Below are 54282 nucleotides of genomic sequence, written 5' to 3'. Positions count from 1 at the left end.
CTAGAAGTTGCTGTTTCTTGGTCTTCTAGTTTGTTTTCTTTTTGTTCGACATTCACGACATCTTTTTGGTTCATTGTCAAAACCTTTTTCCTGGTAGAATTCTTGTTCACCTACAGTAAATACAAATTCTTCGCCACAATCTTGACAAACTAAAGTTCTGTCTTCCATGAGTACCTCCACTTAATTTTAATGTACAGGATCTGATTATTCTTTGTTAAATGGAGCATGGACAATTTTGTCTGAATGTTGTTACCATTTATGAACTTGTAATCATTAACTATACTATCGTTATTATACAATGTTCGTTTACATTTGTCACCTGTTTTTTTATTTTTTTATTGAGTTAAATTCTTTTTTCGGATATATTTAACTCATACAATTTCAATTATAAGGAGATAAACCATGAGAGATCATCGACTGATAAAATATGCCCAAACCCTGGTCAATTACTCCCTTTATGTTAAGCCTAATGAGTGGGTTGTGATCCGCGGATCTGACCTGGCCATGCCTCTGATTAGAGAGTGCTACCGGGAGGTCTTGAAAGCCGGAGCCCACCCCACGGTTCTGCTCAACCCAGAAGGTCTTTCGGAAATTCTTCTAAAAGAGGGCAGCGACGAACAACTAAAGTTTAATGCGCCGATGATGATGGCGGTTTATGCCAAAGCCGATAAGATTCTAAACATTCTGGGGGATCATAACCTCAAGTCGTTATCAAATATTCCCAGTGAACGAATCGCACTGCAGCGCCGTTTCGGTGCACCGATTACCAAAATTTACAATGACCGGGTAGCCCGGGGTGAAATGGATTGGACGCTGTGCCTCTACCCCACCGAAAGCGGTGCCCAGGAAGCAAACATGTCGCTGTCTGACTATGAAGAATTCGTTTTTTCTGCCTGTCTCCTAAATGGTGAGAATCCTATTGCCGCCTGGCAAAAAATCCATGACGAGCAGGAAGCCATGGTCACCTATTTAAACACGAAAACCAGCTTCCATGTGATGGCCAACGGTACCGACCTGACGCTTCGTACCGAAAACCGGATCTGGATCAATTCCGATGGTCACCACAATTTTCCCAGCGGCGAAGTCTTTACTGCACCGGTAAAGGAAAGCGTCAACGGAACCATTCGTTTCACCTTTCCCGGTATTTACAGTGGTCAGGAAATTGAAGATATCCAACTGACCTTCGCGGACGGCCGGGTTGTTACGGCCAGCGCCAAACGGGGCGAAGCCTTGCTTCACGCCCTGCTTGACACCGATGCTGGCTCCCGCTATGTTGGCGAGTTTGCCATTGGCACGAATTACGGAATCACCAAATTTACCAAAAACATGCTGTTTGACGAAAAAATCGGCGGCACCATTCATCTGGCCCTGGGCAAATCCTACCCGGAATGCGGCCCGATTAACGATTCGATGCTTCACTGGGACATGCTCTGTGACATGAAAGACGGCGGGGCAATCTATGCCGACGGGGAGCTTTTTTATCAGAACGGTGTCTTTCTAAAAAAATAGCCCGCTTTTTACTTTACCACCAGTCAATTTATTGTAATAAAGCTGGCTTTATGGTATTATTGGCAAATATAATCTCAGGAGGAAATTAATGGAGCCCATAGAAAAAAAGACGAATTTTATCACCAATGCCATCGATCAGGATATTGCCGACAAGGTTTATAAAAACGATCGCGTTCACACCCGCTTTCCCCCCGAACCAAACGGCTATTTACATATAGGTCATGCCAAAGCCTCACTACTTAATTACCGGATTGCCAAGCAGTATCATGGAAAATTCAATCTCCGCTTTGATGATACCAACCCCATCAAAGAGGAGCTCGAATTTGTCGATTCCATCAAGGAAGATCTCAGCTGGCTGGGGATCGATTGGGATGACCGGCTTTTTTTTGCCTCCAGCTATTTTGATAAAATGGCTGACTACGCCGTCGAACTGATCGGTAAGGGCCTGGCTTTTGTCGACCAGCTCTCGGCCGAGGAAATGCGGGCGTATCGGGGCACCCTGACTGAGCCCGGTAAGGAAAGCCCGTACCGCAACCGCCCGATCGAAGAAAACCTGCAGCTGTTTGCCCAAATGAAGGCTGGCGAGCTACCGGAAGGTTCCCATATTCTGCGGGCCAAAATCGATATGGCCAGCCCCAACATGAATATGCGCGATCCGGCCATCTATCGGATTCTGCATACCAGCCACCACTCCACCAGCGAAGACTGGTATATTTATCCGATGTACGATTACGCCCATCCGATTGAGGATGCCTTAGAAGGGATTACCCACTCTCTCTGTACCCTGGAATTTGAAGATCACCGCCCCTTCTACGACTGGGTGCTGGCCAACATCGACGACTTCAAGAAAGAACCGCCCCGGCAAATCGAATTCGCAAAGCTCAATCTGACCAAAACCATTGTCGGCAAGCGCTTTTTAAAACAACTGGTGGAAGAAAAAATTGTCGATGGCTGGGATGATCCCCGTCTGGCCACCATCTCCGGCTTACGCCGCCGGGGCTTTACCCCTGAATCGATTCAGGCTTTTTGCGAAGCGATCGGTGTCGCTAAAACCAATAGCACTGTCGACATCGCCATGCTGGAACATTTTATCCGGGACGATTTAAAACTTAAAGCACCCCGTTTAATGGCCGTAATCGATCCCCTGAAGGTAACCATCACCAACTACCCGGAAAATCAAACTGAGTGGGTTGAGTTACCACTTAACCAGGAAAATGACGAAATGGGTTCCTATACCACCCCATTTAGCCGGGAAATCCTGATTGATCGCAGTGATTTTATGGAAATACCACCCAAAAAGTACTTCCGCCTCTTCCCCGGCAATGAGGTTCGCCTACGGGGTGCCTACTTTATCACCTGTCAGGAAGTAATAAAAGACGCCGACGGCCATGTCATTGAACTGAAATGCACCTACGACCCTGCCACCAAATCCGGTGCTGGCTGTGAGCGGAAGGTCAAAGGCACCATCCATTGGGTAGACGCCAGTCATGCCAGCGAAGTCGAACTTCACCTCTATGACTATCTGGTGGAGGATGATTCCGGCCTGACGAAAGATAATTTTCTGGAGCGAATCAATCCGAAATCTCTGGAAATTGTCAAAGCCTATATTGAACCGGAATTATTAAAGGCGCAACCCTATCAAAAATTTCAGTTCATCCGCAACGGATTTTTCTCCGTCGATCCCAAATATTCAACCCCGGAGGCTCCGGTATTTAACCAGATTGTCTCTTTAAAAAGTTCCTGGAAACCGACAAACTAAACGATATAAAATACTGGCAGCAAGCTGATTAGATGAGGGGAGAAGTTATGAAAATATGGTCTGATAAAGAAAAGATGTCCCGGGACGAGCTCCGGAAACTGCAGTTTAAGCGTTTAAAGAAAACGCTGAACCACGTTTATGAAAACGTGCCTTATTATCATGAAAAATTCAAAGCCGCCGGGGTTAAACCGGTGGATATCCGCACCCTGGAAGATATGCGGCTATTGCCGCTGACCACCAAGGAAGATCTCCGCAAAAATTATCCCTTTGGGCTCTTTGCCATGCCCAAAAATAAAATTGTCCGCTATCACGCCTCTTCCGGCACCACCGGCAAGCCAACCGTGGTCGGTTACACCAAACACGACATGAAGGTGTGGCGGGAAGTGATCGCCCGGATCGCCACCATGGGCGGCGTCACCGCTGACGATACCGCCCAGATCACCTTTGGCTTTGGCCTCTTTACCGGGGCCTTTGGTCTTCAGCAGGGGTTAGAAAAGATCGGCGCCGGGGTCATTCCGATGTCGGCCGGCAATACCCAGAAACAGATTATGATCATGCAGGATTTCCAATCCACCGTCCTGATCGGTACCCCATCCTATGCCCTGCATCTGGCCGAAGCCGCTCAGGAAATGGGGATTGATCCCAAAGAAGAGCTGTTTCTTAAATACGGCCTCTTTGGCGGCGAAGGTTCCACCGAAGAAATGCGGGCCAAACTCAATGAAGCCTGGGGCATCACCGCCACTGAAAACTACGGCATGAGCGAATTGATCGGCCCCGGCGTTTCCGGCGAGTGTCTGGCTTTTAAAGGGATGCACATCAATGAGGATCACTTTATTGCTGAAATCATCGACCCGGAAACCCTGGAGGTGCTGCCGGAAGGCGCAGTCGGCGAACTGGTCATCACCCCGATTACCAAAGAAGGGCTACCACTGATCCGTTACCGCACAAAGGACATCACAAGGCTCGATACCACGCCTTGTGATTGCGGTCGAACCTCAGCCCGGATGGCCAAGATCACCGGACGGACCGACGATATGTTAATCATCGGCGGCGTCAATGTCTTCCCCTCACAAATTGAAGGCGTTCTTTTGGGTATTAAAGGGATCGGTTCGAACTACCAAATTCGGGTCCTTAAAAAAGGCTATCTCGATCGGATCGAGATCGACGTCGAAGTGGTCAATCAGGATCTGCTGGTCTCAGTGACCCTGCTCGATCAGCTGTATAAAGAAATCCAGACCAAGCTGCACACGATCCTCGGGATTCACGCTGGTATCCACCTGGTTGAGCCCAAAAGTCTGGTGCGCTCCGAAGGCAAAGCCAAACGGGTCATCGATCTGCGATCTGAAGATTTATAGGAGGCAAACCATGCTAATTAGTCAATTGTCAGTCTTTATTGAAAATAAAAAAGGCCATCTAGCCAAGATCACCGGGGTCCTTAAAGATGCCCAGGTCGACATTCGGGCCATTTCCGTTTTTGACAGCGCCGAATTCGGTATTTTGCGGATCGTCGTCGATAAGCCCGAAGCAGGGGCCGAGGCGCTTAAAAAAGCTGGTCACGTTGTCAAGCAAAGCTATGTGCTGGCGGTTGATCCCTCCGACAAGGTCGGCAGCCTCCACGATGTCTTTGCCCTGCTTTCTGAAAATGACGTTAACATCGAATATGTCTACTCCTTCGTCATGCCCAATAACCAGGGTTCACCCCTGATTATTCTTAAAGCCGACGATCAGGAAAAAGCCATCGCCCTGTTGAGTGCTTCGGACTTTAACCTGATTCCCAAAGAAGCCGTTTATAACGTCCAGAAAGGCTGATCGCCCAACCCTGCACCGACATTCGATCGGTACGGGAGTTCAGCACCCAAAGCAAAAGCCGGAGCAATGCTCCGGCTTTGTTTTTTATCGTCTGTTTTTAACCTTTTTAAGCCGGAAAAACTCTTCCCGCTCTTTCTCTTCAATGGTATCCTGAATGTACTTAATTTCGGCCTTTAATCGGGGTATCTGGATCTTGTCCAGAGCGTTGGCACTTTTCTGGGTTTTTTTTATTTCCAGCGACAGTTTATAGGCCGTTGTTTCCACCTGCGCCAGCTGATAAGATAAATATTTGACATCGTTGAATTTCTTGATGGCAATATCCAGGGCCGGGTTATTTTCATTAAAACCAAAGGCCAGGTTTCGTTCCCGCCGTTCCGTATAAATGACTTCGGGAATGTCAACCCCCATGACCCCCTTGGCCCGAATTTCAAAACCAATCTCCGGGGGCACCGAAAGGGCAAACTCTTCCAGGTGATTGAGTCCCATGCTGATACAGACCTGCTGCAGGGCTTCATAGGCGTCCCGAAACATCTGCCCAATTTCTCTCTCAATCAGCTCGGCTTCCTTGACCAGCTGCATGATTTCCTGAATTAAAATGGTTCTTTTTTTATCGAGTAGCTCATACCCTTTAATTGAAAATTTCAGCCGTCCCTTGGCTTTAATCAGATTCGCCTTGGTCGGCGTTATTTTAATGGCCATGGCACCACCTATGCCTTCTTGGGAAAATACTTATCAATGTTTTCGGGACTGAGACGATCCAGTTCGGTCAGCGGCAACAGTGACAAGAGCTGCCAGCCGAGATCAAGGCTTTCAATAATATTTCGACCTTCATCAAAACCCTGATTAAGAAACTGTGCTTCAAAAGCCCGGCCAAATGCCATGTACTTTTTATCGGTGGGGCTTAAATCTTCTTCTCCAATAATCTGTGATAAATCTCTAACTTCCTGAACCTTGGAATACGAGGCAAACAACTGGTTGGCCACCTCGGCATGATCGCCCCGGGTAAAGCCTTCACCAATTCCATCTTTCATCAGCCGTGAAAGCGAGGGTAAAATAGCCACTGGCGGATAGATACTGCGCTGGAACAAATCTCTCCCAAGCACAATCTGACCTTCGGTGATATAACCGGTTAAATCCGGGATCGGATGGGTAATATCGTCATTAGGCATCGTCAATATCGGCAGGAAGGTAATCGAACCGACCTGGTCTTTTAGCATCCCGGCCCGTTCATAGAGAGAGGCCAGATCCGAATACATATAACCAGGATAGCCTTTCCGGCTGGGTACTTCTTCCCGGGCTGATGAGATTTCCCGAAGCGCTTCACAATAACTGGTGATATCCGTCATGACTACCAGAATGTGCATATGCTTTTCAAAGGCCAGGTATTCGGCGGCTGTCAGGGCACACCGGGGTGTCGTGACCCGCTCAGCGATGGGATCATCAGCATAGTTGACAAACATGACGACCCGATCCATAACATTGGCTTCATCAAAACTCTTCCTGAAAAACTTCTCGTCATCATGTTTAACGCCGATAGCCGCAAACACCACACCAAATTCTTCGTTGACATTATCACCCAGTCTGGCCTGACGCACAATCTGGGCCGCCAATTCATTGTGCGGTAAGCCATTGCCGGAAAAGATCGGCAGCTTCTGACCACGAATCAAGGTGGCCAGGGTATCGATGGAAGAAATCCCGGTTTGAATAAAATTACGGGGATATTCCCGGGACATCGGGTTAATCGGGCGGCCATTAATGTTGGCTTCAACCAAACTGAAGATATCACTGCCGTTATCAATCGGTTGACCAATGCCGTTAAAGATCCGTCCCTGCAAATCCAGGGACATCGGTAAATTAAATGCTTCCCCGGTAAACTTGATGATGCTGTTTCCGGCGGCTAAACCGGCGGTATTTTGAAATACCTGAATGATCACATTTTTTTCTTCAATTTTAATGACTTTTCCCTTTTTGATGTTGCCGGTGCTGATTTCGACAATATCAACCACTTCGCCGTAAAAGACGTCATCCACATCCGAAATCTGGATCAGGGGGCCAACGACTTTGTCGATTTGCAGATATTCTTTTTTCATGCTATTCCCCCTTAATTCTCATATTTTTTAAAGAGCACTTCATAATACTGGTCAATCTCATCTTTTAGCGTCTCAATTCCACTTAAATCATCATTGGGAATGGTGTATTTCATTTTTATAAACTGACTGAAAATATCCACATTTTTGAGCTGTGAGGTAGGAATCCCGAGCTTTAACCCTTCCCGGCCCCGTTCATATAAATATTCAATGGCCTTTAGCATGGCGTACTGTTTTTCCAGCGGTACATAGGTGTCATCTTTATTATAGGCATTCTGCTGCAGATAACCAACTTTAATGATTTTGGCAATCTCTAAAACCCAACGCTGATCATCCGGCAGCACATCTTCACCAACCAGCATGACCATTTCCTGAAGTTTGTTTTCTTCGTACATCAGCTCCAGCATTTTATTTCGCAGCGTGATGCAATCCGGTGCGACATTATCCTCATACCAATCGGATAATATTTTTATATAACCACTGTAACTTTCCAGCCAGTTAATAGCCGGATAATGTCTGGCATAGGCCAGGCTTTTATCCAGGGCCAGAAAGACATTAACAAAACGCTTGGTATTTTCGGTGACCGGTTCCGAGAAGTCGCCACCGGCTGGCGACACGGCGCCAATGATCGTGATCGAGCCGTCATCACCGCCCAAGGTTTCAATACTCCCGGCCCGTTCGTAAAATTCAGCAATTCGCGACGGCAGATAGGCCGGATAACCTTCTTCCGCTGGCATTTCTTCCAGTCGGCCGGAAATCTCCCGCAATGCTTCAGCCCAACGAGAAGTGGAGTCAGCCATCATTGCCACCGCATAGCCCATGTCCCGGTAATATTCGGCAATGGTAATGCCGGTATAAATACTGGCTTCCCGGGCTGCTACCGGCATATTTGAGGTATTGGCAATCAAAACCGTTCGTTCCATGATCGACTTCCCAGACCGGGGATCAATTAGTTTGGGAAAATCTTCAATAACCTCGGTCATTTCATTCCCCCGTTCACCACATCCAATATAGACAATAATATCGGCATCGGACCATTTGGCCAACTGATGCTGCGTCATCGTTTTGCCAGTTCCAAAGCCCCCGGGGATTGCCGCTGTACCGCCTTTGGCAATTGGAAAGAAAATATCGATCACTCGTTGACCGGTGATGAGCGGCACCAGGGTTTCCCGCCGATAGGCATTGGGCCTTGGCGTCCGCACTGGCCACTCATGAGCCATCTTCAGTTCATGGAGCTCGTTCTTGGCATCGCGAATTGTTACCAGTGCATCTTCAATGGTGTACTCGCCATCCGGTACCACGGAAACAACGGTTCCCGACAGGTTCGGTGGTACCAGTAGGCGGTTTTTAATGACTTGCGTCTCCTGAACTGTTCCAAAGCTGCTGCCCGCCAATAACAAATCGCCCGGTTTAACGGTGAGCGTTGCCGACCAAAGTTTTTTATCGTCGATCGATAAGAGGCCGATGCCTTCCGGGATAAAAATCGGTGAAAGCTCCTGAATTTTTTCCAGTGGTCGTTGAATCCCGTCAAACATATTTTTAAGCATCCCCGGCCCCAATTTAAGACTGAGCGGTCTGCCGGTGGGAGTAATTTCCTGACCGGTTTTAAGGCCTTCCGTTTCTTCGTAAACCTGGATCGTCCCGATATCACCTTCTAAAACAATGACTTCGCCGATTAAGCGCTGCTCCCCCACGGTAACCATTTCCCGCATCTTAAAGCTGGTCATATTTTTTCCTTTAATAACGGGACCGTTAATGGCAGAGATGATGCCCTTTGCTTTATTTTCTTGCTTAACTGCCACTTAGCTCACCTGCTTTTCCATAAACCCGTTCAGAGTCATTCCGATGAGTTTATAATTACTTTTGATCAGATTTTCAACCGTAAAATCGCAATGGAGTCGGCCTTCGGCATCCTCGGCAATAAAGCCGCCGATGCAATCTGTGCATTCCTGCCGGTATTCAACATTAAAATCCGTTAATTGTTGATCTATGATGGTTTTAAGCTGCTTAAAATCGCCTTCCCGGACAAAAACGACAATATTATTTTTACCGGCAAAAACCTGATGAATCTGCGCCACACAATCCTGCAGATAATCGTTATAGACCTCTTGACTCAGGTAATCACTGGCTTTTTCCCGGATCAGCTGATTAAAATCCATCAGGATTCGATTCTTTTCTTCCAGTTCCAGGGTTTTGGCTTTATTTTTACCTTCGGCAATAATTTTGTTTTTATCTCTGAAGATCGTATGATAACTCCGCTCCTCGATGGCCCGCTTTTCTTTTTTTATCTTTTCCTCGGAGTCAGCCAGCAGCGCCTTCTTTTTATCCTTGGCATCGTAGATGATATCTTTGCCCCATTTTCGTTCCTTACTTAAGAGATATTGGGTAAATACCCGGAGTTTTTCTTCTACTGAAATCATTTTATCACATCCTTACAATCCCACAGATTCTTTAATATACTTCATAATCATCCCTTCACTACGCAAATAGCCGTGGCGGTCGGGGATGACCGTAATTAAAGGTGAAAAGTATTTCTTTTTTGCTTCCAATACCAAATCGGTAATCATCAATGATGCTTTTTCGGTCAGAAAAATTATCCCAATTTCCTTGTCTTTCAAGGCTTCTTTAAACGCTGTCTCAATCTCTGCCTGTGTTTTTACATATGCCCCTTCAATACCAGCCAGTTGCATTCCCAAATAGGAATCACGATTCTCACTGATCACATACGACTTCATGTTTACAGACTTCCAAAAATCATAATTGAAATAACCAAGCCATAAATGGCGACCCCTTCAGCCAGACCTACGAAAATTAGTGTTTTTCCAAGAATTTTGGGATCTTCAGAAACAGCCCCTAAAGCAGCTGAGCCAACCACACCAACCGCATAACCGGCCCCAACACAGGCAAGCCCGGTAGAAAGCGCTGCTGCAATATAGCCGAGTCCAGCATCTGAAATCCCTCCTGGTTCCCCGCCGGTGGCGGCGGCAACAACCCCAGGCGCCATCACAATCAGTGCTGCCACCAACATTGGAATAAAGGTTGACAGATTTAACTTAAGAAATTTTTTTAGTTTTACCTGTTTGGCATCACATCCGTGATAGTTAAAATAAACACCCAGAGAAATAGTTCCCAAAACAAGTAATGCGGTGCCAATGGTTATAAACGTTAATACATTCATTTGCGTTTCTCCTTAAAATAAATTAATTTGCAGGTCAACGGGGCGAAATTCAACCCCATCGCCGGTATAGTATTTACTGAATAATTCATAAAACTGTAATCTCAATGCCTGAATAGAAACGATCAGGGTTTCCAGACAAATTATAAATATATTAGCAAAAATCAAGACGCCCACACTGATGACCCCATTTTGGGCCATCTCAGCCAAGGTTTGGAAAGCCATAAAAAGTCCTACGTGAACCAGTGCAAAGGCGCCGATTCGAATAAACGACACGGTATTACTAAACATTCCCAACAGCATTTCAAACAGTTCAAAGCCGCTTTCAATATAATAATCTGACGGTGCTTCATCATAGAGGTGCTTATTTTTCTGCAAATAATTTGCCAGTGGCTCCCGGATTAATACGATAAAAATCAAAAGCACTGCCAAGATCCCTAAAATTGGTGTCAGTACCGTTGCTACTGCAAATCCGGCGACATTTATCCCGACAATCGCCAGTAAACTGGCATATAGGATAAAGCCACAGATCCCATTTTTACCAAAAACGCCTTCTTTGATTTCTTTTTGTCTAAGCTTATTAATAATGCTGTAGACATAGGCCACAAAAAGCATCCCGATGCCAATTCCAATTGCAACAAATAATATCGAATTGATCTCCTCGAATGGTCTTAGCCATACGGCATGAATCACTTCTTCAAAACCAAAAACACTGCCATACATAAATCCAAAGAATGTGGAGCAAATTCCCAGGCGAAACAAAACCTTCCCAAGCTCTACTCCCCTTTTTCCCAGAATAAACCCGGCGACCGCCAAGACCAGACCTTGACCGACATCACCAAACATAAATCCAAAACAAAACATATAGGTTAAACTTAAAAAAGGGGTTGGGTCCAGCTCATTAAACGAAGGTACTCCATACAACTTGACCAAATTTTCAAAGGGCTTAAAAAGCCAGTTGTTTTTCATTTTTGTCGGCGGCTTGCCGCTGCCTTTACTACTATCTGAAAACATGATGATCATCTCCGGATATTTTGCAGCAATGGCTTCCATCCGCTGTTTGTCGCGCTTGGAAATCCATCCCGAAAAATAAAAATTTTCATCACTGAAAGCCATAAACTTTTTAATAATACTGAGATTTGCATAAAGACTCAAGGTATTAAAACTGTCGGTGGCATCAGCCCGATTTTCTTCCAGATGAATATTTAGTTTTTTTAGTAATTCAGCATTTCTGGCTTGCAGCGCTTCTATTTCAGTATCGATCGCTTCCAAAATCTGCTTTGGCGACTCGGTATACTTATCTTCAAACCCTTCAATCGGTTTAAAATTAAGGGCCTTCAAAATCCGCTGTGATTCAATCTCCAGATCCTTGGGGGATACAATCATAAATACTTCTTCATTGTCCTCCTGATTACCGACATGAAAGACAATCGAGGTCACACTGTTGTAGATGCTCTTCAAACGCATGGCATTGTCTTTGGTCACAGAGCCAAGGCTATAGGAAAAATTCTCCAGGCTGTCCAGTTCACTCATCTTTGCATCTAACTCATCCAGATAGGAATAAGCAATTTTACTTTTTCCCAAAGCTTCAATCTGATCATTGACCTGCTTTAATTCACTGTATTCCACCACCAGATTGCCATCAAATTCCCGGGCTTTGCCAAGCGCTTTGCCAAGATCATTGTCACTTTTTGCCAGCGAAATCATGTCTAAATTAAGGGAACCCTTGTAGAGTTCATTTAACTTATTGACTGTTTTAACAAAATTTTTCTCATCTATCATCGTCTCGCCGGATACAAGTTGTGCAAATCCCAGCAGTTCACCCATGTTTTCCTCACGTATCGGAAGAATGAACCGCCCGGAATCAATTTCCTGCATGGCATCGACGATTTGAATATCATTGAAGAGAAAAATGTCTTTGGCGAATTTATCAACATATTTGATTTTTCCGACCACATCCATCATAATCACATTTTCAATTGCCATAGAATACTTCCTTTCACACCCTAATCAATGGGTCTGATTAAATATTTTTTTGTTTCATCCGCTCCCATTTGATAGCGCTTACTTTCGATGATCGAAGTAATATCTTCGATCTCAAAGTCCAGCAGCCGAACATAGGCAACAACACGCCCAAGGGTGCCATTCCCTTCGCTAAAGAGCTTAAGATACATAAAATAAAGATACCGCTCCTGCCGCCGTTCCATATACAGATCGATGGTCTTGGTATGATTAAATAAAAAGGCGTAATCGGTATCCGCAATTTGTTCTTTCATCTCGATAAAATTCTTTGCTTCAACCAATGCTACCAATCGCTTCTCATTTAATACCAATCCACCTCTCAAGGAGTATGCAATCAACTCTTCCCGGGATAGTTTATAAAACTTTTTACCCCGATAAATCCAAATCAAATTCAATAGATCAAAATTACGACGCTGGGCATTAATCAGATCCCGATTGGCTTTCTTATCTAATTTGAGCAGCCGGTTCTTAACCAGATCGTAATAATATCGATCCAGATTCTTTTCAACCATCACCAAATCCTGATCGATTCTGATATCTTTATAGATTTCCAGAATTCGATAGTAGTCGGTATTGATCAGCAGTTTTTTAAACTCGTCCCAATCCCGGGCCCGAAATAACTTTTCGAAGGGGACGGTTGAATACTGATGCGAATAGATGATCAATTCCCGAAGAGATTCCAAGTCATCATTTCGGGCAATCCCCCGGATTAAAATCCGCAGCGCTTCCACTTCCAGTCGTACCAGAAACACCTTAAAATAAGTCTTATCATCGCCTGATAAATAATGCATCAGCTTTTCTGTTTCCAAAACCTTAAGATCATTTAAATGCGCTTCAAACTCAGTTCGGTGCAGATCGTCAATATTCATATTCTTTAGAAACTCCCCATAATGGGTGTTGTCCCGTAAATACTGAAATACTTCTTTTAAATCCTTTGCTTTTATAAGCTCACGAAAATCATCATCATCAATTTTCCGAGCTCTCATTGCCAGTGCTTTTGCACTTATACAAGCATATTTACTCTTTGACATACGATTCTCACACTTTTCTTTAAATCAAGAAAGAAAATCAGAAAAAAATAGCCTGACGCTGATCTTTTTTCTTTTAAACATCACTAACTTTTTTCTTGAAGAGTATTTCCAGAACTTCCCTGGCCTTATCTTCTTTTTTTTCATCATACCGACAGCGGATTTTGGTAAGTTCCTCTTCCATTCCATCAATAATTTTCTGGCGTTCTTCCCTGGCTTTGTTGATTTCCTGCTGGTAGTTCTGTTTAGCTAATTCCTGAGCGCCATCCAGCTCCGCTTTTTCTTTTTCTTTTATATCATTTTTGGTACGATCCAGTATTCGCTCAGCGCGTTGCACAACATTTTTTTTAATTCGCACTGCCTTCGTATCAAGATTGATGACTTGTCTGATGACAACATTAATATCAGCATCTTCACTATGTAGCATGTTCAGTCTCCTTTCAGTAATATTTTGTCCTAATTTCTTCTTATTAATATACCCATTAATTATGATTTTCATTATAGCACTTTAAAAAATACTATCAACCTCTATTTTTTTCTGGCAACCGATTACAAATTTCGTTAAATTACTTATTTAGTTGACATTGTTCCGATTCGGGTGTATGATGATTATAGAATTTACCCCACCCCATGAGGGGTGTATTATTCAGGAGGTCACCATGAACAAAATACAATTCAACATCAGCGGCATGACCTGTACGGCTTGCGCCAGTGCCATTGAACGAAAGGTCGGTCAAATAAATGGTGTTACATCCGCAGTCATTAATTTTTCAAATGAAAAACTGGTTGTCCACCATGACCCTGATCTGGCCCCGGCATCATTGATCATCAGTACCATCGAAGCCCTGGGTTACGGGGCCGAATTGGATGATCAGGACAAAACTGCGCCAATCAATAAAAAAGAAACTGGCCAACCCGCTTATCAAAGTCAGATCGATGCGGTCAAATTTCGTTTAATCGCCTCGCTGGTTTTCACGCTGCCCCTTGTTTATCTGGCGATGGGTCCGATGCTCGGCTTGCCGATCCCCGGTTTTCTGGCCGGTGAACAGAATTTGTTGCTCAACGCCTTAACCCAAATGTTTTTGACCCTGCCAGTCATTTTTCTGTGTCGCCATTTTTACGTCAATGGCTTTAAAGCCTTGGCTAAACGAATTCCCAATATGGATTCACTGGTGGCAGTTGGTACCAGCGCCTCCTTTATTTATGGGGTAGTCGTTCTTTTCATCCTGGCCTATGGGTTTTCCTACGATAATATGGCGTTGATCCACCATTATTCGCATGAGCTCTATTTTGAATCAACCACCGTTATCTTAGTATTAATTACCCTGGGAAAATTTCTTGAAACAAAAGCCAAAGGAAAAACATCCCAGGCCATCGAAAAACTCATTGCCCTGGTTCCTGATAAAGCTCTCGTTTTACGAAACAATATTGAAGTCGAAATTGCCATCGATGCCGTGCAAGTGAATGATATTGTGATTATCCGTCCCGGCGAGCGAATTCCCGTTGATGGCGAAATACTGACCGGACATTCCAGCGTCGACGAATCACTGCTTACTGGTGAAAGCTTACCAGTGGAAAAAACGGTTGGCGACTTCGTGATTTCCGGTAGCATCAATAAAACCGGTTCCTTCGAATTCAAAGCGACCAAAATCGGACAGGACACGACCCTCAGCAAAATTATTCAGCTGGTTGAAGAAGCCCAATCATCTAAGGCCCCGATTGCCAGGATTGCAGATGAAATCAGTCGTTTCTTTGTACCGGCAGTGATGAGCATTTCGCTACTCACCTTTGTGATCTGGATGATTCTCGGCTATGAGTTGTCCTTTGCTTTATCAGCAGCAATATCGGTTTTAGTTATTTCCTGCCCCTGTGCGTTGGGACTTGCTACCCCTACCGCAATTATGGTTGGAACCGGAAAAGGTGCCGAAAAAGGCATCTTATTCAAGAATGGACCAGCACTGGAAATTCTTGGAAAATCCAACACCATCGTTTTTGATAAAACCGGTACCCTGACCATCGGTTCGCCATCCGTCACTGATATCATTCTTTATGATCCGGAAATTGATTCGAATCAATTAGTACAACTTACTGCTTCACTGGAAAATAAATCTGAGCACCCCCTCAGTGAAGCGATTATCAAAGAAGCCACTGCACGGCAGTTGTCCTTAGACTATCCTGACACATTTGAATCACTCTCTGGTTTCGGCATCCATGGACAGATTGGCGACAAGAAAATCCTGGTTGGCAATATCAAGCTGATGGAGCGTAATGGGCTCACAGTCGAATCAATCATGGCAGATTATTTACGCCTTTCTGATTTGGGAAAAACGCCCCTGCTGGTCGGCTGGAATCAGTCCATCAAAGGGATTATCGGCGTTGCTGATGTTATTAAAGAAAACAGCTACCAGGCTGTTTCTCAACTCAAAGCCATGGGTATTGATGTTTACATGCTTACCGGCGACAACGAACGTACTGCTCAGGCGATTGGTAGCATGGTAAACATTGACAATGTGGTGGCAAATGTTCTCCCCCATGAAAAAGCCTCGATGATCAAGCGGCTTCAGTCCCAGGGACATCAGGTAATCATGGTCGGTGATGGCATCAATGATGCACCGGCACTAGCCCAAAGTGACGTTGGCATTGCCATCGGCAATGGCACTGATGTTGCCATCGAATCGGCCGATGTTATTCTGATGCAAAACGATTTAATGAATATTGTCGCCGCTATCCAGTTAAGTAAGGCAACATTACGAAATATCAAACAGAATTTATTTTGGGCATTTATCTATAACGTGATCGGTATTCCCCTCGCTGCTGGTGCTTTGTATATCCCATTTGGACTCAAACTAAACCCAATGTTTGCGGCAGGAGCCATGAGCTTAAGCTCCGTATCGGTGGTTCTCAATGCTTTATCACTTAAGACGTTTAAAGTAAAACTCTTACCGATTAGAAAGAATGAATTGAATCAAACTGTTATCAAGGCAGAACTGCCTCTTAATAAAATGATAGAAACGAAAGAAGGAAAAAACATGAAAAAATTATTAAAAGTAGCTGACATGAGTTGTCAGCATTGTGTAAAGCGGGTCGACGGCATTTTAAATGGGTTTGAAGGAATCACAGATGTATCGATTTCTCTGGAAGAAGGCCAGGCCAGTTTTACCGCTTCCGAAAATGTCGATATGAACGCAGTGACTACAGCACTCACTGAAGCTGGTTATCCAACCTCTGATATCACCTCATAAAACTATGGAAACTAAGGATCGTTCAGCTGAGCTTAACTTACTAAAAACTGCCCGGGGTCAAATCGATGGCATTATTAAAATGCTGGAAAATGATCGTTATTGTATTGATGTATCAAAACAAATACTGGCTGTTCAGGCGCTACTAAAAAAAACTAATTTGGAGATTTTAAAAAAGCACATGAATTCCTGTGTCAAAGATGCCTTTGAAAAAGGTGATGGTGAAGCTAAAATTGATGAAATCATGCTTGTTCTGGATAAATATTATCGCTAATTAGAAATCTGAAGCACATCTCTAATCAAATATCTATTATTCCCATAAAACAAGGTTTGCCCACACCCAGGCTAACCTTGTTTTTATTTATTGATCGATTAGATGTTCTTTTGCATAATTTTCTTTTGACTATCATTCTAATTTTGATTCTCATTTACTAATGTAACAATCAAGTTAGTCCCGTCCATTTTATTAACAAAAAAATAAAAAACCGCATAAATGCGGTTAGCTTTTTTAATGGTGACCCATGGGCGACTTGAACGCCCGACACCCTGATTAAAAGTCAGATACAAACCGTTCCTTATTCTTTTTTCTAATTTGCTATCCTGTCTCAATCCTTTATTTTATGCCGTTTTTTTATATCTGCTCTTTTTCTTCCTTTATATATGTATTTTTTCTTGTGTGCTAATAATGTGCGAAGTTGATGTCATGTCTATCCACAAATATTATGCAATCACTGTTAATGCGATAATTACAAAAACAACTATTGCTATTGCTTTCATTATTCTATCTTTAATTATTAATTTAAAAAGTGTTCTCTTACTCTTTTCGTTATAAATATCAAGTTCCTTTTTTATCTTGTTTATCTGTAGTGAATATTCATTTATTTTTGTCTTTTCAAACCGCTTCCAATTAGCTAATTCAACCGTAAAATCGTTCATTTTCACAGCGATATCATGAAGCTCTGGCTCTAAATCTGCAAATATCATTTTTTCAAAACTTTTTTCAATATCGCTTGCTTTCAATGTTACATTATCAATTAACTTATTTATAATATAGTTATTTATATACTCATTATTTGGCTGTTTTTTATCCTCTATTAGTATAGATAGTGAATACAATGCTCCAGCTATCCAAGATAACATTCCATCTCTTTCGGCTACTCTATTTCTTTGTTCTTTAAAGTCAGTAGCTATAAGAAAAACTTGTGAAACAATAATGCCCGAAAAAATTCCGGATACTACTCCAATTAATATGTTTAACATACTATTATAAAAATCCATTAATAACCACCTATTAAATCTACTTTTAAATTTATCTTAGCATACAAATAAAAAAAAGACCACCCGAAGGTGGCCATAAATCAATATATATAATATCCTTGCTCCTGGTTATAGACTCCATCAAGCCAGGACTCTTCCACATGCATAAAGTCCTGATCCGGATAAACTCGAACCGGTTTTCCAATCACCTGATACATGATCCTTGCAGCTTCAACAATGTTCATTCCCGGAATCGTACAATCAAAGGCACCTCCAAATAAATGGAGTGAATCTGGAACCCCACCCCAATAATCATTGGATGATGGGCACCTGGTCCCGCATGTTGGGACAACAGGCATACCGATATATTCCCGGAATCGATTGGCAGCATCCAAAAGTGAAGGTTTTAGATTGGGATCCTTGCCGAATTCAGTTTCCGGATAACCATCGCAAGGGTTATCGATCGGATATCCCTTGATACAGTCACAGGCAAATTCATAAGTATCAAAATATTTCCCGTATGGTCCAACTTCCGGAGCTGGTTCCGGCGCCGGCGGGACAATCTGTATTTCATGCTTTTTAAACTTTTCAGTCACATCGACAGTCAGATCAATTCCTTTATCAAGTACCACGATCTGCAGTGCTTCCACTCTCAATGATTCGCCTTCTGTGCCAGACGATTCCCCATCTGAGCACCAACCCATCCAACCATTTTTTTCAACATGTGGATGATACCAGGCTCTGAATTTATAAGCGTCGGCACCAGTTAATCGAATTTTCACTGCTTCAATTCTTTTTCCTTGGCCTTCAGTCCCGGCTTTTTCACCGTTCCTGAACGTCCGGCTCCATCCTTCATCTTGGATATGGACCTCATACTCTATTCCAATATCAAGCCCGGCATGTTCGCCGATTAATTCAAGCCAAAGCTCAAATTCTTCAAGTCTCAAATGCTGTCCAACAGTTCCAAGAATATTTCCATTTTCAGCAAAGGCAACTGATCCCAGATCTTGAATATGACCTTTTGCTTTTGTGATGACAGCCATGGTTATTTACCATCCTTCATGGTTTGATCGGCATTGATCGCTTTCTGTGTAAAGCTGTTATTCTTCCACCAGGCGATTAATGATGTCACAACTGTAAACCCAATTGTGATCCCTGTTTCGATGGTGGCATCATCCACCGGTATGATTGAATGGCCGCTTGATACTAATACTTGGTTGACCAATGCAACTCCCAACAACGTTGTTCTGATAATTGTTCCTTTTTCGATTTTCATTTTATTTATCCTCTCTATTAATCAAAGAAAAGCAAGTTTTCACCTGCTCTTCTAGTTTTACAATCTTTTTTTCAATATCCGCAAACTTTTCATCGGTACAATCGATTTTATCGATCAATCTTTCAATACTTTTAAGAATATTTTCCAATTTGTTTTCAATGATCCCCAACCGCTCCGCATCTTTGTTATCTGACCTTCTCCACCCAGAGAAGCCAAACAGAACCCCACACCCCGCTGCAAACATGCTGATAATCTCCACTGGTGTAAACATAAACCGTCCCCTTTCAGTATTTTTAAATTGAATCTATCTTTCCTTTGGCTTCCTGGTGATTGCTTCGACAATATCGAGTTGCGACTGATATTTGATATTTCTGTAAAATATAAATCTGAATAGTTTTTTAAACATCCGTAATCCTCCTTGCAATAAAAAAACAGCCGTTAAGCTGCTACATAATCCAGTCCTGTTATTTGCTTGTATTCATCCGCCGTGATCTTTCCTTTTACCACAGCATTAGCAACCATTTCTGTGGTCCATAATTCTCTGTCGAAATATGATTTTATTTTTTCAAATGTGAGCATTAGATCAGCCCTCCCATCATTAAAGCGTAATTTGCTGTGGCCACGTCTGCCTCAAGTTGTGCTATTCTTTCAGCTTGAAGTTGTTCCGGTGTTTTGGGAACATCAATATACACATAATATAATCCCTGTGCATCAGTGTGATATAACACGCCCATTTTCCCAACAGTCGCTACTGGCTGTGGAATTGTGTCAATTAAAACCCCTGTCTGCAATAACTCTGCTTCCGTTTTCCCTAAACCATTGATGGCGTCAAACGGCTGGTAATGGATTATTTCCACCGCATTTGTTTCTTTGTTCTTTTCAAAATAAATCATTTTTTAAAACCTCCTATGATAATTGATAATTTAATTGTATTTTTTTTACTGCCGGGTATCCTGATGTTAGGTAAGACGCAAAAAATACATCATCGCCATTTGCGTATAATCCATCTACCATATTTGATGTTGTTATAAATTGCTTAAAAGTACTTACAATTCCTAAACCTTGATCATTTAACCTTATACAATAAAGATTGTAAGTAGATGTATTTCTCATCATTAACATTTTCTTTGGCGATGTTAAATTTGGATAAGCACATCTCAAACCTGTATCGCCCGAAACAGAAACATATTGCGAAGTTATTAAACTACCATCAATTGTCGATACTAACGTATTATTGAGATATCCATTGTAAACATTACAAGAAATCAACGCATTTATCTTCTTAATGCTAAAAACTTTATATGCTGCTGAGGATCCATTAGAGAATTTATTTGAGACACCTGAAAACACAATACCGCCACTTTGATCTAATTTCGTCAGTTGCATAGACGTGGCTTGAAAATACCAGTATCCATCATCATCATAAAATGGTACAGTTCCAGAATACAGGTTAGTCAATGTTATTGTTTGCTCGACTGTCATTGTATTCATATTAAACTGCTTGATTGTTCCGTCGCTTTGAAATACTTTAACCTGTGATTCACTCACTCGTAACATTCTTATGTCTTTATCTCCGAGTGGTAGTGCAAAATTGGTTCCTGATGAAAGCAATGTTCCTGTTGGACTATATTTTGACCACCCTACATTTGTGAAAATAAAATAATTACCGCCATAATATGCCATTCTATACACATTATTGTTTGGTACTGTAAAACTGTGCAATTGAGTTCCTAGCGCATCATAACTATAAAAATATCCTGTTCCACTATATGTGATTTTTGCAAACAGCCTGTCAATAAATTCATCATAGTCTATTGAAACAAGGTCTGCATAATAAGCAGGAAGAAAATCAACATTATTAATGAGTGGTGGTTCTGGAATTAACTTATCGAAATAAATCATCGATTTTGCGTTATATTTTCCAAATCCAGCATCTATTCCTTGCGGTGGGCTTTCTATCCCTGAACTGCCAAAATGTCTAATCATAATTTTTCACCGTTACGCTATCTGCTCAACAATGCCGTAAATTGCAATATTGCAATCAGTCCCGACATCTTGTTTTGCGCCGATTGTCTGGGTACCGGTTAAAATTAATTTAGTATCGATAATAACAGATCCCCCTGCTGGTATCACGATCGAACTTGCTATAATATTTGCCGTTGCAGTTCCGTTTTTGTACAAAGTAATTGTTCTTTGTGTAGCTCCAGTATTCGCAATAAAAATTTGCGTTGCCTGGGTTCGGTAACTCGCCCCGGCATTTGTAAATAAGGTTGTCGCTGCTGCTGAAAGTGCAGTTAAGCACATTTCGCTTGGTGTTACATCTCCTATTGCCATATCAAATTCCTCCCATTCTGTTTTTTCTGTTTTGGTTAATGATTACTAATGCGCTTACACCGCCACCTGCTCCGATATCATTCAAAAATTGGCTCAAGGCTGTTGGCATGTTCGAAATTTCTTCTTTGGGGTGAGTGTGCCCATCTGCATCATAATTTTTTCCGTCTTTGTCCTGTAGCGTTCCTAGAATTTTCATTATCCCACCACCGTTACAGTGTATTTCCCACTCGTCGGAGCGGTTGCAAAAATAAGTGTTATAGTATTGACGCTGGTGATCTGGACATCCGTCATGACAACATTGTATGGACTGGCGGTTTCTCTTAGCGTCACTGTAACATTTTGAGTATTTAGGTTATGCGTGACAACAATGCTGGTTGCTGATCCATCTCCAACAGCAGCAGAATATTTCCCAGTCGCGCCGAGATTTGTTCGTGCGCCAACCGCCGTTGAGGCCCCGGTACCGCCATACAATAGCGGAATAATGCTCCCATTCCATACACCGGTTGCAATTGTACCTAAAGTAGTTATCGTATTTTGTCCAATATAATTTGGTGAAATATCGATGCTATCCGCATTGATTAAAATTCGATTGAATACCCCAACTACATCTAACTGATTCCCGGATTTTGTCATACCAGCACCGGCAACAATATCTGCCGCCTGGAAGTCTTTTGTAAATGTCAAGGCAGTTGTTCCCAGGGTGATTGAGTTATTAGTTGTCAAAACCCATCGGCTGTCACTGTTCGCTGTCCCCTCATTAACCCAGACCGCCATACCGGCAATTACTTCGGCGCTGATGTTGGCATCAGAAGCTCTCGACCATGCGCCAGTTCCGGCAACATAGATCCCGTTCTCAGCACCAGCAGTTTGATTTTTTAATAGGACTCGATCGCCGGCAACCAGTGTGACCCCGTCGATTGTTAATAATGTTCCTGTTGCGATTGCCACGTTTGCTGTACTGGCTACCCTGACCGGATCTTTTATTGTAAGTCCTGATCTGGCTGCATCGACATAATTTTTAGTTGCTGCATCCTGGGCGCTGACCGGATCCGTAACATTTGTCAGTTTATGACTGTTAATAGACAAATCCGCCGTTGGTGCTGTCAACAGATTCAAAGCATTCGTTCTTACCTGGGTATTAAAATCAGATATTTTCGCCGCCGTGAGTGAATTAATATTGTCTGCATCGATCAGCGAAGCACAAGCGTTGATCAGTGCAACGATATCTACGCCTGTCAATACTTGGCCCATATCGATAAAATCAGTGCCATTCCAGAACAACATTGTATTGCCTACTGAATTGTAATAAAACTGACCGGTTCCCGATGGAGTTGGTGGTGTTGCCAGATTTTGAGCTCGAACATTTTGAATCTCATTTCCGCCCAAATCAATATTATTTACATATGGTATCGCCATATTTTATCCCTCCTTTCCTAGTTAAAATGCGCCTGCCCGCCAAATGGTGCAGCGAAAGACAAAGTTACAACCGGATAACTGTAATTTACTTCCCCAAAAACCTGAGTGCCGGCTGAATCTGTAATAACTACGCCTGGATGCTCTTTAAACCACTCCGGCAATGTTACAGTCCAGACCATAGCCGGCACACTCTGGATATGGGTGTAGGTTTGATCTCCAGCAATTTGAACATTCTCTGTTCCTGTACCAATATAAAGATTTTTCGTATCGGTTGTAAAAGCCGGCTCCCCTGATTCCAAGATTGGGAGATCCACTTTATTTCCACGCTTAAATTGGATTAACATCAGATTCCACCCATTCTCAGTTTTCTAAATTCATTAACAGAGCTATGCCCAATCAATGAAATTGCTGCGGTATTTTCACTGATATTACTTGTGTTTTGATTAATCGACGCCGTGTTTGCTGCTACCGCACTTTCAACCACGTTCATCCTTGCAATCAGATCATTGATCTTTATAAGCAGATTCCCGGCTACATCTCCTGATAACGTACCCTGCACCCCAGCAAACCAAGTATTAAAACCGCTTTGGAACGCTGAAAGCATCGTCGCAATATCTGTTGTTGCTCCATCTACCGTTTCCAGATACCATGCCTGGAATTGGTTGAAAATTGTTGTCGTGTCGACCTGATCAATCACGCCATGGACAATTCCACAAAAGGTGTTGTTTAATCTCAGGTCTGTAATATTCGCCTGCGAAATACTAACCGCACCATTGGCAATATAGATATCTGCAATCCCCAGCTCCCACATGTCAGCATCACGCTGCAGCGTTGGAGCCACCGGACTGCTTGCAAATGTTCCTTTTTTGATATAGGCCTTAATCTCTCTGTCTAAAACAGTGTGTCTTAAAACAACACGATCAATTCTTTTGAGCACCCCGTCAGCAATATCAATATTCTTTATTAAGTCACTTGTGTTTTTATACTTAAAGCCATTGATATAACCATTCCCAGGCTTTACTGTAATCGTCATGTCATTGTTTGCCAATACCTGGCACATCGTTGATGGGTTGGGATATATCCCGTTACCAATAAAATCTGCAAAATACTCTGCAAAAAAACTGGTGAAATACCTTCTGTCCCCATTTATCGATGGAAAAATACCACTCGATTCTGCCATAAAATCACTCCTTTCTAAAATATCCCTCCATCGATTGAAGAAATCACCGTTCCAGATGATGTCCCTGCCAATGAAACCGCCTGTCGATTTATTTGTTTAATCTTATCAATCAGCGTTGGCGCTTCATCTCCGAAAATAACATTTATTTTATTTCCTGATTCCTCATAGACCTCTTCAATCTCTTCGATCCTGGTGTCAAGCTTGACGCCCCATTTTTTATTGATGTTTGTCACAATATCACCTAGATCATAATCTGCTTTGTATTTTCTGTTGGCGTTAATGTCAATAGAACTGTCAAACACACATATTTTTTTGCATTCTGCCAGCATTTCATTTCCTTTGCCATCGAGCAAAGCTTTATACTGATTATCTGTTAAAGTTACACCATCAATAACATTGCTCAAACTCTTCTGATCGTTAAATACTTCAAACCGATCCAGACCGGTCGCAATGCCAACAGTAGAGAGCTTTCTATCAGTTCCTTCACCTATCCCTCCAACCAGGCAAACATTACGGTAATTTCCGTCGCTCTCTGTAAATTCCTGTTTTTCCACGTTGTTATAGTCTTTTGAGAAAATGCACCGGGGATTGATGCTTTGTCCGGAGGATCGATCCAGTCCTTTATAGGTTTCAAATTTCATTAATTTGGTGGATCCATCATATCGGATCCGGTAACCTATATCTGATAGGGCACACAATCTTTCCAATTCTTCTGATAAATTCTGATAGGATGTCTGAAAGTCCGCCGTTTCGGTATAATTTTTCAGATCCCCCAGGGATAGCCCCGGGATGATTCTGTTTATGTCCGTTGGACTGATGGCGTTTTTATTGACAAGATCCCGCATGGCCACTTCCACCAATCCGTTTATAATCTCGATTCCCCAGATGATCCGCCGGTTTAGATACCCAGTCAAGAAATCACCTTTGACCACAAGCAACTCTTTCCCCTCATCATTTTCCTGCAGGTTTCGGTATTTAATGAACCCTGCCTCCGGATCCCCGGGCTTAATGATGACATTACCACGCTGCAGCTTCTCTATGTTCTGTGCTGTTGCCGGGCAATGGATTTCAAACTCTCCGGTTTTCCGGTACCGGCGTACCCAGCGCAATGATGTTCGGTTATTGACGGCACCCAGTTTATTAAAGCTTCTATCTGCTACATAAAGATCCATGCTCTATACCCCCAGGTACTTATTTTGTCGGTAGATGTTCACGATCAGGTTATCCAGGCCGGTTTCTGCATCATACCGAAACAGATTATCGCCCTGGTAAAGCTTCAGGAAGGTCATGTCTTCATCGATGTAATTAAATGCATTAGATGTCACCCCGTTCAGCTCCATTTCCACATCCTCTTCAGCGAAATGTGTATTCACCCGGATTATCTCGCCGGCGACCATGGTTTTATTTATTTTGACATACTCCTGGGTGTTGACGTTTCGGAGCGATGGATTTGTCAGAGTGGCCAAAGCCCGGAACTCAATGATCATTCCCGCTTCTCCATCGCCATCGTTGGGACAATTGACAATTAGGCTGAGTTCTCGGTGGCCCATGATGATTCCCTCTTCTGGGATCTGCAGGCCGTTTATGAAGTCAAATTCAAAGTCGCCTACCCAGAGTGCTATTTCTTCTTTTGTCTGGTTCATATCCATCCAGTACGGGCTGTTTGCGATTAAAGAAATAATACACTCTCCCCTTCGATCGCTTTTATTCACAATGAAGGGCACCTTTGCAGGAACGCACTTTATTTCCAGATCTTTTTCACCGTTATTATGAATAAGTGCTCCCTTGCCAAACTTCGGATTGAATACTCTTCTTAGTTTTGCTTTAAGCTGTTCAAATTCACTTGTTTCACTTCCTCTTACTGATATTTTTATAGTAATGTCGCTATCATCTAATGAATTGCTTAAAAATGTATTCCCGTCTTGGCCAGATCCTTTATTCGTATGATTAATCACTGCAGTATTCTGAGAAAAGTCTTTCAACCAAAAAGGAGTAGAGTCCGTGAAAATGATCTCTTCTCCCTGGCTATTTACGTATTTTAATGTTTTCAGTTATCTCAACTCCTTTATGCCATCATTAAGGCCCACTCCTGAAGCCCACGTTTGGCAAGTCGGGCCGACTCAGATGGACTCAATTCTTTAGGGCTATAATTGTTCTGTGTAAACTCAACCTTTGTGTCTTGTGACAAGACCGGTCCGCCGCTGTTTTTATATGGATTTTGATCTGCTGGAATAATTGCTTCTCCTTTATGGATCATAGCAATCATATCTTCCGGAACGTACCTTGATCCCACATCAAAACTGGCGCCTGACCACAACATCATTGGATCCACGTATTCACCATTGATCAATAATCCGAAATGTAGATGAGCTCCATATGAATCACCGGTATTTCCGACTGCTCCAATGTACTGGCCCATCACCACACTTTGCCCGGCTTCAACACCAATGCTATCCAAATGAGAATAAGAGGCTGCGATTCCATTACCAAAATCAAGTATTACCTGGTTTCCATAACCACCATTATAGCCAGCAGATGAAACTACGCCATTTTGAATCGCATAAAGTGGTGATCCGGATCCGACCGTATCATTAAAATCTAGACCTTGATGGTATTGACTGCCTACTGATCCGGCCCGGTCTCCAAAATCTTCATCCCATGCAAAATTTTCTGCTAGTGGACTTGTGCCTGTTGGGGATCCCCAGACCATTCCATTTAACCCTGCTGCGCCAAATCCTAAACCGCCTAAATTTATACCAAGCTTAGCCAGTAAATCAGCTGCAGAGCTTCCTAATGTCGCCATCAATGTTCCGACATTCAAAACCCCATTGGAAAAAGCTGATTTTAGGCTCTCAACGATATTATTAACAAAAGCCATGAGATTATCTCCGGATAAACCTTTGATTAATCCTTCAATCATAAACTGACCAATTTCTTTTAATACCGTGGAAGGTGAATTGATTCCAAAACCTTCTTTAAATCGTTTGATAACTTCCGTGACGAGTGTTGAGACACCAGTATAGACTTGTTCAATAGTCGCTGCTATTCCATCGGCCATTTTTGTCATCATTGCACTGCCGATCCCTTTTAGTTCCTCCGGCAATCCAGAAACCGCACTAGAAATACGCTGCTTTATCTCATCCCATTTTGTTCCGGCATCAGATCTTATTTTTTCCCATTTGATTACCAGGTCTTCCAGGATACTCTGAGCTTTTCCGATGGTGTTTTCATAAATTTCACCAACTTTTGTTCTCAGATCCTCTCTGATATCACTCCATTTCTGTTGAGCATCCAGCTTTGCCTCTTCCCATTTTTGAGCGACATCCATTGTGGTTGCTTTTACCTTCTCGGTCACATTGGCATAGATTTCATTCCACTTGGTTGCCAAATCCTGCTTGATGTCATTCCACTTCTGCTGGGAGTCGGTTTTTGTTTCCTGCCATTTATCAGCCACACCTTTAGCTGTTTCGGTAACTTTCCCAATTGTATTATCATGAATGCTCTGTAATGTTGTTTGTAAAAATGATGTGATGGCATTCCACGCCTCGGATGTTGATGTTTGAACATTCATCCACGTTTCCTGTATTTTTGTTATCAGATTGCCAAATACCAGAAAAAACAGGTTCTGCATTCCTTCCAGAGCGTTCCCAATAAAATCCACAAAGCTCTGCTGAGCTGCCTGGGCAAAGGTCCATGCTGCAGCCCAGTCACCATTAAAAAATGCAAATACGGCTCCCACAAAATTACCAATAAAGGACAGTAAGTTTCCCAATCCTTCAATAAACGGTGCAGTGGCCACAATCACATCGGCAAAACCATTAATAAAGTTTTCGAAAAAACCTTTCACAATTGGCACAACATACGTCCCCAGAAAATCACCGATCTGCTGTAGAATTGGTGTCACATCCGCAGAAAATCCTTGAAATGATGCCAACGCCGGACCCATTGCTTCACTGATCCGGGCAAACGCATCCTGAATCGTAACTTTAATTGATTCAAAAGCTGAACCCACTGAATCGCGAAAGATTTCTGAATTCTGCCAGGCGCCGGCAATCACAGCTCCAATGGCCGCTACTGCTGCCACCGCTATGCCCACCGGCCCGGTTAACGCCGTAAATGCGGCTGATAATCCCCCGGTCGCACCGGCTGCGCCGCTCATTCCCCCGATTAATCCGGATGAACCTACCAAACCTAAGATATTTGATAATCCACCAGCAATTCCTCCAAACAACATCAGTAATGGTCCCATGACCACCGCTAAACCTGTTGCTCCACCGATTAATCCTTGCAATGGTCCTGGTAAATTGCTGAATTTTAAAATCAGATCTGCTATTCCTTCAGCAAACCCGGCGATGGCCGGAATAATCTTCTCCTGGATCACTGGCATAAGCTCTTGAAGTTTTGGTAATAACTCAGCGAATGCTTTAGCAAAGCTGGCCGATATTGCCATTTTGACAGCGTCCATGGAATCGCCAAAGGCGTCCAATGCTTCAATGTCTTCACCACTTAATACTGCTCCGACTTTTCTGGCTTCTTCTGTCAATCGTGCCATTTCATCAGATCCGGCTTTTATCAGCGGATTTAGCTCCATTGCGGACTTACCGAAGATACTCATGGCCAATGCATCCCGCTCTGTTTCGTTACCTACTCCATTAAGCGCTGAAAAAGCCTCGTTCATGACATCTTTGGCATCTCTGAGATTACCATTGCTGTCTGTTACTGATATCCCTAAGGTAGAAAATGCCTCTGCCTGGGTTCCCGTGCCATCAATGGCCGCCGCCATCGATTTAGTAAGCTTTGCCTGGGCTCCGGCAATTGTATCCAGACTGACCCCCAGATTATTTCCGGCATATTGGAGCTCCTGTAATCTTTCAGCTGAGATCCCGGTCACATCGGACATTTTCTGTATGCCATCGGCGTTATCAATGGCTTTTGATGCCAATAAACCCAACCCGGTTACTGCTGCAGCTATAGGAACGGTTATCCCAGCTGTCAGGCTCCCGCCCAGATCTTTCATTTTAGTGGAAGCATTCCCCAGATTGTCTGCCAACTCATTGATTTTGAATGAACTGACCTCTTTGTTTACATCCTTTAATGCTTTTTCGGTCTGATTGAGTTTGTCTTTATTGTCTTCGAGTTTTTTATTCGCAGCATTGATTTTTGTGATATTTGAATCAATGGCACTATCATTGTTTTTCTGTTGTTTCTCAAGTTTTCCCAGATCATCGGCCAGTTTTTTGGCTTCATCACTATTTTTGCCATATTGGGCTTTTGCTGCTTCCCATTTTTCGGTTGTTTCAGCAATTTTTGTGGTCAACTCTGACTGTTTGGTTTTTAGTTTTTCCTGTTTTTCTGCCAGTGTATCAATATAACTCTTTTGAGTCTGAACAGCCTCCGAAGCAATTTTCACTTTATCGGCTAATAATGACTGCTGATCTTTCAGCCCTTTGAATTTGTCATCTGCTAATGCGGCTGCCGAAGCTGAAGCTTTCATTGCTGAATCCAGCGTCTTCATTTCGTCATTCATCTGTTTAGTTGCTTTTTGAAATTCTGAAATATCAGCTCCAACTCTTAGGGTTGCGCTTGCCATTAGTCATCACCTCCGTTTTTAATTTTGAAAATCAATGCTTCATAAATATCAATGTAATCGCCATTCCAGGCCTCAAAAAAAGAGCAGTTTAATTGCTTAACTGCAAAACAAACGACCTGGTATATCTCATACAACAGGTCTTCTCTGTGATCATCCTCTTTGATGAGGCCTTTTTCTTTCAGTGCCTGCTTCATTGGGCTGTATTCTTTTTCAGCACCAATTATTTTTCCCAGTTCATCCTGCTTTTCTCTGAATTTTTTCAAACAATAAGAAAAAAACCGCTCATTCATGATCACATCAACAGCGGTTTTCTCTTTGTAAAATTCTGGTATTTGATTGTCTTCTATGAATTGTTTGAGATTTTTTGCGCTAAAGCATCGGCGCTTTTTTGAAAAAAATCCTGGTACATTTTGTTGATCCGGTCAGCAGCTCCCTTTTCAATGTCAAACTGGACTTCCCGGACAAAAGCAATCAGATCTGAGATATCAGCGTTTTCTTCGATCTCCTCTACTGGTAGTTCACCATTGAATAAATTAGAGACCACCATGGCCACCTCATCCAATGCCTCATCTGTATAGTTGTTGGCCCCGAAAAGATCCATATCTCCCACTTTAGTGAGCATGTCTCTAAACCGTTTGTATTTTTTCGGTGGTAATTTTTTCAGCGTGTATTCTTTATCATTGACTGTTAGTACTACATTCATACTCAATCACCTTAAACCGCAAAGGTTGGTTCTTGAACAACGGTAAACCAGTCATCCAATGCAGCCAGTGCATTTGTATCCGTCACGGTTAATGCTTCCTCGCTGACGGTTGTGCTGATAAAGTTCTTGCTTTTCCCATCAACAACTGTTGGCTTACGCCGTTGATAAAATTTGCCTTTAATGGATTTCGTTTTTGTCGGTGTCTTTTCTCCCTTGGTTTCGTATTCGTCACCTTCTGAATTGGAGAATTTGCCACAGTAATACCAGGTTACTTCCATTTTCCCATTGGCTCTTTCAGATGCAAAACCAAGGGCCACTTCTTTAGACTCATCCTGAGCCGTTTTAATTAAATAGCCCTCTTTGTTGATGTGCCCGAATAACAAAGCCTGTTCAGTCGGTGACAAAGCATTAAATTCAAAACTCATTTCTGTGCTTGTATAATCATTAATTACTTCTTCCAGCATGTTCTCTGAATATAAATCTTCACTTGAATAGTTGTCAGTCACCTTTCCTTTGATTGCTCCGGACACAAATACCGGTGACCCAACAGTATAAGTTGCATCATCGTTTTTTGTGACCTCTGCTACATGAACATTGTATAAAAATCTTGATCGTGATTTCATAGTTCTTCTTCCTCCAAATAATAAAAATTTAATTGTATATGGAAATATTCAATTTCCTGAATGAATTCGTTGGCATTACCCTTCCAGTCAAAACCAGCCGCAATCAATTTGCTTTTTATTTCATCCTTATAATGGTGAACATCGGTTTCTACCTTCCCTAATATATGAAGCTCCAGATCATGCCCGGTACCTTCCACTGATCCATCTGAATAGAACTCTAGATATTCCGCAACCTCATTGAAAACCACATAGGTTACGTCCAGATCCTTTAAATACGTGCTCTGATAGACGTTGTCTAATGATTGCAGGGCTCCATAGACTAAATCACTGATTATCACTGCCAAACACCTCTTCCAGTTTCTTTGAATATTCTGCTAATCCTATTTCATTTATAAAGGTCGCAACCTCTTTGTTTGCCTTATTAAAAAGCCCTAATTTTGGTATCCTTGGCACTTTTCGATTGTAATTATAAGGTGTCGAATGCTCATCAACACCCTCTTCAAAGAATTTTGCATAAAAGTTATCTTCATTGTCTGATGGTCTCCATCCAATAAAACCAAAGGTCTGACCATTGGAATATTTTACATTGTCAATGGGGATATTATCGACAGCATGTCCTCTCGGCACCCTTCTTACTTTCCCACTCCTTTGAGGTCCCGACTTTTCCGGATCCATAGACTTTGGCATGTTGCGTTCAATGATTGTTCCGCCGTAGTCCTGCCCAGCTTTAACAATTTTTTTATTCAGCTTTTTTAATTCAGCTTCTGATGTTTCTTCCAATAATTTTTTTTGGACATCTGCAAACCCTTCGAAGTCCATAAATATACTGCTTGCCACTATTTCACCGCCTCACATCTGATTTCGATATATTGTTTATCGTTTTTGGCAAAGTCAATGTCATAGATACGATATTTACAATCTTTGAACAGCACATGATAGCCCTTGAAATTCCAGAGATCTTCCATTTTCTTACAATACCGAACCTTAAAAATGATGGTATTCGTCAATTTTGCATTGATGCTGTTGTAGAGTTCCGCACCCTTAAGGCTGATTGGCTCTGCCCAGCACTCCCGAAATAAAACAGGAGGCGCATCAACCGGTCTCCCGTTGACACGTCCTCCATCCACTTCCTTCATAATCTTAATTTTTACGTTTCCCATTGTGCACTCTCCAAATTCTCAAAGATGGTTGTCACGATGATTGATTGCTTGGTTCGATCTGTCACCGTTGTGGATCGTTCATCATACATATCTTTGATGATTTTCTTTTGCACCAGAATCGCAATTTTTTCATAGGCTGGTAAGCTTTTATAAGCCGATCCCACCGCTTTATCAATGTAAAAATCAGATACATCAATCAGATCACTGATGTAGTTATCATCATCCTCATAATCAATCCGGAGGTAGTCTTTAACCTCCTGGATGGTTATCTTTCCACTTGCTAAATCCATTCATTATCCCCTCATCCTTTTAGGCTGGTTTTGTGAATTCAATTTTCTTACAAGCCCTGTCATCCAGTTTTTGAACATCAAAACGCTCTAATACACGGATTGCTGTCTGGTTGTAATTAAACAACACTTCTTTAGATGATCCAATTTCATAGCCTTTACGGTCGAAAAATTTAACCAGTGCCCATAAGTTTGTGACATAGAAAATCATATCACCTGGCGTGGTTGGTGCGACATCGGCATCATCCATCACGATGATTGGTCTTCCATTGAATACATCTGTCCCGTCTGGCAGCGTTGTGATCAAGTTCAGCGGTCTTAATTCCCCATCCTTCAGACCTTTTAAATACACGTATCCGGACAGATTGGTGATGGTCACTAAGCCCGATCTTAACGATGGCAGCACGCCGTTCATGGCAGCTTCCACATCTTCATAGCTGGTGGCTCCGGACACTGCGTCAGCATTGGCTGTAATGATGGCCAGTATTTCATCATTTTCTGTCAGAACCGATGCTTCCGCAAATTCAGGCGTGATAACATTTTGAATTAATCCAACCACTTCATCATCGGTTAAGCTGTTCTCGACTGGGATGATTTTCCCGTAATCGTCGATGGAGTAATTAATATCTTCGGTGACCTTTGATCCTTCAGGAATTGCCGAACCCGATACCAGTTTAGATAGTTTATTCGTCCCGATCGTCGCAAAAGGCATTTTCCCTGTTTTCCCGGTAATTGGAATAACATGGCAGTATTTTTTCAGGGATGGGAACCCTTTTCTCAATAACTGCAGCTGGTTAACAAATTCTTCCGGAAGAATGGCGCCATTATCAGCCACCGTGACTAAGGCTCTTTCTTCTGGGGTAACATCTCTTTTTAGAATTACTTTTGCGATTGCTCGGTATTCTTCACTGGAAGCGCCCGTTTCTCTGTTCTGTGCAACTAGCACCAGCTTTTCTCGTTCTTTTTCCCGTTTTTCAGATTCATCTGCAATCTTAATCAGTTCATTGATGGTTTCAATTTCATTAGAGATGCTTCTGATCTTAGCATTGATGCTTCTTAATTCTTCTGCACTGTCAACACCATCCGCTCTTTGTGCCAATGCGGTTTTTTCAGCGTTTTTTGCGTTCAATAATGCCAATAATTTGTCTTTCATTCTACTCTCCTAAATATTTAATAAAATTTGTGTTCTCAGTTTTTCAATTTCCAATGTCTGACTGCTCTCAGGCATTTTCTGATTTTCCCGTTGTTCTTTAATTTCTTCAAAACTTCTGCAGTTTATCTCACTGCTGTCATAGGCCGGGAAGGTACAGGGGCTTACTTCAATCAGATCGGCCCGGGTGATGGTTCGTTTGTCAATCTTCCTGCCTTCATAATCAATGACGCTCCACTTTTCCTCTTTGGTTATGAACCCAAAGCTGGATCCATCCACATCACCCCGTTGAACACTTTCATAGGCATCATTTCCCCAGGTATTTTCCGGCAAATCCACATCATAATTCAGTCCTTCCGGATCCTCGTTAAATCGGAGTGTCTGGCTCCGGGTAGATCCTAACGGGCATGATGTCTGGTGGTTCCATAATGCTTTGACAACTCTTGACTGGATTGATTCGTCAAAAGCGCCCTGGGCAAATTCTTCCAGAAATTCATCACCCCACCAATCAATAATTTTTGTTGGTGAGTTGTAACGGAGGGCGTAACCGCCAATGGTTTTTCTGTCCTCTTCCTCTGTTTTGGCCCGGATCTCAATTCCATTGGTATTTCTTATTTCTTTCACTGGTCCATCACTTCTTTTTCTTGTCACTTTTTAACCTCCTTCCCATCATTCTTTCCAAGGTCTTTTAATTTCATGACCCCTGAATTAACCACCAACTCATCCGCTCCATCTTTTGCCATTTGCTGGGTCATTAATCGGGCTTCATTGGGTGTATAAATTCCAGATGTCACATATTTTGTCAGAATATCTGCCTGCACCTGGGCGGTAGTTCGCAGCATAACACTGGTGTTGAATCGGCATTTCATTCCTTTTTGCCGTTGATCTGGCCTTAACAGCTTCCAGTCAATCTCTTGTTCAATGGATTCAAATAAAATAAGCAGCGTATCTACTAAAAAAGATAACTGCTGCTGCTCTAAACTATTGTTATTAGTATCCTTCAGGTCATTTAACTGAAACATCTTGATCCCAAAGCTGGAAGCAATCTGACTGATTGACATTCTCCGGATCTGCTCAAATTGGGCATCGGCCAAAGATAGATTCAATGTGCTGACATTGTACCCGGCCGGCACCGTGAAAATACGGCCGTTGTTTGAATAAAGCCGGTCGAATTTCGCCTGAATATTTTTCAGGTCCAGTTCTTTTCGTGTGTCTGATGTTAATTGCACAACTGCCTTATTAGTTAATCCGTTATTATAGAGATCATTTAGATATTTCTGACTCTTAATTCCGGTGTCGATGGTGCTGGACATCATGACCCGGTTCGCTTTACTGTTTATGCCATTACTCGAAAATGATTTTAAATGAATAATCTCATCATAGAAGCAGCACTCAATGTTTGAATTCCCTGTTTGGGTATACTCCACCAGGATCCGGTTCTTTAACTTTGAACTGATTAATCCAGCATCGTCAATAATCAGCCGATGCAGTTCAATTGGCCATAGGTTTAAAACATTTCCTTTGGCGTCTTTTTCAATGTAAGCACAGCCATTTCCCAGATGATGCCGGTTAACTTCCAATGCTTTCCAAAAATCGATTGCCGTCATATATGGGTTTGGTCGCAGGACCAGCTTTTCATAAAGACTCTCATTTTTTAATCGCAGATTTCCGTTTTCGGTTTCCTGGACTAAATAGCACGGGATCTTTGCAATGGATTCACTCATAATTTTAATACAGGTGAAATAGGTTGCTTCTTTTAAAGCGCAGTCACTGACATAACCCTCTGCATCAATACCAAAGGCTTTAAGCATGGCCAGTTCGATGTCTGAATAGCTTGGTACCGTTGCCGTTTCTTCTCTTTTTTCAAAGAATTTACTGATCACATTTAGTCACCCCCTCCCTTCCTTACGATGCTGATTCCATACAGCAACAAAAAAACACCCAGCAGATAACAACCTGCATAGGTATTAATGACAAACGTGGTACCAATAAAGATGATACAAGCCAGAATCACAAGTATTTCTGCAATAATATATTTTTTTAACGTCATCACATCCTTTCCAATTGTTCCAATGCTCCGACCATGTCATAATGACTGATCTTATTTGCATCAATGGCCAAACATAAACCCATGAGCATACCAATGATGCCATCTATTTTAAACCGGCTCTTACGCTTTGAATATTTCACGTTCATGGCATCATCAAACACAGCCACACAGTTTTTGGCCATTGTCCGGAAACAATCATTATCGACAATGATAATCCGTTCATCAATGAGCAGACATTCAAAATCATTAATGATCGGCGTCATGGTCTGCATGCCCTGGCCCATGGGCACGATGTCCCATTTTTCTTCCAGCCGGTTTAAGATCGTTGGGGATCCCCAACGGTCGAACCCGGATTCCTGAAATTCAAAATCCTCTTCGATTGTGTAAACATAATCCATGAGTAATTCAAAATTAATATACTTTCCTGATAAGGCAATAAGTTCGCCATCTTTAATCCACTTTGAATACGGGTTTTTATCCTCTTCTTCTCTTTTTATCACCGTATCTTTCGGAGTAAACAAGTGTGGCCAGATGATAAATTTATCCATCAGTTCATCATAGAACACCTGAACAAAGGCTGTAATATCTTTGGATGATGATAAATCCAATCCATTCCAGCATGGCAGACCTTTTAATGAATCGTATGATATATCTTTTGTGCACAGGTCCCAGAGATCCATGTTAATGGCTCCCTTTTCGCCATCCAAAACGACATGCTGGTTTAAGAACATCCTCCGGAACATATTTTCCTGCAATGGCATCTGCTTTGCTTTTCGGGCCATTACTTCAATGTCTTTCCGGCTCCTGAAAATATCAATCCCAGGGTTTGCTTTTTCCCATTGCTTCTGATCCTCTAAGTCACAGCCCTTATCTGCTTCATAAATCTTATAATAAAAAGTCGGATCTTCATCATTTTCAATCTCAATCTTTTTACATCTGGTGTAAAGCTGTTGTTCCAAGTTTGTTTCATCCTCTCCGGAGCTGGCCGTGGTGATGGTGATAAGCAGCGGATCATCCCAGGCACCCTGACCGGTTCCCAACTTCCCATACATCCGGTCATTCTTACTCTCATGTATTTCATCCAGGCATGCCACATAGTCAGAATAGGAATCTGCTCCGGTGGCATCACTGGAAAGGACCATCAATTTGTTGCGGTTATCTTTACGGATCACCAGTCTTTTTGATTCTACAAACCGACAGTATTTTTTCAGTGTCCGATTCGTCTTTATGAAATAGCAAACCGTATCAAACAACTCACCGGCCTGTTTAACATCATTCGCTGTCAATATAAAAATAGCCCCCCTAATTTTAGGTTGGCAAAAGAATAAATATGTAATGATGATGGCAATGATAAAGGACTTCCCGTTTTTCCTTGCCATGTTTATATGGACTTCCCGGTGTTTTCTTCTGTGATTTTCCCGGTCTTTAACACAGAGAATTTCTGTGATGATCTCAAACTGAAACCCGATTATTTCAAATCGTGATGTGATCCCTTTGTCATTTTTCAGTTTACCGATGAATCGCCAAATTTTCTCCGCTTCATCCTCGTCAAAGTAATAATCGTCATTGTTCCATTTCAGTTTGAGCTCTTTTATTTTTTCGATAACCCATTTCTTAAGTGCCATCGCTAATCATTTCTTCGAGCTCTTCATCAAACTCTTCTGTTTTTTCATAAATTTTATGACGATTCATACGGGATCTTGAAGCAGGTGTCAGGCCTAATTCTTTAGCGGTTGCCAAAAGCCGTTCCTGGGCTTTGTTCCCGATCGCTACTTCCGGACGTTGCTGAATGTACCCATTTGGTGTTTCAAATGTCAGGCCTTTAGAATCTAAGATTTCCTCACACTTAAGCCATTTCGCATAATTCACACAATAGGTTTCCAGGGTCTTAAAATCTTTTTCTTCGAGCTCTTTTTCTTCTTCAATTATTAATTTTAAAACTCTGCGCCATTCTTTTTTGGCCTGATCGTTCATCCAACTTGGAGCAGTTTTCTTCACGCAGACCCCCCCCTACCCTAAAATTTTACATTTTCGTTCCTCCGATCTTTGGATACGCGACCGTCAGAGGGTTTCAAAAGTTTTTTGTACCCCCACCCTGTAGTCCATGAAAAATTTAATTTTCATTTCAAATAAAATATCCTGCATTTGTTTTTTATTGCCCTTCTCATATTCATTGTGAATATATTGATGACTCTTTTCTGTTAAAGGAATAAGATTGTTTGCATCATATCTTTTTGACCAGTCTTCTTTGATTGGCACGATATGATGCCCCGTAGTAGCTTCAACGATCATACCGGTCGTATAGTATTCAAAGATATCAATGCCAAAGTAATAGGACATGGCACCTTCCCTGGTATTCACCCATGTTGTCGATCGGTAGAAGTCCTGCTCTTTGTTGTCATCCCTGTTCCGTTTATACTCACGATCCCGTGAAGCTTTGTGTTCTCGTGTCTGCTTCTTATGTCTGTCACAGTACTTCACATCTTCATCCAGCAGCACCCGGCATCCGGTATAGCTGCAGTATTTCTTTATTGGCATATCCTATTCCATTCTATAAAAGAAAAAGCAACGGTTGCCCGCTGCTCTTCTTCTGCCTGCTTCTCTTTGAAAGGAGGTGACTCATTGAAGTTATTGCACGGTAATAGTATATCTCTTATATTATGAGCACACAATGGCATCAATTGTGCGCTCATTGTGCATTTGTCAAGTGCTCAGGTAAACAGTTCGGTGATGGCTTCATCACTAAATAGAATGATCTTTAGCTCATTCACCAACCGGCTTTTATTCCTGGTTATCGTTGATATATCTTTGCCAAACATCTCAGCAATCTGTTCATGTGTTTTGACATCAAAGTACTTTGCCGGGATGATTTCATAATAAGGATCATCAATAAGCTTACCCAATGCATCGTCGATCAGTTTGACTGATCGCTTTGTTCTTTCCAGTGATAGCTCATATGCGTCGTGCTTCTCTTTGATAATCTCCTCAATATCTTTAGACCCTTGAGGCTGCTTTGAATACCGGACAATGTCTGCACTCTTACCTTTGGGGAAGAAGCTGGACTCACAGGATAGGACCTCTTCCCGCTCCTTTATAATTTGCTTAAACTTCGGGTAATTATAAAGGAGCGATTCTGTTTTTTTAAAGGTTGATCGTTTATTGTCTTTCATGAGATTTCCTTTTTGAAACTTTAACAATGTCTTTGTGGATGAAGTCTCGGCCGCTTCTTCTGCTGTTGTTTTTATGATTGCCATTAGTCTTTCGTCGTTCATGGTTCCCCCTAATTCGTATTTAAGTATACTTTTTCAATGTCTTTTTCTTCTGCCCGGTTATTCTCCTGGGTGCAGCCATTGCTCTGATTCCACCCCATTGGTAATATAATGACATGAGCAGCGTCCAGCATGTTAAAGCACCGGCGCATTGCTTCTTCATGTGCCATACCTTCTGGGATTATCTGCAGCGGACGAATGATCCTAATGCCTGGATTCTCGTTAATAATCCTTTGATATAAAAACTCTTCTCTTATTTTATTTTCACTAATGCTTTTTCCCCCGGACGTGCATGGGTGAGCCAAATAATATATTTTGTTTTCATCAAGCTTTTGTATCCGGCCGGCAAATGTAACCTCCCATGCATGTCCTACATTTTTAAATGCTTCCCCGATTCTGCTGAGCACCGTTTCAACTTCTCCCACAGGCTGAATAACTTCTTTTTTATTTCCATCACCATACACTGTGATTTTCAGTTTCTCAATCTCTGTATATGAAGCAACAATCCACATCAGTGTGACAACTGCCATTAGAACTATCAATAATGTCAATGTGTCCATGTTCTATTCCTCCGGATAAATACTATCTTTATCTGGCATCATGCCACTGATGTCCACCTGTCCATTTTCATCATATACATCAAACCATTCCCCTGAGTAATTAAAAGTCGATTGTCGCAACTGCAATATCCCTTTTAATGTTTTGCACTGATAAACCTCCATCCCTTGATACTTCCCATCTATACCTCTAAATTTTCCTCGGTAATATCTGTTGTAATTTGGGTGTACATATATCGCTCTATCGTCTGTTACATATTTTCGTTCCGGGATAAAACTCCCGTCTGTTTTTGGTAATGCTGGTATGGTTGCCTCATGTGGCTGTTTTCTCAAATAGTACATTTTTATTCCTCCTCCGGATAAACGCCATCATCGTCTGGCAACACATCACGGTAATCAACCTGTCCTGGTATTCTGCTTGTTGAAATACTCGGCCTGGTTTCATACTTTCCAGTAATTGTGGTAATAATATCCATCCCTGTTTCACCACCCATGATTGGCGCTAATGTTGTTTTAATATCGTATGTTAATCTCAGTTTATCTCTTTCACTTTTAGGAACAACGATCACATTAATCTGAATTTTCCTCTTATCTCCCGGATAGGTGCGCTTATCCATGATGTTTTCAATGACTTTTTCAAGTTCAACTTCAAATAGCTCTTGCAACGACTGTTGTTCTCTTTCTTTTCCAATATCGCTTAATTTCATCAGATTACCTCCATAATGTTATTTAGAAAATCCAGACATCCATTCTTGAAAAAAACTCTGTATTCCTCAATATCCGATTCTTTTAAATACTTCCTGCCATAAAGCAGCTCCATCTCCCGCCAAGTTCCCCATGGTACGCGATAATATCTTTCAAGCTGGAAGCACACCATCACAAAAACAATGGCGTTTATCTTCCAATGATTGTCCAGAGATTCAAATTGCCCTGGTGTAATGACATCTTTCTTTATTTGTTCCTTTTCGGTGGCTTTGGCTTCAAATATGATCGATTGTCCTTTGTATAGCACCCCTTTGTAATCCGGCTGTGCTTTCTTTTCAAAGCATGCTGTAAACTGTCCCTTTTCGCCTTTTCTGATAATCTTCATCGGTTCCGGCGTCTTTTCAATAATTGCCCTTCCCAGATCTCCATATTTAAAGCAGGCTTGATCAATGATTCCTTCAAAGCTTTTCCCTATTGATCTGCTCCGGTATCCCTGGATCCTGTTTCTATTTTTTTTGTTTTCTTTGTTGATATTCTCAATCGCCATAGCTGCAGTTGGATCCTGATATTTCTCCACATACTTTTCCTCATTGTAAATTGTCTTTGTCATGTTCAAATCCTCTCAGTATATTTTTGATGGTTTCCCGGGTAGCCCATTAAGCTCAATAATGCTGTTTTTTTGATCTTAATGGCGGAATGCGTGTCTTTTACCTTGATCACCACACATTCAGAAAGTTCAGTTGCTGATATCTCACAATCTTTAAAAAACTCTGCCGGCTCAGTTATTTCCGATCCGTACAGTTTGACCTCGCATAGGGTAATTTGTTTTTTGATTTCCCTGGGATCTGATTGTTTCATTTTTGGGTCACTTCTTTCTTTTTCAAATACAACTGGCAATCATTTTGCCGTTTGTGCTGCGTGGCCGATGCAGAACAATTGTTGTTGTATTGTTTATGGTCATAATACAAACAGTCGGCTTTTTTACAGTGATCTCTTTTTTCTTTTTTCATATCGTTATACCTTTCACATGCAAATACGCATATTAAACTCATTCCTCCATAATTGTCACATCCCATACATTTGTTGAACATCGGCTATACCGCTTCCTGTAGCATTGTGTTTTTAATTTTTTTATCGGTCCACTCATTTACAAAGGCAGCAACTTCTTTTGTTGGCAACTCATTCCGTTTCCCTCTGACCTGATTAACCCTGTCTTCGGTCAGCTCCAACGTGTAGAATGGTATTTCTGGTTTATCTACCTCTCTGATAAATAAAATTGTTGTCTTCCCGGAAGCATGACTTTTAATGTATGAATCACCGCCAACACAATGCCCCAGTTTTTGACCTTCCTGGATGATATCTTTTGCCTCTGCAGGTGCTTTTATCAAAAATCCCTGGCTTTCAAAATAATAGCGATCATCAATCCTCTTCTGGCGCTGCTTCATCAGCCTGTTTTCTTTTCTCAATTTCTTCATCCGCTCTTCATCTTTTTTCTTGTTTATGATATCCACCAGCTGATCATGCCGGGCGATTAGGTTTTTCGGCCAGAGGTTATGCTTTTCGCTGAGATCCCATTGCTCCTGCCTTGCCATGTTGATGTAATCAAAATAGGTGCCAACCATTGAATTGACGGTGGTTTTTTTCGATTTGATGCCAGCCTGTTTTTTTAGATACTTTATGTTCTTGACTGGATCGCCCTCACATTCGAGTAATTTTTCAAAGTTATGATCTTCTATCCTGCATTCCTCGATAAGAATCATGTCTGGTTCTTTTGGTGTTTGGTTTTCCTTTAATTTTATGAACTGCTTCAGTGTCCTTAATTTAGGATCCACTCTTTTCACCATCATTAATTCTTCTGTCGTAATACTAAAATATTCCTGCAACGATTTTGCCGTTTTTCCATAAAACCAATAACCATTACTGAGCATATCGGTGGCAATGTTATAAATCCCAGCTTTCACGATATATTCAATCGCCGGATTATGGTCATAATGGAATAGGTAATCCAATGGATTAAACTGCTTCCCTGCTGCTGCTAGAATTTCCATTTTTGAGTATTGCCAGTATGTGCCAGAAAGAACGCTTTTTATATTTTCCGGAAAAACACTGTAACGCTTATTGTTATTTCCCGTTCCTCCTCTTTTAACCCAGAGTTCCCCCGCCCATGGTTCTTGAATTCGTTCATACTTTGTTAGCTTTTTGCTGTTTTTATCAAGCATAAATCTCATTTCTTCAAATTCATTCATTATGCTTTCTTCCCGCTCTCCGGTATGCTCGTTTTTGCTGTAATACTTACACAAATTAAAATACCTCACGGCAATCTGCTCGTTGATAATCTGAATAAAAGCTACTTTATGTTCTTCTTTTTGAAATCTGGCATTATTTTTCTTTACAAACAGCTTTTCCACCCATGTTTCAAAACCTTCCGGATCATCAGCCGTTTCAAACATATCCATTACTTTGTTTGTTCGAATGAATTTGCTGTTTTCTTTTGCTTCTCTTTTTTTACTTAATACTTTTTCCTGAAAATTCGTGATTAAATCATAGGGCTCATTTTTATAACATGTTGTCACATCTTTTAGGTATACTTTTACTTTTTCCGATGCTGCTAAAGGAAACATCTTCCAAGCCACATCATAGTTCCAATAACTCTGGCTGTCTAAATGCTGCTCCCCGATCGTTCTGATATTTGCATCTCTCCATAATTGCTTCCCCCAGGTATCCCATTTGCCGATGATCATCGTTGCAAAGTCCATTTTTCTGCGATCAAGAAAAACTCTTGCCACCGCTTCTTTTAGTGATGTTGAATACATGGTTAAATACAGAACATCGTCCTCTTCAATTAGATCCACCATGACCAGCGTCTTTTCTTTTGGGCGGTTTATTTCCGGATATGGTTTGATCTCAATTTTTTCATAGGTCCGTTTTTTCACAGGATCACCTCGTTTCCAAAAATATCAAATTGGATGATCTGTTTTCCCCCGTCTTTCTTTTCGGCCTGATGATTATCTTGTCGTTCTTCCAGATATTTTGCCATCGTTACCTTTGCCTCTTCCAGCTGCTGCTGATCCATCGGCTGTGCCTTTTGCTTTGGCTTTTTCTCTTCTTTCTTTTCGGGCTTCTTTTTCTCCTGACGCTCTTTTTCCGGTTCCGCTGGTTGTCTTCCATCGTGATCCACTTCCAACAGGTTTTCGCCAATGGTCATGATCATCTTAAATTCAATGCCGGCGTTCGGGATATAATAGCTGGCTGCCTTTTTATAAACGTCCAGATCTGAAATGCTGTTGCCAGTGCCGGCGACGATATGTTTTAAACAATCTGCCAAATTCTTTTCCTCTCCCAGCACTGCCTGAGAAAATACTTCCTGATCGCAAAAGCTGAGGAGTGTTTTTAACACCGATGGTGCGATTGCTTTTTCCTTCTGGCCAGAGCTTTTCAGGTTTTTATTTTCTTCGATAAGTTTTGTTTTTGCCTGGTCAATCATTCCCTTACCTCACTCTCCAAATATTTCTTCACCGCTGTATCACACCGGTAACCTGATTCTTTGCATCCTCTGCAGAATCGCCGGCACATTTCAGAGATCAAATTATTTATTTCCGCTGCCAGTTCGGTATCTGTCATTTGTTTTATTTGCTCAGCTTTTTTCATTCCTGAACCTCTTCCTTTCTTCAACCCTCACCATGCTATACATCTGAAACGGCCACCCGGTAAAATCATGGTACCCTTCTTTTATGCTATCCGATTCCAGGATATACCCCTGCAATGGTGATGGATCCTTTCGCCATTCTTTTGCCTTAACAATCTCAATATCTATTTTTGGCTTTTCTAAATTCCTGGAAGGGTTCCATCGTTTCCCTGATGGGCTGCCCTTCTCCTTATATGTTTTTCTGGTCTCTTTTATCAGGTAATGGGCCAGCGCTCCATACTGCCCGGTTTCATCGAAATAGGTGAATCGTGTCCGGCCATTGATCCAGAGATCATTCAACTCCTTCACACTGATACTGTTCACCATGTTAATTATCAAGTGATGATGAATTGATTTGTTTTTATATTCCGTTACCGTGATGTACTTAAGATCATGGCCACTCCGCTTGTATAAGGTTCTGACTTTTCTCAGATATCGCTCCAGCTCTTTTTTTGATTCTTCCGGATCCGGCCTCTGGTCTTTTTTATATGTCAGAGTCTGATGAAGATCCCCCGGGCCAAAATTGTTATTGATCAGCTGCCTTAGAGTTTTTTCTGCATTCCGCTCATTGATGATGGCCATTTTCTCTGGTGTTGGTTTTTTGTTCTCCCCCCGGGTAATTCCTTTTTTGTGGTACCGGGTTGTAAAATATTTCTCCACTTCAATCGTCATGCCTGCTCTGGTTGTCTTTTTGACATACGGCATTTTTGCTCACCCCTTTTTTTAAAGATGTTGTCGATAAATTAATACTCTTATCGAGTCAAAATGCTGATTACTCAGCCGTTTTTTGCTTGTTATCTTTTTCCAAAAAAGGTATAATAAGATAACAGTTTTATTAGAAAGACCGCCATTGCTTCCAAGCTTAAAGGGCGGTCTTTTTTTATTTAATTATTTGTGTTATAATGAATCAAGGTTTTTATTAAGTCTCTTCCGGATCGGCGTTCTAGCGCCTGGAAGAGTCTTTTTTTTATGTCGTTTATTCATATCGCTCTCACTCCCAATTTCTTTTTCATTCGTTTGAGCACGATCATCGCTTTGTTGTCGCTTTTAACCGTTTGTCTTTTACAAATATGGCAAACCCATGTGAATTCCGGCACCCAGTAGTTTAAATCATAGATCAAACCACATACCTGGCATTGTCTTTCGTGTTTCGACGTCCTGCTTTTTCCTCCGACTTAATAATCGTTGATGATGATATATATAACACCTTCATCATTTTCCTTTAGCTCCATTGTTTCAATTGGATACTCTGATCCCGTTTCGGCGTTCAGCACCCGGACTTCTTTTGTTTTATGGTCCCGCATTGCATTTAATAAATTCTTTGCTTTCATTTTCTAACCCCTCCCCAATACCCCGGCCGTTGTCTGGCCTTTTTATCCATGGCCACATGCTGTTTGAATTTTTCGGGATCCCCGGTTTGTTCCCAGTATCCTTTTTCCACCTCATGGCCCAATTGCCGATTACCTGCCATTTTATCCGCATCTGTTAAGCTTAACCGCCCCATTTTACTTCCCCCCGCTGAATCCAATGCCAACGGCGACACACATGGCCGAAATAATACCAATGGCGATTGCTGCACCCATGTTTGGGCCGGCTCCGGAAACAATGCCACCAATGCTGATACATGCGGTCGTGAAAAGAAATGTTCCCGCCGTTACAATGCCGGCTTTTTTCATATCAATGTTCATCTCGTTTCTCCTATCCTTTATCTGCGATTTATGATTGGTTCGGCAAAATCATTGCCATCAATCATTCCAAAGTAGTTCATGTGTGGCAAAATTGGCTTGTAGTTCTTGAACTTTAAATCTTTTTGCCAGTCCACGTGCTCTGCGGATCCACCGCACTGGCAAATGATGCTCTCTGGTACCGTTTTGTGCTGCTCCGGATAAATCCGCCGAAATCGTGGATCCTCCACACCTTTTTCCAACCACATGCGCCAACGGGTGCCGCACTCCTGGCATTTAAACCACATGGCTCCGTGGGTTTGTTTTTGCGTCACCGGCTTTACTGTCTGTATTTTCTTCAAGATATTGCCTCCGCGTCTAATTTTGGTGTAATGGCTTTTGCGCCATAGGTGCTGGCCTTGATTGCCTGGTCAAATTCGTAGCATGTCTGTCCACAGATAATATATTTAAACGACCCGGGCAGCTCTGCAGGTTTAACTTCAATGTGGCGGTTACCTGGCTTCTTTGCCTGTAAGCTCTTGCCGGTATCCTGGACCTCGTATCCCTTGTTACACAGCTTGTTTTTAATATCGATCATCGAACCTTTCCCCGTTGATTTAGCCGTAGACTTTGGCAGGTGTTCGCCAGGGGTGCTGCTTTTCTTTTCCGTGATTGGTTCCTCTGCTTTTTGATTTGTTCTGCAATCTGTTTCCTGTCTTCTTCAAAAGCCTCTTCCTTAGACTTTGCCATCGCCACCTTGAGTTCTTTGTTTTCTTTTTTCAACTTCTCCATGGCCATTCCATTGTCGTAGGCTTCCTTCTTCATCTCAGTTAAGGTCTTTTTCGTCGCTGCTTTCTGTTCGTCGAGATCATCACCCAGTTCAAATATTAAAGCTTCTAGGTGGTCAATCCTGTCATCGTACTGTTTCTGAAGAAATTCATCTAGGCCTGTTACCACCTCTTCAAGTTTTTGCTCTGGCAGTTTTTCCTCATTTTTCTTAATTTCCGCCATGAGCAGATCCCCCAGATCAAAGAAATCGGCGTTAAGCTCTTTGACCCGTTCCTCCAATTCCGCTTTTTCTTCTATGTATGCGGTATTAGCATCAAAAAGTTTAACAACTTCGTCTTCAAGCGCATTCTTAATTCTTTCCTCCGTCTCAAGATCCCCCATTGTCGTGTTAAGATCATTCTTGACATAAATCAATTCTTCCTGAAGCATCGCAACCAACATCTTGTAATTAATTTTCATGTGTCACCTCTCCACTTACATCTTTAGCAATTTCATCGTATAGCTTGTGCAGCTCTTCAAACTTCTTTTCAAATATTTCGTTGTGTTCTTCTTTTTCACCAACAATCACATGGGTCAATTCGTGGGCTAGAATTTCGGTCGACTCGACCAGATTCAGATCCGCTCTGATAATGATTAATGGATCCGTTCCATCTTCCGGGAATATAGTCACTCCCCAAGCGTGATGGTCAAATGCCTTGCGCCACTGCTCTCTGTCATAAAACATGATATCTGCAGATATTCCTGGCTTAATTTTTTCCGCTGCTTCCAAAACCCAAGTATGGGGATTGTTTAAAAATTCAATCATTTTCGCTCCTTCAAATTAACGTTTTGCCTTTGAATTCTTCCAGAAGCTTGTCCAGCTCAGTATTGGTATAGAGCCAGCGGGTTCCGACCTTTACCCCAAGCTTGTGCTTTTTACATATTTCCTCAAAAGATTCCCGGGACACCCCTGGCAGATAATCAATAGCCTCTTGCTTACTCATGGTCCGGGTCGGCTCCCGGGCAACCCGCTTTTCAATTTCTGGCAACAACGCCGCCAGCAGCACACTGGCCATCTTCTGGATATCCGCATCGGTCATTTGAAAATCAACGGTCATTTTTCTTCCCCCCCTTTGCAATTCTCTGGTTTTTCAAATTTCAGTTCTTTTTCAAATTCCAGCAGCTCCAGGCGCTGATCAAGATCCTTACAGTGGTTTCCAATGCGCTCTTTGCATCTCGCACAATTAATTTCATACATTTTTCATCACTCCTTTTTATTAATTACACTTGTTTGTTTTTGCTCATCCAATTGGTGATGATTTTATTTTTGTCTGTTGCTAATTCTTTCCAATGCATTTATCACCGCTTTTTGTGTTTCTTTTATGGTGTAATCTAAAGAATCAGTAATTTCATTCGTGTATCGATATAACCGAACAATAGCCCATCCTGACACAATATTTGAAATAACAACCGAAATGAATATTATCAATACATTATTCCACACTATTTTCACCTTCTTTTCCAAACCGATACTCTTGGGCAATAATGATTTTTTTATAGGCATTTTCAACTATCAATGGATCAAGTCCATTTTTTTCTCTGATTTCGTTGATGGTTGATGCGCCTGTTGTCAATCCTTCATAGTCTTCTGATCTATTTCGTTCATTTAATTTTCTTCCACAGATCGGACAATAGGCTATTTTAAAATCCTCTTCGTAAATGTTTTGATTCAAGTGTTGGACATTCAAATAATATTCATTGTCTAGATCCTGACTTGTATTTTTCCAAATCTCAATTTTAAAATCGCCATTACGAATCCCTGTTTGGCGATCCTCTGTTTCTTCTGTACAAAATTTGCAATCATCATTCATCATCTTCTCCCCTCTTCATCAATACCGTTCAATCACTGGCACAACACCCTGCTTCTTTAATAGTTCATACAAGAACAACCGTCCCTTTTGCGTCCACTTGGTAATCAGTTTAACGTCTGTTCTTCCATCGGTTCTGGTGAAGCTGACCGTTTCAGAGCTGGTATAACCGCTAGACTGGTGTTTTGCATATAGCAACCACTGATCCCCTGATTTATACTGCACCTTCAAAGCATGCAGCAGGTTATTCATTGCCTGGCCACTCATGCCATAGTCTTTAGCAATTGACGATATCTTGAGCAGGCTTTTGTTTTTCAAAATATCGTCAACATAATCCACCTTTGGTTTCATTTCGCCAATCAACTGTTCCTGGACCTTAATGGTGCTGTTTTTTTCCTCAAGCATCTTGTTTGCTTCGATAAGCGCCAGAGCAATGAGGTTTTGACCGGTTGGTAACTGATTAAAAGCTCCCGTCTTCCTGATCGCTGGCAATACTTCTGCTGTAACCCAGCGTTTAAATTGTTTTGCTGATGGTAACTTACTGGATAGGACAAGGGAGTAAAGGCCAGATTCGTTAATGATCTGCAACCCTCGATTTGGCACGTTTTCTAAAGTACCGTTTTGGGACTTTAGCACATTCTTGTCGTAATCATCAATATGTGTGATAATCGCCTTGCTCGTGTTCTCGTACCCCAACGCCTCCGCAATATCTTTCCCAACAAACCATGGTTCACCATCAATTTCAACAACTCTTACATTGCCAAATTCTTTGTTTTGAAATATTTGTAACTCGTTCATATTGTTTTTTCCTTCTCCATCATTGCGCTGTTTAATTAAGCACCAATACCGTTAATGCGATAATTAGCGCAATATTAGAAAACATCAGCCACTTTATTGATTTTCCATGATTTGTTATAGTTTTGTTGATTGATTCATTAATGCTTTCTTGGTTCTTAAATGATTCGATGACTACAGTGAAGCGTTCAGTAGTTGATTTATTAATGCTTTCTTGGTTCTTAAGTACTTCAGCTACAAGTTTTTTGAATTGTGTTTGTTCGTACATAAAACCGCCTCCTTCCTAATCACAAATCCTTCAAAAACTCTCTGATAAACTGATTAATCTTTTCCCGCTCCTTAATAACATCATATGCAAATGGGTTTCTTTGTGGTTGAACTGGTGTTTCTGGTTTATGCTTTAGTTCTCGCTTATCACTGTCTTGTAAATCCCGAAACGCCTTTTCAAGAGCAACTTGATAGATGAACCTTGCCGATTTCTCCATATGCTGTTCGTAATTCCTTTGACGTTCCACCTCACACTTAACCTGTTCATTTGAAAGTATTGTCTCTTCACGCCTGTTATTTGCAAAATCTGACGTTTTTTTATTTCTCATCGTTATTACCAATGCGGTAACCGATACTCCCAATGCGGCGCAGGCTGCAATAGTAGCTATCATTCCTCTTCATCCCCTTCCAAGCTGGCCTTTGGCTCTCAAAGACCGATAGTTGTTGCTTTCTGTTTCTGCTATCAGTTCTCCTTCCAATGTCCAAAACTGAACGATCCCTCTAACAGGATTATTCTCTGAACCGTCCCCCCTAGAGGTCCGAACATGTATTACTGTTGCAACCTCAACAAGTGTTGGTGGTTCTTTTTCAATTTGTATTTTCATCCCCTTCACCCCCTTCGATTTCTATTGTAAAAAATTATAGAATAACTCTAAGCTCATCAATCTCTTTAATTAACTCATCAAGAACATATTTAATCACTTCATTTGTTTGATGTTCTTCCGGAAGTTCCTTTTTTATGACACTTTTTATTGGGTCGTGTATGCTTTTTAAATATTCCTCGTCAATACAAATTCCTGATCTCAAAACTATAATCATTCCTCTTCACCTCCTTCCGCTTCTAAATTTAACTAGCTTTTCCCAACGTGTGTGATTCGCTGTCTTCATCCTGTGCTGGCTGAACCTTGGTTAATTCCATGCTCAGGACCATCCCTTTGACCACACCATAAATAAAATCCTTTGCCGCCTGATCTTCCAGTTTGCTTAATAACTCTGCAAACTCTTCTGTTTCCAGCCTGTTTTTTTCGTCAGTCATCATTCCCACCTCCTTGCTGGTCTAAATTTCAAGTTACCTCTTTTATTTACTTTTCATTTCTTATAACTGAATCTTTCTCTGCCAGAAGCAAAAACACCAATTAAAAATATTAATCTGAACCCATGTCACGGCATAGTGTTTGCCGTTTTCCCAATATTTTGTGATATAGTGATGCATATTTGACTCCTTTCTTTACAGCATCTTTTAAAAATGCCAATCTCCCACACACGGGATAGTGTTTTTACTCTTGTCCATCGTTTCATGCAGTCCTATATCGGTCTTGTAATTCGTTTTCCATCCCTCTTTACCACCTTCCAATGTGTTAATCTCCCACAGACGGGATATCTTTTTACTCTTGTTTGTTTTTGCTCAACTACCTATAATTATTGTATCGGCGCTGACACGCCGAAATAATTTGAAAGGAGTGCTGATCGTGGTTATTGTTAAAACAACCGACCTCTTAAAAATGGCTCAAGACATTCTCGATGGCGGTTATGAATATGTCGAAATTAATGAGGTTGAAGCCGATAAAACTGACCCTGAGTTGCCTGCTTGTATTTCATTCGATGCTTATGACGGTCATGGTGTTTGTGTAGATTTTTATGAGCTTGAGCATCTTGATATTTCGCCAACCTACAAAGAGGATTAATTACATCGTTTTTTAACCCCTGGGGCCATCATCTTATTTTGATGGCTCTTTTTTACTTTTGATTGTTTTTATGACTTTCCCGTCTTTTTCAATTTCCACGATGTAATTAACTTTCTTCCCTTCCTTTTCCAATTCACGTCTCATTTTTCTCATAGCTTTATTTGCTTCCATCCTCTTCACCCCCTTCCAATGTGTAAATCTCCCACAGGTGGGATAACTTTTTTAATTGCATTTCGTTTCCTATGGTTACATATTAAGTTACCATACATTACTTGTCAACTATTTTTTAATTTTTTTGTTGACTTAGGTAACTTTTGATATTATTATATAAATCAAGAACGGAGGTTGGATATGAACTCAAGAATAAAAGAAGTTAGAAAAGAGCTTGGCCATTCGCAGGAAACTTTTGGTTCTCTCCTTGGCGTAACAAAAGCAGCCATATCCAGAATTGAAACTGGAGAGAGAGGCACGACTGATCAGATGATTCGTGCTATCTGTCGTGAGTTCAACGTCTCTGAAGAATGGTTAAGAACCGGCTCTGGCGATATGTTCAACCTCACCCAGGATGACGAATTGCTTGACCTCCAAAAAAAATACAACCTCGATCAGTTAGATATCAAGATCTTGCAGGAATACCTGAAGCTTTCCCCGGAGCACCGGAAGATTTTTAAGGGTTACTTTGTTAATGTCTTTGGGGGTGCTGTGGCCAGTGAAGATGAAGCGATTGACTTGGAAGTGGAGGCATACCGGAAGGAGTTGGAAGATGAACGTCGTTTTTCAACGTCTGGAGCTTCACCCGACACCGCCGATGTAAAGAAGAAGGTCGGCTAAATTGATCCTTGCAATTTAAAATTTTGGTTGAAGCACGGTCTGTTTGCTCTTATTAATCAACGTCTTGGGCATATAGGCATGTTTTAAATATTTTGAAGGAGGAATTGTTTATGGAAGAAAATGTAAAAGTGCCTTTTTGGCAGAAAACGTGGGTTGTGGTGTTGGCTTGTATTTTTATCCCGCCTGCCGGGCTTGCGTTGTTGTGGGTCGGAAAAAAAGGCGGTATGGTACTTCGGATTATTCTAACTGTTATTTTAGGTTTTTATTCATTGGCGTGGTTAAGTGGAGTTTTTGGCGGTGCCGCATCAAAGTCAACCGATCAAACCGTCGCTAAGACAGAGGTAGTAGCTGAAGAAAAGGCGACTACCGAAACAGCTGCCGCTGAAACTAAAAAAGAAGAACCAGCCGCACCGGCAAATTCCCCTAAAATGAATATGGCCGAATTCACAGCTATTCAAAATGGCATGACTTATGATGAAGTCGTGGCAATAGTTGGCGGATCTGGCACGCTATCCTCAGAGGTTGGAACTAAGGGTGAACCATACTATACTCAAACCTACACATTTGAAGGTGAAGGCGACTTTGGCGCAAATGCTATTTTGAATATTCAAGACGGCGTATTATCCATGAAATCACAGTACGGTTTAAAATAACAATAAAAAAACCGTCTTTTCTGTTGGCGCAGAAAAGACGGTTTCAGATATACCGGGCAAAAGCACAATATACCCTGTTACTTATTATATTGTAGCATTATGCCCGGTTTTTTTCAACGTAATTGGACAAAATCGGGGTTTTTTACGCCCTTTTTTAGGAGGATTAAGAATAATGGCTACAGTAAAGAAAATTGAGTACGAATCCGGAAAGAAAACGTGGCAGGTTCGGTGGCGGGAAGATGGCAAACAGCGCATGAAAAACTTTTCCCGGGCCAAAGACGCCAATGATTTCAAGATCAGCATTGAGGCTTCCCAGCGTGACGGTACCTATGTCAGCCCGTCCAAAATGCTGGTGGAGGATTACTTTAAAAAATGGTTAACTTATAAAAAAGGTTCTCTGTCAGATAAAACATACTCTTCTTATGAATCAACGACGGCGGCCATGGGCGAGGTTATTGGCAAAATCCAGCTGCAGAAATTGACGGTCACGGATATTGAATCATTGTATAACGATCTCCGGGCCGATGGGCTTTCTGGTACCAGCTGTAATTATTACCACCGCATTTTAAAGCAATCTCTTAAACAGGCGCTCAAGGATCGGCTGATCCAATTCAACCCAGCTGATCTGGCGCAGCCGATCCCAAAAGATAAATTCAAGGCTGAGATCATCCACCCGGATATGGTTAAAACCTTTCTATCCTACTTTTCCGGGGCCGAAATTGAAACCGCTGTTTACTTATCCCTCTTCCTGGGTTTACGCCGTGCTGAGGTCTGTGGTTTGCAGTGGCATGATATTAATTTCAAAACCCGGGTAATTACTGTCCGGAGAACACTCCATTACAAGGAAGGTGAGTATTTTCATCTCCCAACTAAAAGCAAGCAGACCAGGCAGATCCCCTTCACCCTGGGCGTGGCCAAGAAACTGAAAGAGGAAATTAGATCCCAGGCAAAATACCGGAAACATTTCGCTGAAAGTTATGTTAAAAATAAATACGTCTGTGTCCATCGAAACGGTATGCAATTTATCCCGGAGTATGTTTCCCATTCGTACACTAATATTAAAGGGCCAGCCTTTGAAAATATCCGGTACCATGATCTCCGGCATACGGCCGCAACCCTGATGCTCTACCACGGGGCCGACATCAAAACAGTATCGGCTATCCTTGGCCACAGCTCCATTACCATCACCGGCGACATTTACTTACACGCCTTGGAAGATATGAAGCGTACCGCCATTGATGCCCTGGATCAATACATGGAAACCTCTGATAAGATTGTTCAGTTCAAAAGGAGTGTGTGAGTTTTAACTTGCCGGTAACTTGCCAGTGTGTGAAATGTGCTAAGATTTTAGAAATATTTCTGATGTGCTAAAAATGTGTGAAGATTTACAAATGTGTGAAGATTGAAATTGAAGGTAAAAAAATAAACCGCATGCTTATGCGGTTTTTTAATGTAAAATTGGTGACCCATGGGCGACTTGAACGCCCGACACCCTGATTAAAAGTCAGATGCTCTACCAACTGAGCTAATGGGTCATAAAATTATTTAGTTATTGTTTGTCTTCAAACGACTGTGTAATACTCAAGTTTGCCTGACTAAGCGATTCACACAAAAATGTTCACTCCCTACGGTCGTGCATTTTTGGTTCTCTGCTTATACCAACTGAGCTAATGGGTCAGATCATTAAATTAAGTTGTGCTAAGGATCGTATTTTAATCGAAAACTCTTCTCATCCAATATGGATGAGTTTTCAATAAAATGCGTAAGTTCGATGATGCACGATTCGCTCTGCTCACATGCATAGCCAATTTCATCCTGAAATCGGATCTCACTTATGGTGGGAGAAGATGGATTCGAACCATCGTAGACGTCGTCAACGGA

The 54282-nt window shown here is 41.8% G+C and carries 77 protein-coding genes, 1 tRNA gene and 1 pseudogene; 10 read left to right on the top strand and 69 right to left on the bottom strand.

Going from position 1 to position 54282, the window contains the following annotated elements; translation table 11 throughout:
* Window positions 1-168 carry a zinc-ribbon domain-containing protein gene (locus ACWI_RS01980; protein WP_070369760.1) on the bottom strand — a complete coding sequence of 56 codons (168 nt, stop codon included), beginning with the start codon at window positions 166-168 and terminating at the stop codon, window positions 1-3.
* Window positions 169-402: 234 nt separating this feature from the next.
* Here ACWI_RS01980 and ACWI_RS01975 point away from each other — a divergent pair, with 234 nt between their 5' ends.
* The 4 genes from ACWI_RS01975 to ACWI_RS01960 all read left to right on the top strand — a co-directional run bounded on the left by ACWI_RS01975 (window position 403) and on the right by ACWI_RS01960 (window position 5077).
* Window positions 403-1509 (top strand): aminopeptidase, encoded by a 1107-nt coding sequence (locus tag ACWI_RS01975; protein WP_070369759.1) that lies wholly within the window; start codon window positions 403-405, stop codon window positions 1507-1509.
* Window positions 1510-1597: 88 nt separating this feature from the next.
* Window positions 1598-3268 carry a glutamine--tRNA ligase/YqeY domain fusion protein gene (locus ACWI_RS01970; protein ID WP_175440879.1) on the top strand — a complete coding sequence of 557 codons (1671 nt, stop codon included), beginning with the start codon at window positions 1598-1600 and terminating at the stop codon, window positions 3266-3268.
* Between the two features lie 47 nt (window positions 3269-3315).
* Window positions 3316-4623: a phenylacetate--CoA ligase family protein gene (locus tag ACWI_RS01965; RefSeq protein WP_070369758.1), complete on the top strand. Its 1308-nt coding sequence runs from the start codon at window positions 3316-3318 to the stop codon at window positions 4621-4623.
* A 10-nt stretch (window positions 4624-4633) separates the two neighbouring features.
* Window positions 4634-5077, top strand: a complete 444-nt coding sequence (locus ACWI_RS01960) for an ACT domain-containing protein (protein WP_070369757.1) — start codon at window positions 4634-4636, stop codon at window positions 5075-5077.
* Between the two features lie 84 nt (window positions 5078-5161).
* Here ACWI_RS01960 and ACWI_RS01955 read toward each other — a convergent pair whose 3' ends face one another.
* The 9 genes from ACWI_RS01955 to ACWI_RS01915 form a co-directional block, all read right to left on the bottom strand.
* Complete coding sequence (locus tag ACWI_RS01955; protein WP_070369756.1) at window positions 5162-5776, bottom strand: V-type ATP synthase subunit D; 615 nt, start codon at window positions 5774-5776, stop codon at window positions 5162-5164.
* A gap of 8 nt (window positions 5777-5784) precedes the next feature.
* Window positions 5785-7167 (bottom strand): V-type ATP synthase subunit B, encoded by a 1383-nt coding sequence (locus ACWI_RS01950; RefSeq protein WP_070369755.1) that lies wholly within the window; start codon window positions 7165-7167, stop codon window positions 5785-5787.
* Between the two features lie 11 nt (window positions 7168-7178).
* On the bottom strand, window positions 7179-8966 hold the full coding sequence (locus ACWI_RS01945; protein ID WP_084633441.1) for a V-type ATP synthase subunit A: 1788 nt from the start codon (window positions 8964-8966) through the stop codon (window positions 7179-7181).
* The gene (locus ACWI_RS01940) at window positions 8967-9584 is read right to left on the bottom strand and encodes a V-type ATP synthase subunit E (protein WP_070369754.1); all 618 of its coding nucleotides are present in this window, start codon (window positions 9582-9584) and stop codon (window positions 8967-8969) included.
* Window positions 9585-9596: 12 nt separating this feature from the next.
* Window positions 9597-9899, bottom strand: coding sequence for a V-type ATP synthase subunit F (locus ACWI_RS01935; protein WP_070369753.1), 303 nt, complete (start codon window positions 9897-9899; stop codon window positions 9597-9599).
* Window positions 9900-9901: 2 nt separating this feature from the next.
* Entirely contained in the window at window positions 9902-10342 is a 441-nt protein-coding gene (locus ACWI_RS01930) for an ATP synthase subunit C (protein ID WP_070369752.1), read from the bottom strand.
* A gap of 12 nt (window positions 10343-10354) precedes the next feature.
* On the bottom strand, window positions 10355-12325 hold the full coding sequence (locus ACWI_RS01925; RefSeq protein WP_070369751.1) for a V-type ATP synthase subunit I: 1971 nt from the start codon (window positions 12323-12325) through the stop codon (window positions 10355-10357).
* A gap of 20 nt (window positions 12326-12345) precedes the next feature.
* Window positions 12346-13392 carry a V-type ATPase subunit gene (locus tag ACWI_RS01920; protein WP_084633440.1) on the bottom strand — a complete coding sequence of 349 codons (1047 nt, stop codon included), beginning with the start codon at window positions 13390-13392 and terminating at the stop codon, window positions 12346-12348.
* Between the two features lie 73 nt (window positions 13393-13465).
* Window positions 13466-13816, bottom strand: a complete 351-nt coding sequence (locus tag ACWI_RS01915; RefSeq protein ID WP_070369750.1) for a hypothetical protein — start codon at window positions 13814-13816, stop codon at window positions 13466-13468.
* A 232-nt stretch (window positions 13817-14048) separates the two neighbouring features.
* Between ACWI_RS01915 and ACWI_RS01910 the strand changes: the two genes are divergently transcribed.
* Entirely contained in the window at window positions 14049-16631 is a 2583-nt protein-coding gene (locus tag ACWI_RS01910) for a heavy metal translocating P-type ATPase (protein WP_070369749.1), read from the top strand.
* Window positions 16632-16635: 4 nt separating this feature from the next.
* A complete protein-coding gene (locus ACWI_RS01905; RefSeq protein ID WP_070369748.1) occupies window positions 16636-16902 on the top strand; it encodes a metal-sensing transcriptional repressor in 267 nt (88 codons plus the stop codon).
* 446 nt (window positions 16903-17348) lie between these two features.
* On the opposite strand, the gene ACWI_RS01900 is transcribed toward ACWI_RS01905, so the two are convergent.
* The 56 genes and pseudogenes from ACWI_RS01900 to ACWI_RS01660 all read right to left on the bottom strand — a co-directional run bounded on the left by ACWI_RS01900 (window position 17349) and on the right by ACWI_RS01660 (window position 50271).
* Entirely contained in the window at window positions 17349-17906 is a 558-nt protein-coding gene (locus tag ACWI_RS01900) for a hypothetical protein (protein ID WP_070369747.1), read from the bottom strand.
* Window positions 17907-17986: 80 nt separating this feature from the next.
* On the bottom strand, window positions 17987-18928 hold the full coding sequence (locus ACWI_RS01895) for a D-Ala-D-Ala carboxypeptidase family metallohydrolase (RefSeq protein ID WP_070369746.1): 942 nt from the start codon (window positions 18926-18928) through the stop codon (window positions 17987-17989).
* 2 nt (window positions 18929-18930) lie between these two features.
* On the bottom strand, window positions 18931-19161 hold the full coding sequence (locus ACWI_RS01890) for a phage holin (protein WP_070369745.1): 231 nt from the start codon (window positions 19159-19161) through the stop codon (window positions 18931-18933).
* 1 nt (window position 19162) lies between these two features.
* Window positions 19163-19432, bottom strand: coding sequence for a hypothetical protein (locus tag ACWI_RS01885; protein WP_070369744.1), 270 nt, complete (start codon window positions 19430-19432; stop codon window positions 19163-19165).
* A 167-nt stretch (window positions 19433-19599) separates the two neighbouring features.
* A complete protein-coding gene (locus ACWI_RS18370) occupies window positions 19600-19740 on the bottom strand; it encodes an XkdX family protein (protein ID WP_084633439.1) in 141 nt (46 codons plus the stop codon).
* The gene (locus ACWI_RS01880) at window positions 19740-20054 is read right to left on the bottom strand and encodes a hypothetical protein (protein WP_070369743.1); all 315 of its coding nucleotides are present in this window, start codon (window positions 20052-20054) and stop codon (window positions 19740-19742) included. The genes ACWI_RS18370 and ACWI_RS01880 overlap by 1 nt, the downstream gene beginning before the upstream one ends.
* Window positions 20055-20067: 13 nt before the next feature.
* Window positions 20068-21147: a hypothetical protein gene (locus tag ACWI_RS01875; RefSeq protein WP_070369742.1), complete on the bottom strand. Its 1080-nt coding sequence runs from the start codon at window positions 21145-21147 to the stop codon at window positions 20068-20070.
* Between the two features lie 12 nt (window positions 21148-21159).
* The gene (locus ACWI_RS01870; protein ID WP_070369741.1) at window positions 21160-21495 is read right to left on the bottom strand and encodes a hypothetical protein; all 336 of its coding nucleotides are present in this window, start codon (window positions 21493-21495) and stop codon (window positions 21160-21162) included.
* Between the two features lies 1 nt (window position 21496).
* Window positions 21497-21691: a hypothetical protein gene (locus ACWI_RS01865; RefSeq protein WP_070369740.1), complete on the bottom strand. Its 195-nt coding sequence runs from the start codon at window positions 21689-21691 to the stop codon at window positions 21497-21499.
* Window positions 21691-22911, bottom strand: coding sequence for a hypothetical protein (locus ACWI_RS01860; protein ID WP_070369739.1), 1221 nt, complete (start codon window positions 22909-22911; stop codon window positions 21691-21693). Before ACWI_RS01860 ends, ACWI_RS01865 begins: the two co-directional genes overlap by 1 nt.
* A 17-nt stretch (window positions 22912-22928) precedes the next feature.
* Entirely contained in the window at window positions 22929-23255 is a 327-nt protein-coding gene (locus ACWI_RS01855) for a hyaluronate lyase N-terminal domain-containing protein (protein WP_070369738.1), read from the bottom strand.
* On the bottom strand, window positions 23255-24091 hold the full coding sequence (locus ACWI_RS01850) for a hypothetical protein (RefSeq protein WP_070369737.1): 837 nt from the start codon (window positions 24089-24091) through the stop codon (window positions 23255-23257). The genes ACWI_RS01855 and ACWI_RS01850 overlap by 1 nt, the downstream gene beginning before the upstream one ends.
* A 14-nt stretch (window positions 24092-24105) precedes the next feature.
* Window positions 24106-25263, bottom strand: a complete 1158-nt coding sequence (locus tag ACWI_RS01845; protein WP_070369736.1) for a siphovirus ReqiPepy6 Gp37-like family protein — start codon at window positions 25261-25263, stop codon at window positions 24106-24108.
* A 3-nt stretch (window positions 25264-25266) separates the two neighbouring features.
* Window positions 25267-25803: a phage distal tail protein gene (locus tag ACWI_RS19600; RefSeq protein WP_479714945.1), complete on the bottom strand. Its 537-nt coding sequence runs from the start codon at window positions 25801-25803 to the stop codon at window positions 25267-25269.
* Window positions 25804-26103, bottom strand: a pseudogene (locus tag ACWI_RS19595) (phage tail domain-containing protein); the annotation flags it as partial.
* Window positions 26104-26156: 53 nt separating this feature from the next.
* Entirely contained in the window at window positions 26157-29681 is a 3525-nt protein-coding gene (locus ACWI_RS01835; protein WP_070369734.1) for a peptidoglycan DD-metalloendopeptidase family protein, read from the bottom strand.
* Window positions 29681-29971, bottom strand: a complete 291-nt coding sequence (locus tag ACWI_RS01830) for a hypothetical protein (RefSeq protein WP_070369733.1) — start codon at window positions 29969-29971, stop codon at window positions 29681-29683. The genes ACWI_RS01835 and ACWI_RS01830 overlap by 1 nt, the downstream gene beginning before the upstream one ends.
* A gap of 53 nt (window positions 29972-30024) precedes the next feature.
* Complete coding sequence (locus ACWI_RS01825) at window positions 30025-30384, bottom strand: hypothetical protein (RefSeq protein ID WP_070369732.1); 360 nt, start codon at window positions 30382-30384, stop codon at window positions 30025-30027.
* 11 nt (window positions 30385-30395) lie between these two features.
* On the bottom strand, window positions 30396-31007 hold the full coding sequence (locus ACWI_RS01820) for a major tail protein (protein WP_070369731.1): 612 nt from the start codon (window positions 31005-31007) through the stop codon (window positions 30396-30398).
* Complete coding sequence (locus tag ACWI_RS01815; protein ID WP_070369730.1) at window positions 31004-31345, bottom strand: hypothetical protein; 342 nt, start codon at window positions 31343-31345, stop codon at window positions 31004-31006. Before ACWI_RS01815 ends, ACWI_RS01820 begins: the two co-directional genes overlap by 4 nt.
* Window positions 31332-31844: a hypothetical protein gene (locus tag ACWI_RS01810; RefSeq protein ID WP_070369729.1), complete on the bottom strand. Its 513-nt coding sequence runs from the start codon at window positions 31842-31844 to the stop codon at window positions 31332-31334. The genes ACWI_RS01815 and ACWI_RS01810 overlap by 14 nt, the downstream gene beginning before the upstream one ends.
* The gene (locus tag ACWI_RS01805) at window positions 31844-32167 is read right to left on the bottom strand and encodes a phage head closure protein (RefSeq protein ID WP_070369728.1); all 324 of its coding nucleotides are present in this window, start codon (window positions 32165-32167) and stop codon (window positions 31844-31846) included. Before ACWI_RS01805 ends, ACWI_RS01810 begins: the two co-directional genes overlap by 1 nt.
* Window positions 32155-32457, bottom strand: a complete 303-nt coding sequence (locus ACWI_RS01800; protein ID WP_242871561.1) for a head-tail connector protein — start codon at window positions 32455-32457, stop codon at window positions 32155-32157. Before ACWI_RS01800 ends, ACWI_RS01805 begins: the two co-directional genes overlap by 13 nt.
* 19 nt (window positions 32458-32476) lie before the next feature.
* Window positions 32477-33607 (bottom strand): phage major capsid protein, encoded by a 1131-nt coding sequence (locus ACWI_RS01795; RefSeq protein WP_070369727.1) that lies wholly within the window; start codon window positions 33605-33607, stop codon window positions 32477-32479.
* A gap of 9 nt (window positions 33608-33616) precedes the next feature.
* A complete protein-coding gene (locus ACWI_RS01790) occupies window positions 33617-34255 on the bottom strand; it encodes an HK97 family phage prohead protease (RefSeq protein ID WP_242871560.1) in 639 nt (212 codons plus the stop codon).
* Window positions 34252-35487 carry a phage portal protein gene (locus ACWI_RS01785; protein WP_084633438.1) on the bottom strand — a complete coding sequence of 412 codons (1236 nt, stop codon included), beginning with the start codon at window positions 35485-35487 and terminating at the stop codon, window positions 34252-34254. The genes ACWI_RS01790 and ACWI_RS01785 overlap by 4 nt, the downstream gene beginning before the upstream one ends.
* Before the next feature lie 2 nt (window positions 35488-35489).
* Window positions 35490-35654, bottom strand: a complete 165-nt coding sequence (locus ACWI_RS18920; protein WP_175440878.1) for a hypothetical protein — start codon at window positions 35652-35654, stop codon at window positions 35490-35492.
* The gene (locus tag ACWI_RS01780; protein WP_070369726.1) at window positions 35654-37279 is read right to left on the bottom strand and encodes a terminase large subunit; all 1626 of its coding nucleotides are present in this window, start codon (window positions 37277-37279) and stop codon (window positions 35654-35656) included. The genes ACWI_RS18920 and ACWI_RS01780 overlap by 1 nt, the downstream gene beginning before the upstream one ends.
* Complete coding sequence (locus tag ACWI_RS01775; protein ID WP_084633437.1) at window positions 37269-37652, bottom strand: phage terminase small subunit P27 family; 384 nt, start codon at window positions 37650-37652, stop codon at window positions 37269-37271. Before ACWI_RS01775 ends, ACWI_RS01780 begins: the two co-directional genes overlap by 11 nt.
* A 63-nt stretch (window positions 37653-37715) precedes the next feature.
* Window positions 37716-38192, bottom strand: coding sequence for an HNH endonuclease family protein (locus ACWI_RS01770; protein ID WP_070369724.1), 477 nt, complete (start codon window positions 38190-38192; stop codon window positions 37716-37718).
* A gap of 173 nt (window positions 38193-38365) precedes the next feature.
* Entirely contained in the window at window positions 38366-38926 is a 561-nt protein-coding gene (locus tag ACWI_RS01765) for a sigma-70 RNA polymerase sigma factor region 4 domain-containing protein (protein WP_070369723.1), read from the bottom strand.
* A gap of 8 nt (window positions 38927-38934) precedes the next feature.
* Window positions 38935-39483 carry a DUF4406 domain-containing protein gene (locus ACWI_RS01760; protein WP_070369722.1) on the bottom strand — a complete coding sequence of 183 codons (549 nt, stop codon included), beginning with the start codon at window positions 39481-39483 and terminating at the stop codon, window positions 38935-38937.
* A 3-nt stretch (window positions 39484-39486) separates the two neighbouring features.
* Entirely contained in the window at window positions 39487-39822 is a 336-nt protein-coding gene (locus ACWI_RS01755; RefSeq protein ID WP_070369721.1) for a hypothetical protein, read from the bottom strand.
* Window positions 39823-39824: 2 nt separating this feature from the next.
* Window positions 39825-40187, bottom strand: coding sequence for a hypothetical protein (locus tag ACWI_RS01750; protein ID WP_070369720.1), 363 nt, complete (start codon window positions 40185-40187; stop codon window positions 39825-39827).
* Window positions 40187-40795, bottom strand: a complete 609-nt coding sequence (locus tag ACWI_RS01745; protein ID WP_070369719.1) for a Holliday junction resolvase RecU — start codon at window positions 40793-40795, stop codon at window positions 40187-40189. The genes ACWI_RS01750 and ACWI_RS01745 overlap by 1 nt, the downstream gene beginning before the upstream one ends.
* A 2-nt stretch (window positions 40796-40797) precedes the next feature.
* On the bottom strand, window positions 40798-41043 hold the full coding sequence (locus tag ACWI_RS01740; protein ID WP_070369718.1) for a hypothetical protein: 246 nt from the start codon (window positions 41041-41043) through the stop codon (window positions 40798-40800).
* Window positions 41044-41279: 236 nt separating this feature from the next.
* Window positions 41280-43118, bottom strand: a complete 1839-nt coding sequence (locus ACWI_RS01735; protein WP_070369717.1) for a PcfJ domain-containing protein — start codon at window positions 43116-43118, stop codon at window positions 41280-41282.
* Window positions 43115-43669, bottom strand: coding sequence for a hypothetical protein (locus tag ACWI_RS01730; protein WP_070369716.1), 555 nt, complete (start codon window positions 43667-43669; stop codon window positions 43115-43117). Before ACWI_RS01730 ends, ACWI_RS01735 begins: the two co-directional genes overlap by 4 nt.
* Window positions 43666-43833, bottom strand: a complete 168-nt coding sequence (locus tag ACWI_RS18915) for a hypothetical protein (RefSeq protein ID WP_175440877.1) — start codon at window positions 43831-43833, stop codon at window positions 43666-43668. Before ACWI_RS18915 ends, ACWI_RS01730 begins: the two co-directional genes overlap by 4 nt.
* Window positions 43820-44575 (bottom strand): rolling circle replication-associated protein, encoded by a 756-nt coding sequence (locus tag ACWI_RS01725; RefSeq protein WP_070369715.1) that lies wholly within the window; start codon window positions 44573-44575, stop codon window positions 43820-43822. The genes ACWI_RS18915 and ACWI_RS01725 overlap by 14 nt, the downstream gene beginning before the upstream one ends.
* Before the next feature lie 470 nt (window positions 44576-45045).
* Window positions 45046-45201: a hypothetical protein gene (locus tag ACWI_RS18910; protein WP_175440876.1), complete on the bottom strand. Its 156-nt coding sequence runs from the start codon at window positions 45199-45201 to the stop codon at window positions 45046-45048.
* Window positions 45198-45374 carry a hypothetical protein gene (locus ACWI_RS18905; RefSeq protein WP_175440875.1) on the bottom strand — a complete coding sequence of 59 codons (177 nt, stop codon included), beginning with the start codon at window positions 45372-45374 and terminating at the stop codon, window positions 45198-45200. Before ACWI_RS18905 ends, ACWI_RS18910 begins: the two co-directional genes overlap by 4 nt.
* A gap of 1 nt (window position 45375) precedes the next feature.
* Window positions 45376-45558, bottom strand: a complete 183-nt coding sequence (locus tag ACWI_RS01720; protein ID WP_070369714.1) for a hypothetical protein — start codon at window positions 45556-45558, stop codon at window positions 45376-45378.
* A gap of 17 nt (window positions 45559-45575) precedes the next feature.
* The gene (locus tag ACWI_RS01715; protein WP_070369713.1) at window positions 45576-45896 is read right to left on the bottom strand and encodes a hypothetical protein; all 321 of its coding nucleotides are present in this window, start codon (window positions 45894-45896) and stop codon (window positions 45576-45578) included.
* Window positions 45893-46132 carry a hypothetical protein gene (locus ACWI_RS01710; RefSeq protein WP_070369712.1) on the bottom strand — a complete coding sequence of 80 codons (240 nt, stop codon included), beginning with the start codon at window positions 46130-46132 and terminating at the stop codon, window positions 45893-45895. Before ACWI_RS01710 ends, ACWI_RS01715 begins: the two co-directional genes overlap by 4 nt.
* Entirely contained in the window at window positions 46129-46782 is a 654-nt protein-coding gene (locus tag ACWI_RS01705; protein ID WP_070369711.1) for a hypothetical protein, read from the bottom strand. The genes ACWI_RS01710 and ACWI_RS01705 overlap by 4 nt, the downstream gene beginning before the upstream one ends.
* Window positions 46772-47128: a hypothetical protein gene (locus tag ACWI_RS01700; RefSeq protein WP_070369710.1), complete on the bottom strand. Its 357-nt coding sequence runs from the start codon at window positions 47126-47128 to the stop codon at window positions 46772-46774. Before ACWI_RS01700 ends, ACWI_RS01705 begins: the two co-directional genes overlap by 11 nt.
* Before the next feature lie 10 nt (window positions 47129-47138).
* The gene (locus ACWI_RS01695; RefSeq protein ID WP_070369709.1) at window positions 47139-47420 is read right to left on the bottom strand and encodes a MerR family transcriptional regulator; all 282 of its coding nucleotides are present in this window, start codon (window positions 47418-47420) and stop codon (window positions 47139-47141) included.
* Window positions 47417-47560, bottom strand: a complete 144-nt coding sequence (locus ACWI_RS18900) for a hypothetical protein (RefSeq protein WP_175440874.1) — start codon at window positions 47558-47560, stop codon at window positions 47417-47419. The genes ACWI_RS01695 and ACWI_RS18900 overlap by 4 nt, the downstream gene beginning before the upstream one ends.
* Before the next feature lie 235 nt (window positions 47561-47795).
* Window positions 47796-48176 carry a hypothetical protein gene (locus tag ACWI_RS01690; protein ID WP_070369708.1) on the bottom strand — a complete coding sequence of 127 codons (381 nt, stop codon included), beginning with the start codon at window positions 48174-48176 and terminating at the stop codon, window positions 47796-47798.
* A 15-nt stretch (window positions 48177-48191) separates the two neighbouring features.
* Window positions 48192-48968 carry a phage antirepressor gene (locus ACWI_RS01685; RefSeq protein ID WP_070369707.1) on the bottom strand — a complete coding sequence of 259 codons (777 nt, stop codon included), beginning with the start codon at window positions 48966-48968 and terminating at the stop codon, window positions 48192-48194.
* Between the two features lie 31 nt (window positions 48969-48999).
* The gene (locus tag ACWI_RS01680; RefSeq protein ID WP_070369706.1) at window positions 49000-49233 is read right to left on the bottom strand and encodes a hypothetical protein; all 234 of its coding nucleotides are present in this window, start codon (window positions 49231-49233) and stop codon (window positions 49000-49002) included.
* Window positions 49234-49252: 19 nt separating this feature from the next.
* Window positions 49253-49624, bottom strand: a complete 372-nt coding sequence (locus ACWI_RS01675) for a hypothetical protein (RefSeq protein ID WP_070369705.1) — start codon at window positions 49622-49624, stop codon at window positions 49253-49255.
* Window positions 49625-49630: 6 nt separating this feature from the next.
* Window positions 49631-49837: a hypothetical protein gene (locus ACWI_RS01670; RefSeq protein ID WP_070369704.1), complete on the bottom strand. Its 207-nt coding sequence runs from the start codon at window positions 49835-49837 to the stop codon at window positions 49631-49633.
* Window positions 49838-49871: 34 nt separating this feature from the next.
* Complete coding sequence (locus ACWI_RS01665) at window positions 49872-50051, bottom strand: hypothetical protein (protein ID WP_070369703.1); 180 nt, start codon at window positions 50049-50051, stop codon at window positions 49872-49874.
* A 28-nt stretch (window positions 50052-50079) separates the two neighbouring features.
* Window positions 50080-50271: a hypothetical protein gene (locus ACWI_RS01660; RefSeq protein WP_070369702.1), complete on the bottom strand. Its 192-nt coding sequence runs from the start codon at window positions 50269-50271 to the stop codon at window positions 50080-50082.
* Between the two features lie 430 nt (window positions 50272-50701).
* Here ACWI_RS01660 and ACWI_RS01655 point away from each other — a divergent pair, with 430 nt between their 5' ends.
* Window positions 50702-50917: a hypothetical protein gene (locus tag ACWI_RS01655; RefSeq protein ID WP_070369701.1), complete on the top strand. Its 216-nt coding sequence runs from the start codon at window positions 50702-50704 to the stop codon at window positions 50915-50917.
* 33 nt (window positions 50918-50950) lie between these two features.
* Here ACWI_RS01655 and ACWI_RS18895 read toward each other — a convergent pair whose 3' ends face one another.
* Window positions 50951-51088, bottom strand: a complete 138-nt coding sequence (locus ACWI_RS18895) for a hypothetical protein (protein ID WP_175440873.1) — start codon at window positions 51086-51088, stop codon at window positions 50951-50953.
* Between the two features lie 180 nt (window positions 51089-51268).
* Here ACWI_RS18895 and ACWI_RS01650 point away from each other — a divergent pair, with 180 nt between their 5' ends.
* The 3 genes from ACWI_RS01650 (at window position 51269) to ACWI_RS01640 (ending at window position 53701) form a co-directional block, all read left to right on the top strand.
* Window positions 51269-51748, top strand: coding sequence for a helix-turn-helix domain-containing protein (locus ACWI_RS01650; RefSeq protein ID WP_070369700.1), 480 nt, complete (start codon window positions 51269-51271; stop codon window positions 51746-51748).
* A gap of 110 nt (window positions 51749-51858) precedes the next feature.
* The gene (locus tag ACWI_RS19220; protein ID WP_207648638.1) at window positions 51859-52401 is read left to right on the top strand and encodes a hypothetical protein; all 543 of its coding nucleotides are present in this window, start codon (window positions 51859-51861) and stop codon (window positions 52399-52401) included.
* Between the two features lie 172 nt (window positions 52402-52573).
* Window positions 52574-53701: a tyrosine-type recombinase/integrase gene (locus ACWI_RS01640; RefSeq protein WP_070369699.1), complete on the top strand. Its 1128-nt coding sequence runs from the start codon at window positions 52574-52576 to the stop codon at window positions 53699-53701.
* Between the two features lie 159 nt (window positions 53702-53860).
* On the opposite strand, the gene ACWI_RS01635 is transcribed toward ACWI_RS01640, so the two are convergent.
* Both ACWI_RS01635 and ACWI_RS19215 read right to left on the bottom strand, forming a co-directional pair.
* Window positions 53861-53936, bottom strand: a tRNA-Lys gene (locus ACWI_RS01635).
* Between the two features lie 163 nt (window positions 53937-54099).
* On the bottom strand, window positions 54100-54282 hold a 183-nt coding region (locus ACWI_RS19215), incomplete at its 5' end, for a hypothetical protein (protein ID WP_207648637.1).

The sequence above is a fragment of the Acetobacterium wieringae genome (assembly GCF_001766835.1).
Lineage (GTDB): Bacteria > Bacillota > Clostridia > Eubacteriales > Eubacteriaceae > Acetobacterium > Acetobacterium wieringae.
This window is presented reverse-complemented; position numbering and strand designations above follow the sequence as displayed.

Bases quoted from the DNA above. Each gene is read 5' to 3' on its own strand.
- ACWI_RS01780 (WP_070369726.1), bottom strand. From the start codon at position 37,279: ATGGCACTTAAGAAATGGGTTATCGAAAAAATAAAAGAGCTCAAACTG.
- ACWI_RS01710 (WP_070369712.1), bottom strand. From the start codon at position 46,132: ATGATCGATATTAAAAACAAGCTGTGTAACAAGGGATACGAGGTCCAG.
- ACWI_RS01875 (WP_070369742.1), bottom strand. From the start codon at position 21,147: ATGATTAGACATTTTGGCAGTTCAGGGATAGAAAGCCCACCGCAAGGA.
- ACWI_RS01690 (WP_070369708.1), bottom strand. From the start codon at position 48,176: ATGATGAATGATGATTGCAAATTTTGTACAGAAGAAACAGAGGATCGC.
- ACWI_RS01825 (WP_070369732.1), bottom strand. From the start codon at position 30,384: ATGAATGTAGTACTAACAGTCAATGATAAAGAATACACGCTGAAAAAA.
- ACWI_RS01855 (WP_070369738.1), bottom strand. From the start codon at position 23,255: ATGTTAATCCAATTTAAGCGTGGAAATAAAGTGGATCTCCCAATCTTG.
- ACWI_RS01900 (WP_070369747.1), bottom strand. From the start codon at position 17,906: ATGGATTTTTATAATAGTATGTTAAACATATTAATTGGAGTAGTATCC.
- ACWI_RS01665 (WP_070369703.1), bottom strand. From the start codon at position 50,051: ATGATTATAGTTTTGAGATCAGGAATTTGTATTGACGAGGAATATTTA.
- ACWI_RS01670 (WP_070369704.1), bottom strand. From the start codon at position 49,837: ATGAAAATACAAATTGAAAAAGAACCACCAACACTTGTTGAGGTTGCA.
- ACWI_RS01915 (WP_070369750.1), bottom strand. From the start codon at position 13,816: ATGCTACATAGTGAAGATGCTGATATTAATGTTGTCATCAGACAAGTC.
- ACWI_RS01805 (WP_070369728.1), bottom strand. From the start codon at position 32,167: ATGGGAAACGTAAAAATTAAGATTATGAAGGAAGTGGATGGAGGACGT.
- ACWI_RS01675 (WP_070369705.1), bottom strand. From the start codon at position 49,624: ATGATAGCTACTATTGCAGCCTGCGCCGCATTGGGAGTATCGGTTACC.
- ACWI_RS01760 (WP_070369722.1), bottom strand. From the start codon at position 39,483: ATGGACACATTGACATTATTGATAGTTCTAATGGCAGTTGTCACACTG.
- ACWI_RS01910 (WP_070369749.1), top strand. From the start codon at position 14,049: ATGAACAAAATACAATTCAACATCAGCGGCATGACCTGTACGGCTTGC.
- ACWI_RS01685 (WP_070369707.1), bottom strand. From the start codon at position 48,968: ATGAACGAGTTACAAATATTTCAAAACAAAGAATTTGGCAATGTAAGA.
- ACWI_RS18905 (WP_175440875.1), bottom strand. From the start codon at position 45,374: ATGGGGCGGTTAAGCTTAACAGATGCGGATAAAATGGCAGGTAATCGG.
- ACWI_RS01940 (WP_070369754.1), bottom strand. From the start codon at position 9,584: ATGATTTCAGTAGAAGAAAAACTCCGGGTATTTACCCAATATCTCTTA.
- ACWI_RS18370 (WP_084633439.1), bottom strand. From the start codon at position 19,740: ATGCTCACATTTGAAAAAATAAAATCATATTTCGACAGAGAATTATGG.
- ACWI_RS01850 (WP_070369737.1), bottom strand. From the start codon at position 24,091: ATGGCAGAATCGAGTGGTATTTTTCCATCGATAAATGGGGACAGAAGG.
- ACWI_RS18900 (WP_175440874.1), bottom strand. From the start codon at position 47,560: ATGTATGAAATTAATTGTGCGAGATGCAAAGAGCGCATTGGAAACCAC.
- ACWI_RS01935 (WP_070369753.1), bottom strand. From the start codon at position 9,899: ATGAAGTCGTATGTGATCAGTGAGAATCGTGATTCCTATTTGGGAATG.
- ACWI_RS01950 (WP_070369755.1), bottom strand. From the start codon at position 7,167: ATGAAAAAAGAATATCTGCAAATCGACAAAGTCGTTGGCCCCCTGATC.
- ACWI_RS01765 (WP_070369723.1), bottom strand. From the start codon at position 38,926: ATGAACGACGAAAGACTAATGGCAATCATAAAAACAACAGCAGAAGAA.
- ACWI_RS01970 (WP_175440879.1), top strand. From the start codon at position 1,598: ATGGAGCCCATAGAAAAAAAGACGAATTTTATCACCAATGCCATCGAT.
- ACWI_RS01905 (WP_070369748.1), top strand. From the start codon at position 16,636: ATGGAAACTAAGGATCGTTCAGCTGAGCTTAACTTACTAAAAACTGCC.
- ACWI_RS01705 (WP_070369711.1), bottom strand. From the start codon at position 46,782: ATGAAAATTAATTACAAGATGTTGGTTGCGATGCTTCAGGAAGAATTG.
- ACWI_RS01835 (WP_070369734.1), bottom strand. From the start codon at position 29,681: ATGGCAAGCGCAACCCTAAGAGTTGGAGCTGATATTTCAGAATTTCAA.
- ACWI_RS01720 (WP_070369714.1), bottom strand. From the start codon at position 45,558: ATGAACATTGATATGAAAAAAGCCGGCATTGTAACGGCGGGAACATTT.
- ACWI_RS18910 (WP_175440876.1), bottom strand. From the start codon at position 45,201: ATGAAAGCAAAGAATTTATTAAATGCAATGCGGGACCATAAAACAAAA.
- ACWI_RS01740 (WP_070369718.1), bottom strand. From the start codon at position 41,043: ATGAAACAATCAGATCCCAGGGAAATCAAAAAACAAATTACCCTATGC.
- ACWI_RS01920 (WP_084633440.1), bottom strand. From the start codon at position 13,392: ATGTCAAAGAGTAAATATGCTTGTATAAGTGCAAAAGCACTGGCAATG.
- ACWI_RS01695 (WP_070369709.1), bottom strand. From the start codon at position 47,420: ATGACCGTTGATTTTCAAATGACCGATGCGGATATCCAGAAGATGGCC.
- ACWI_RS01870 (WP_070369741.1), bottom strand. From the start codon at position 21,495: ATGGCAATAGGAGATGTAACACCAAGCGAAATGTGCTTAACTGCACTT.
- ACWI_RS01795 (WP_070369727.1), bottom strand. From the start codon at position 33,607: ATGAAAGACAAATTATTGGCATTATTGAACGCAAAAAACGCTGAAAAA.
- ACWI_RS19220 (WP_207648638.1), top strand. From the start codon at position 51,859: ATGGAAGAAAATGTAAAAGTGCCTTTTTGGCAGAAAACGTGGGTTGTG.
- ACWI_RS18915 (WP_175440877.1), bottom strand. From the start codon at position 43,833: ATGAAAAAAGCTGAGCAAATAAAACAAATGACAGATACCGAACTGGCA.
- ACWI_RS01755 (WP_070369721.1), bottom strand. From the start codon at position 39,822: ATGTACTATTTGAGAAAACAGCCACATGAGGCAACCATACCAGCATTA.
- ACWI_RS01750 (WP_070369720.1), bottom strand. From the start codon at position 40,187: ATGAAATTAAGCGATATTGGAAAAGAAAGAGAACAACAGTCGTTGCAA.
- ACWI_RS01745 (WP_070369719.1), bottom strand. From the start codon at position 40,795: ATGACAAAGACAATTTACAATGAGGAAAAGTATGTGGAGAAATATCAG.
- ACWI_RS01680 (WP_070369706.1), bottom strand. From the start codon at position 49,233: ATGTACGAACAAACACAATTCAAAAAACTTGTAGCTGAAGTACTTAAG.
- ACWI_RS01880 (WP_070369743.1), bottom strand. From the start codon at position 20,054: ATGATTTATTTTGAAAAGAACAAAGAAACAAATGCGGTGGAAATAATC.
- ACWI_RS01640 (WP_070369699.1), top strand. From the start codon at position 52,574: ATGGCTACAGTAAAGAAAATTGAGTACGAATCCGGAAAGAAAACGTGG.
- ACWI_RS18895 (WP_175440873.1), bottom strand. From the start codon at position 51,088: ATGGAAGCAAATAAAGCTATGAGAAAAATGAGACGTGAATTGGAAAAG.
- ACWI_RS01955 (WP_070369756.1), bottom strand. From the start codon at position 5,776: ATGGCCATTAAAATAACGCCGACCAAGGCGAATCTGATTAAAGCCAAG.
- ACWI_RS01965 (WP_070369758.1), top strand. From the start codon at position 3,316: ATGAAAATATGGTCTGATAAAGAAAAGATGTCCCGGGACGAGCTCCGG.
- ACWI_RS01820 (WP_070369731.1), bottom strand. From the start codon at position 31,007: ATGAAATCACGATCAAGATTTTTATACAATGTTCATGTAGCAGAGGTC.
- ACWI_RS01980 (WP_070369760.1), bottom strand. From the start codon at position 168: ATGGAAGACAGAACTTTAGTTTGTCAAGATTGTGGCGAAGAATTTGTA.
- ACWI_RS01960 (WP_070369757.1), top strand. From the start codon at position 4,634: ATGCTAATTAGTCAATTGTCAGTCTTTATTGAAAATAAAAAAGGCCAT.
- ACWI_RS01845 (WP_070369736.1), bottom strand. From the start codon at position 25,263: ATGGATCTTTATGTAGCAGATAGAAGCTTTAATAAACTGGGTGCCGTC.
- ACWI_RS01660 (WP_070369702.1), bottom strand. From the start codon at position 50,271: ATGATGACTGACGAAAAAAACAGGCTGGAAACAGAAGAGTTTGCAGAG.
- ACWI_RS01830 (WP_070369733.1), bottom strand. From the start codon at position 29,971: ATGAATGAGCGGTTTTTTTCTTATTGTTTGAAAAAATTCAGAGAAAAG.
- ACWI_RS01650 (WP_070369700.1), top strand. From the start codon at position 51,269: ATGAACTCAAGAATAAAAGAAGTTAGAAAAGAGCTTGGCCATTCGCAG.
- ACWI_RS01930 (WP_070369752.1), bottom strand. From the start codon at position 10,342: ATGAATGTATTAACGTTTATAACCATTGGCACCGCATTACTTGTTTTG.
- ACWI_RS01730 (WP_070369716.1), bottom strand. From the start codon at position 43,669: ATGATTGACCAGGCAAAAACAAAACTTATCGAAGAAAATAAAAACCTG.
- ACWI_RS01865 (WP_070369740.1), bottom strand. From the start codon at position 21,691: ATGAAAATTCTAGGAACGCTACAGGACAAAGACGGAAAAAATTATGAT.
- ACWI_RS01770 (WP_070369724.1), bottom strand. From the start codon at position 38,192: ATGCCAATAAAGAAATACTGCAGCTATACCGGATGCCGGGTGCTGCTG.
- ACWI_RS01890 (WP_070369745.1), bottom strand. From the start codon at position 19,161: ATGAAAATCGAAAAAGGAACAATTATCAGAACAACGTTGTTGGGAGTT.
- ACWI_RS18920 (WP_175440878.1), bottom strand. From the start codon at position 35,654: ATGACGTTAAAAAAATATATTATTGCAGAAATACTTGTGATTCTGGCT.
- ACWI_RS01800 (WP_242871561.1), bottom strand. From the start codon at position 32,457: ATGGATTTAGCAAGTGGAAAGATAACCATCCAGGAGGTTAAAGACTAC.
- ACWI_RS01700 (WP_070369710.1), bottom strand. From the start codon at position 47,128: ATGATTGAATTTTTAAACAATCCCCATACTTGGGTTTTGGAAGCAGCG.
- ACWI_RS01885 (WP_070369744.1), bottom strand. From the start codon at position 19,432: ATGTTTACACCAGTGGAGATTATCAGCATGTTTGCAGCGGGGTGTGGG.
- ACWI_RS01895 (WP_070369746.1), bottom strand. From the start codon at position 18,928: ATGGCTGTCATCACAAAAGCAAAAGGTCATATTCAAGATCTGGGATCA.
- ACWI_RS01860 (WP_070369739.1), bottom strand. From the start codon at position 22,911: ATGGCGATACCATATGTAAATAATATTGATTTGGGCGGAAATGAGATT.
- ACWI_RS01925 (WP_070369751.1), bottom strand. From the start codon at position 12,325: ATGGCAATTGAAAATGTGATTATGATGGATGTGGTCGGAAAAATCAAA.
- ACWI_RS01975 (WP_070369759.1), top strand. From the start codon at position 403: ATGAGAGATCATCGACTGATAAAATATGCCCAAACCCTGGTCAATTAC.
- ACWI_RS01725 (WP_070369715.1), bottom strand. From the start codon at position 44,575: ATGCCGTATGTCAAAAAGACAACCAGAGCAGGCATGACGATTGAAGTG.